This window comes from Actinophytocola sp. (assembly GCF_009379765.1).
In the GTDB taxonomy this organism is placed as follows: Bacteria; Actinomycetota; Actinomycetes; order Mycobacteriales; family Pseudonocardiaceae; genus Actinophytocola.
In genome coordinates this window covers 1-41,303 of sequence record NZ_WHTD01000065.1, presented here as the reverse complement: position 1 = coordinate 41,303, position 41,303 = coordinate 1, and the positions used below count along the sequence as shown (strand labels likewise).

Annotated in this window: 41 protein-coding genes; 25 read left to right on the top strand and 16 right to left on the bottom strand. The window is 72.1% G+C overall.

Annotated features, from left to right (window positions below; all coding sequences use genetic code 11):
* The 12 genes from GEV28_RS20610 to GEV28_RS20560 all read left to right on the top strand — a co-directional run.
* A partial coding sequence (locus GEV28_RS20610; protein ID WP_291413736.1) for an HNH endonuclease signature motif containing protein occupies window positions 1–449 on the top strand: 449 nt, incomplete at its 5' end.
* Between the two features lie 164 nt (window positions 450–613).
* Window positions 614–799, top strand: coding sequence for a transposase (locus GEV28_RS42440; protein WP_367115140.1), 186 nt, complete (start codon window positions 614–616; stop codon window positions 797–799).
* A gap of 9 nt (window positions 800–808) precedes the next feature.
* Window positions 809–1,135 (top strand): AbfB domain-containing protein, encoded by a 327-nt coding sequence (locus GEV28_RS20605; RefSeq protein WP_291413735.1) that lies wholly within the window; start codon window positions 809–811, stop codon window positions 1,133–1,135.
* Window positions 1,136–1,212: 77 nt separating this feature from the next.
* Window positions 1,213–2,244 (top strand): LacI family DNA-binding transcriptional regulator, encoded by a 1,032-nt coding sequence (locus GEV28_RS20600; RefSeq protein WP_291413734.1) that lies wholly within the window; start codon window positions 1,213–1,215, stop codon window positions 2,242–2,244.
* A gap of 183 nt (window positions 2,245–2,427) precedes the next feature.
* Window positions 2,428–4,098, top strand: coding sequence for a ribulokinase (gene araB / locus GEV28_RS20595; protein WP_291413733.1), 1,671 nt, complete (start codon window positions 2,428–2,430; stop codon window positions 4,096–4,098).
* Window positions 4,095–4,748 carry an L-ribulose-5-phosphate 4-epimerase gene (locus GEV28_RS20590; RefSeq protein ID WP_291413732.1) on the top strand — a complete coding sequence of 218 codons (654 nt, stop codon included), beginning with the start codon at window positions 4,095–4,097 and terminating at the stop codon, window positions 4,746–4,748. Before araB ends, GEV28_RS20590 begins: the two co-directional genes overlap by 4 nt.
* A gap of 31 nt (window positions 4,749–4,779) precedes the next feature.
* On the top strand, window positions 4,780–6,288 hold the full coding sequence (araA, locus tag GEV28_RS20585) for an L-arabinose isomerase (protein WP_291413731.1): 1,509 nt from the start codon (window positions 4,780–4,782) through the stop codon (window positions 6,286–6,288).
* 17 nt (window positions 6,289–6,305) lie between these two features.
* The gene (chvE, locus tag GEV28_RS20580) at window positions 6,306–7,418 is read left to right on the top strand and encodes a multiple monosaccharide ABC transporter substrate-binding protein (protein WP_291413730.1); all 1,113 of its coding nucleotides are present in this window, start codon (window positions 6,306–6,308) and stop codon (window positions 7,416–7,418) included.
* Window positions 7,419–7,422: 4 nt separating this feature from the next.
* Complete coding sequence (gene mmsA, locus GEV28_RS20575) at window positions 7,423–8,958, top strand: multiple monosaccharide ABC transporter ATP-binding protein (RefSeq protein ID WP_291413729.1); 1,536 nt, start codon at window positions 7,423–7,425, stop codon at window positions 8,956–8,958.
* Window positions 8,959–9,249: 291 nt separating this feature from the next.
* Window positions 9,250–10,482 (top strand): multiple monosaccharide ABC transporter permease, encoded by a 1,233-nt coding sequence (mmsB, locus tag GEV28_RS20570; RefSeq protein ID WP_291413737.1) that lies wholly within the window; start codon window positions 9,250–9,252, stop codon window positions 10,480–10,482.
* 196 nt (window positions 10,483–10,678) lie between these two features.
* Entirely contained in the window at window positions 10,679–14,374 is a 3,696-nt protein-coding gene (locus GEV28_RS20565) for a CARDB domain-containing protein (protein WP_291413728.1), read from the top strand.
* A gap of 133 nt (window positions 14,375–14,507) precedes the next feature.
* Window positions 14,508–15,053, top strand: a complete 546-nt coding sequence (locus GEV28_RS20560; RefSeq protein WP_291413727.1) for a DUF4383 domain-containing protein — start codon at window positions 14,508–14,510, stop codon at window positions 15,051–15,053.
* A 1-nt stretch (window position 15,054) separates the two neighbouring features.
* On the opposite strand, the gene GEV28_RS20555 is transcribed toward GEV28_RS20560, so the two are convergent.
* Complete coding sequence (locus GEV28_RS20555) at window positions 15,055–15,930, bottom strand: NAD(P)-dependent oxidoreductase (RefSeq protein WP_291413726.1); 876 nt, start codon at window positions 15,928–15,930, stop codon at window positions 15,055–15,057.
* 39 nt (window positions 15,931–15,969) lie between these two features.
* The gene (locus tag GEV28_RS20550) at window positions 15,970–16,437 is read right to left on the bottom strand and encodes a hypothetical protein (protein WP_291413725.1); all 468 of its coding nucleotides are present in this window, start codon (window positions 16,435–16,437) and stop codon (window positions 15,970–15,972) included.
* Between the two features lie 218 nt (window positions 16,438–16,655).
* Here GEV28_RS20550 and GEV28_RS20545 point away from each other — a divergent pair, with 218 nt between their 5' ends.
* From GEV28_RS20545 to GEV28_RS20535, 3 genes are all read left to right on the top strand, one after another.
* Window positions 16,656–16,826 carry a hypothetical protein gene (locus GEV28_RS20545; RefSeq protein ID WP_291413724.1) on the top strand — a complete coding sequence of 57 codons (171 nt, stop codon included), beginning with the start codon at window positions 16,656–16,658 and terminating at the stop codon, window positions 16,824–16,826.
* 319 nt (window positions 16,827–17,145) lie between these two features.
* Window positions 17,146–18,870, top strand: a complete 1,725-nt coding sequence (ilvD, locus tag GEV28_RS20540; protein WP_291413723.1) for a dihydroxy-acid dehydratase — start codon at window positions 17,146–17,148, stop codon at window positions 18,868–18,870.
* 23 nt (window positions 18,871–18,893) lie between these two features.
* Window positions 18,894–19,082, top strand: a complete 189-nt coding sequence (locus tag GEV28_RS20535; RefSeq protein ID WP_291413722.1) for a hypothetical protein — start codon at window positions 18,894–18,896, stop codon at window positions 19,080–19,082.
* Between the two features lie 99 nt (window positions 19,083–19,181).
* Here the strand turns inward: GEV28_RS20535 and GEV28_RS20530 are convergent, their stop codons facing one another.
* Window positions 19,182–20,081, bottom strand: a complete 900-nt coding sequence (locus GEV28_RS20530; protein ID WP_291413721.1) for a hypothetical protein — start codon at window positions 20,079–20,081, stop codon at window positions 19,182–19,184.
* A 17-nt stretch (window positions 20,082–20,098) separates the two neighbouring features.
* Complete coding sequence (locus GEV28_RS20525; RefSeq protein ID WP_291413720.1) at window positions 20,099–20,314, bottom strand: hypothetical protein; 216 nt, start codon at window positions 20,312–20,314, stop codon at window positions 20,099–20,101.
* 185 nt (window positions 20,315–20,499) lie between these two features.
* On the opposite strand from GEV28_RS20525, the gene GEV28_RS20520 reads away from it, so the two are divergent.
* The 4 genes from GEV28_RS20520 (at window position 20,500) to GEV28_RS20505 (ending at window position 23,630) form a co-directional block, all read left to right on the top strand.
* A complete protein-coding gene (locus tag GEV28_RS20520) occupies window positions 20,500–21,126 on the top strand; it encodes a dihydrofolate reductase family protein (RefSeq protein ID WP_291413719.1) in 627 nt (208 codons plus the stop codon).
* A gap of 13 nt (window positions 21,127–21,139) precedes the next feature.
* Window positions 21,140–21,475 (top strand): YciI family protein, encoded by a 336-nt coding sequence (locus GEV28_RS20515; RefSeq protein ID WP_291413718.1) that lies wholly within the window; start codon window positions 21,140–21,142, stop codon window positions 21,473–21,475.
* Window positions 21,472–22,710, top strand: coding sequence for a DUF6596 domain-containing protein (locus GEV28_RS20510; protein WP_291413717.1), 1,239 nt, complete (start codon window positions 21,472–21,474; stop codon window positions 22,708–22,710). Before GEV28_RS20515 ends, GEV28_RS20510 begins: the two co-directional genes overlap by 4 nt.
* Before the next feature lie 113 nt (window positions 22,711–22,823).
* Window positions 22,824–23,630 (top strand): lipase, encoded by an 807-nt coding sequence (locus GEV28_RS20505; RefSeq protein ID WP_291413716.1) that lies wholly within the window; start codon window positions 22,824–22,826, stop codon window positions 23,628–23,630.
* A gap of 145 nt (window positions 23,631–23,775) precedes the next feature.
* Here GEV28_RS20505 and GEV28_RS20500 read toward each other — a convergent pair whose 3' ends face one another.
* The 4 genes from GEV28_RS20500 to GEV28_RS20485 all read right to left on the bottom strand — a co-directional run bounded on the left by GEV28_RS20500 (window position 23,776) and on the right by GEV28_RS20485 (window position 27,110).
* Window positions 23,776–24,171, bottom strand: a complete 396-nt coding sequence (locus GEV28_RS20500; protein ID WP_291413715.1) for a PPOX class F420-dependent oxidoreductase — start codon at window positions 24,169–24,171, stop codon at window positions 23,776–23,778.
* A 79-nt stretch (window positions 24,172–24,250) separates the two neighbouring features.
* On the bottom strand, window positions 24,251–25,078 hold the full coding sequence (locus tag GEV28_RS20495; RefSeq protein WP_291413714.1) for an ABC transporter permease: 828 nt from the start codon (window positions 25,076–25,078) through the stop codon (window positions 24,251–24,253).
* Window positions 25,075–25,986 (bottom strand): ABC transporter ATP-binding protein, encoded by a 912-nt coding sequence (locus tag GEV28_RS20490; RefSeq protein WP_291413713.1) that lies wholly within the window; start codon window positions 25,984–25,986, stop codon window positions 25,075–25,077. Before GEV28_RS20490 ends, GEV28_RS20495 begins: the two co-directional genes overlap by 4 nt.
* Window positions 25,983–27,110 (bottom strand): hypothetical protein, encoded by a 1,128-nt coding sequence (locus GEV28_RS20485; RefSeq protein ID WP_291413712.1) that lies wholly within the window; start codon window positions 27,108–27,110, stop codon window positions 25,983–25,985. Before GEV28_RS20485 ends, GEV28_RS20490 begins: the two co-directional genes overlap by 4 nt.
* 469 nt (window positions 27,111–27,579) lie before the next feature.
* Here GEV28_RS20485 and GEV28_RS20480 point away from each other — a divergent pair, with 469 nt between their 5' ends.
* Window positions 27,580–27,888, top strand: a complete 309-nt coding sequence (locus tag GEV28_RS20480; RefSeq protein WP_291413711.1) for a holin — start codon at window positions 27,580–27,582, stop codon at window positions 27,886–27,888.
* Between the two features lie 7 nt (window positions 27,889–27,895).
* On the opposite strand, the gene GEV28_RS20475 is transcribed toward GEV28_RS20480, so the two are convergent.
* The 3 genes from GEV28_RS20475 to GEV28_RS20465 form a co-directional block, all read right to left on the bottom strand.
* Entirely contained in the window at window positions 27,896–29,710 is a 1,815-nt protein-coding gene (locus tag GEV28_RS20475) for an ABC transporter ATP-binding protein (RefSeq protein ID WP_291413710.1), read from the bottom strand.
* Between the two features lie 135 nt (window positions 29,711–29,845).
* Window positions 29,846–32,605: an AbfB domain-containing protein gene (locus GEV28_RS20470; protein WP_291413709.1), complete on the bottom strand. Its 2,760-nt coding sequence runs from the start codon at window positions 32,603–32,605 to the stop codon at window positions 29,846–29,848.
* 35 nt (window positions 32,606–32,640) lie between these two features.
* Window positions 32,641–33,858, bottom strand: a complete 1,218-nt coding sequence (locus GEV28_RS20465; protein WP_291413708.1) for a glycoside hydrolase family 76 protein — start codon at window positions 33,856–33,858, stop codon at window positions 32,641–32,643.
* A 249-nt stretch (window positions 33,859–34,107) separates the two neighbouring features.
* Here GEV28_RS20465 and GEV28_RS20460 point away from each other — a divergent pair, with 249 nt between their 5' ends.
* Window positions 34,108–34,332 (top strand): hypothetical protein, encoded by a 225-nt coding sequence (locus GEV28_RS20460; RefSeq protein WP_291413707.1) that lies wholly within the window; start codon window positions 34,108–34,110, stop codon window positions 34,330–34,332.
* A gap of 124 nt (window positions 34,333–34,456) precedes the next feature.
* Here GEV28_RS20460 and GEV28_RS20455 read toward each other — a convergent pair whose 3' ends face one another.
* Window positions 34,457–35,407 carry a beta-L-arabinofuranosidase domain-containing protein gene (locus GEV28_RS20455; RefSeq protein WP_291413706.1) on the bottom strand — a complete coding sequence of 317 codons (951 nt, stop codon included), beginning with the start codon at window positions 35,405–35,407 and terminating at the stop codon, window positions 34,457–34,459.
* 56 nt (window positions 35,408–35,463) lie between these two features.
* Entirely contained in the window at window positions 35,464–36,462 is a 999-nt protein-coding gene (locus tag GEV28_RS20450; protein WP_291413705.1) for a LacI family DNA-binding transcriptional regulator, read from the bottom strand.
* A 148-nt stretch (window positions 36,463–36,610) separates the two neighbouring features.
* Here GEV28_RS20450 and GEV28_RS20445 point away from each other — a divergent pair, with 148 nt between their 5' ends.
* Both GEV28_RS20445 and GEV28_RS20440 read left to right on the top strand, forming a co-directional pair.
* On the top strand, window positions 36,611–36,757 hold the full coding sequence (locus tag GEV28_RS20445; RefSeq protein WP_291413704.1) for an NAD-dependent epimerase/dehydratase family protein: 147 nt from the start codon (window positions 36,611–36,613) through the stop codon (window positions 36,755–36,757).
* Between the two features lie 25 nt (window positions 36,758–36,782).
* A complete protein-coding gene (locus tag GEV28_RS20440; protein ID WP_291413703.1) occupies window positions 36,783–37,112 on the top strand; it encodes a sigma factor in 330 nt (109 codons plus the stop codon).
* Between the two features lie 3 nt (window positions 37,113–37,115).
* On the opposite strand, the gene GEV28_RS20435 is transcribed toward GEV28_RS20440, so the two are convergent.
* On the bottom strand, window positions 37,116–37,718 hold the full coding sequence (locus GEV28_RS20435) for a class I SAM-dependent methyltransferase (protein ID WP_291413702.1): 603 nt from the start codon (window positions 37,716–37,718) through the stop codon (window positions 37,116–37,118).
* 110 nt (window positions 37,719–37,828) lie between these two features.
* Between GEV28_RS20435 and GEV28_RS20430 the strand changes: the two genes are divergently transcribed.
* On the top strand, window positions 37,829–39,073 hold the full coding sequence (locus tag GEV28_RS20430) for an amidase family protein (RefSeq protein WP_291413701.1): 1,245 nt from the start codon (window positions 37,829–37,831) through the stop codon (window positions 39,071–39,073).
* 397 nt (window positions 39,074–39,470) lie between these two features.
* Here the strand turns inward: GEV28_RS20430 and GEV28_RS20425 are convergent, their stop codons facing one another.
* The gene (locus tag GEV28_RS20425; protein ID WP_291413700.1) at window positions 39,471–39,716 is read right to left on the bottom strand and encodes a hypothetical protein; all 246 of its coding nucleotides are present in this window, start codon (window positions 39,714–39,716) and stop codon (window positions 39,471–39,473) included.
* A gap of 153 nt (window positions 39,717–39,869) precedes the next feature.
* On the opposite strand from GEV28_RS20425, the gene GEV28_RS20420 reads away from it, so the two are divergent.
* The gene (locus GEV28_RS20420; RefSeq protein ID WP_291413699.1) at window positions 39,870–40,385 is read left to right on the top strand and encodes a hypothetical protein; all 516 of its coding nucleotides are present in this window, start codon (window positions 39,870–39,872) and stop codon (window positions 40,383–40,385) included.
* On the opposite strand, the gene GEV28_RS20415 is transcribed toward GEV28_RS20420, so the two are convergent.
* Window positions 40,351–41,124 (bottom strand): HAD family acid phosphatase, encoded by a 774-nt coding sequence (locus GEV28_RS20415; RefSeq protein WP_291413698.1) that lies wholly within the window; start codon window positions 41,122–41,124, stop codon window positions 40,351–40,353. The two genes, GEV28_RS20420 and GEV28_RS20415, sit on opposite strands and share 35 nt — an antisense overlap.
* Window positions 41,125–41,303 lie beyond the last annotated feature (179 nt).

Below are 41,303 nucleotides of genomic sequence, written 5' to 3'. Positions count from 1 at the left end.
TGGACAACACCCCCGGGCATCTGGTCGGCTACGGCGACATCGCCGCCCAACAAGCCCTCGACCTCGCCTACCAAACCGACGCGACCTGGCGGCGGATCCTCACCGAACCGGCCACCGGCCGCGTCCTGGACGTGGGGCGCCGCCGCTACACCCCACCCGCCGCCTTGCGCGACCACATCCACGCCACCATGCCCACCTGCACAGGACCCGGCTGCGTCCGCCCCGCCCAGCAGTGCGACCTGGAGCACCGCGAGCCGTTCCCGGTGGGGCCGACCGACGAACACAACGTGCACCCCGCGTGTCGCAGCCACCACCGGGGCAAGACCTTCGGCGGCTGGAAGATCATCAAACGCGGCGGGATCCTGGAATGGATCTCACCCTGCGGGTTCCGCTACCCCCACCACCCCGAACCCATCACTCACCCCGAACCAGCACCACCACCCTTCTGACCCGCGAGCGGCCCGCTGCGATGGTCGGTCGATCCGCTGCGCGGACCCGAAAGGCCACCACCGATGGTCACGCCATGCTGCGCAGACACAGGACCGGAATGGACCGTTCCCGATCTTGTAGACAGTCGGTCGTAGACTGCTGCTGATTGCAGCGGAGGGATCGCGTGGCGACACGCCGTCGTTTCACTCAGGAGTACAAGGACCAGGCCGTTTGCCTCGTTCTCGATTCGGGCCGGTCGATCGCCGAGGTGGCGAGGAGTATCGGCGTCCACGAGATGGCGTTGGGTCGGTGGGTGAAGAAAGCTAAAGGACGACGGTCGGAGTCCGGAAAGGGACCTGTCCGAGACTGAACGGGCAACGTGCGCGAGCTCGCGGACTCGCAGTTCCGGTTGGTGCCCGGCCATCTCGGCGCCGGCACCGTGGCGGTGCGGTCGGTGAACTTTCCCGACCGGTACGTCCGGGCGGGCGACGGGGTACTGCGCATCGAGCCGTTCGAGGACACCGACGACTACGGCCGCGCGACGAGCTTCGTGCGGGTGCCGGGTCTCGCGGACCGCTCGGCGGTGTCGCTGCGGTCGAGCACCGACACGCGGGCCTACCTCGCGCACGACACCGGTCGCCTGGTGCTCGCCCGGCCGGGCGGAGGTCGCGCCGAACGCGAGCGCGCGACGTTCCGTTTTCGCTGATGGTGGGACACTGAGCGGGAAGGAGAGTCCACAATGCGGTGGACGGGTGTGACCATGACCTGAGACGAGGTTCTGCGGTGAACAACCCGGCGGTGGGCAACAAGGTCTCGCGGGACCCCGCGATGACGGACGTGGCCCGTCTCGCCGGGGTGTCCCACCAGACCGTCTCGCGCGTACTGAACGGACACCCCAACGTCCGCGAGCAGACCCGGCTGCGCGTGCAGGCCGCCATCGCCGAGCTCGGCTACCGGCCGAACAAGGCGGCGCGGGCACTGGTGACCGGGCGCTCGCAGCTGATCGGGGTCGTGGCGCAGAACTCCACGCTGTTCGGGCCGGCGTCGCTGCTCGCGGCGTTCGAGCTGGCGGCGGCCGAGGCCGGCTTCGCGGTGAGCCTGCGCCGGGTGAAGGTGCTCGACCGGGCGTCCATCGCCGAGGCCGTCGAGCACCACCGCGACCTGCAGGTCGCCGGCATCGTGGCCATCGCGCCGACCGCCTCGGCCAGCGAGGCGCTGGCCGATGTGCCCGCGGGCGTCCCGCTGGTCACCGTCGACGGCGACCCCAGCCGGTCGACCCCGCTGGTCACCGTGGACCAGGCGGCCGGGGCCTTCGACGCCACCCGGCACCTGCTCGACGCCGGGCACGCCACGGTGTGGCACGTGTCCGGCCCGCCGGACTGGTTCGACAGCGCCGGCCGGGTCCGCGGCTGGCAGCATGCGCTGGAGGCGGCGGGCGCGGAGGTTCCGCCGCTGGTGGCGGCGGACTGGAGCGCGGCCGCCGGCTACCGGGCCGGCCAGATGCTTGCCCGGATGCCCGAGGTCACCGCGGTCTTCGCGGCCAACGACCACCTCGCGCTCGGCATCCTGCGGGCGATGAGCGAACGCGGCAAGCGGGTGCCGCACGACCTCAGCGTGGTCGGCTTCGACGACGTCCCGGAGGCGGCGTACTTCATCCCGCCGCTCACCACCGTGCGTCCCGACTTCGACGCGGTGGCGCGCGAGACCCTCGGCCTGCTGCTCGCCCAGGTCGGCGCGGGCGACACGGACCCGGTTCAGCGGACGATCGCGCCCACGCTGGTGTCCCGGGACAGCGTGGCCCCGCCGCCTGCCTGACTGTGCTACCGGCGCTTCGCGCCACCTGCCTTCGCTCTGCCTGCCCGTGCCGGTCCCGGCCCGCCCGACCCATCCCGCCTCAGCGTTTCCAGGTCGGTCCGAAATGTGCGCGTTCACTACCTTGTTGCCTTGGCATAGTCATCGAGTCTTGACGGCGTGAATGTTAGCGATAACACTGCCAGCATGGCGAACGACCGCGACGATGCGCTGGTGGTGGGCGTCGACTTCGGCACCCTGTCCGGGCGAGCGGTCGTGGTGCGGGTGCGCGACGGCGCCGAGCTGGGGACGGCGGTGCACGAGTACCGGCACGGTGTGGTGGACCGGACCCTGCCGGGCACCGGCGCGCCACTGCGGCCGGACTGGGCGCTGCAGGTGCCGCGGGACTACGTGGACGTGCTGTGCAACGCGGTGCCGACGGCGATCGCCGACGCGGGCGCCGACCCGGCGGCCGTGATCGGCATCGGCACCGACTTCACCGCGTGCACGATGGTTCCGGTCACCGCCGAGGGCACCCCGCTGTGCGAGCTCGACGAGTTCGCCGGCAACCCGCACGCGTTCGTGAAGCTGTGGAAGCACCACGCCGCCCAACCGCAGGCCGACCGGATCAACCGGCTCGCGGCCGCGCGCGGGGAGCGGTGGCTGCCCCGCTACGGCGGGCTGATCTCCTCGGAGTGGGAGTTCGCCAAGGGCCTGCAGGTGCTCGAGGAGGCGCCCGAGGTCTACGCGGCGATGGCGCACTGGGTCGAGGCGGCCGACTGGATCGTCTGGCTGCTCACCGGCCGGTACGTGCGCAACGCCTGCACGGCCGGCTACAAGGGCGTCTACCAGGACGGCGGCTACCCGTCCGAGGACTTCCTGCGCGAGCTGAACCCGGACTTCGCGGGCTTCGTCGCGGACAAGCTCGACCATCCGATCCGGCAGCTGGGCGACCGCGCGGGGGACCTGACCGCGCTCGCCGCCAAGTGGACCGGCCTGCCCGCCGGCATCGCGGTGGCGGTGGGCAACGTCGACGCGCACGTGACCGCCCCGGCCGCGCGCGCGGTCGAGCCGGGCCGGATGGTCGCGATCATGGGCACCTCCACCTGCCACGTGCTCAACGGCGCGGTGCTGCGCGAGGTGCCGGGCATGTGCGGGGTCGTGGACGGCGGGATCGTGCCCGGGCTGTGGGGCTACGAGGCCGGGCAGAGCGGCGTCGGGGACATCTTCGCCTGGTACGTGGACAACCAGGTGCCACCGGAGTACCACGAGCGGGCCGGCGCCCAGGGCGTCTCGGTGCACGAGCTGCTCACCGGGCTGGCCGCGCGGCAGCGGGTCGGCGAGCACGGGCTCGTCGCGCTCGACTGGCACAGCGGCAACCGCTCGGTGCTGGTGGACCACGAGCTCTCCGGGCTGGTGCTCGGCCAGACGCTCGCCACCCGGGCCGAGGACGTCTACCGCGCGCTGCTCGAGGCCACCGCGTTCGGCACCCGGATGATCATCGAGGCGTTCACCGGCTCGGGGGTGCCGGTCACCGAGCTCGTCGTCGCCGGCGGTCTGGTGCGCAACGCGCTTCTCCTGCAGATCTACGCCGACGTGACGAACCTGCCGCTGTCGACCATCGGCTCGGCGCAGGGACCGGCGCTGGGGTCGGCGATGCACGCGGCCGTGGCCGCCGGCGCCCACCCCGACATCCGCGCGGCCGCCGCCGCGATGGGCTCGGCCGACCAGGAGAGCTACCGGCCGAACCCGGCGAACGTGGCGGTCTACCAACAGCTCTACAGCGAGTACGCCGCGCTGCACGACCACTTCGGCCGGGGCGGCAACGAGGTCATGCGCCGGCTCAAGGCCATGCGCCGCATGGCGGTGGAACAGTGACGGCCGTCGCGGAGCTCCGCAAGACGGTGGCGTCGCTCCACCGCGAGCTCACCCGCTACGGGCTGGTGAGCTGGACCGCGGGCAACGTCTCGGCCAGGGTGCCCGGTGCCGGGCTGATGGTGATCAAGCCGTCCGGGGTGTCCTACGACGACCTCGGGCCGGACGCGATGGTGGTGACCGACCTGAACGGCGAGCTGGTCGAGGGTGAGCTCGCGCCGTCGTCGGACACCGCCGCGCACGCCTACGTCTACCGGCACCTGCCCGAGGTTGGCGGGGTGGCGCACACCCACTCCCCGTACGCCACCGCGTGGGCGGCGCGCGGTGAGCCGATCCCGTGCGTGCTCACGATGATCGCCGACGAGTTCGGAGGGGACATCCCGGTCGGCCCGTTCGCGCTCATCGGCGACGACTCGATCGGCCGCGGCATCGTCGAGACGTTGCGCGGCAGCCGGTCCCCGGCCGTGCTGATGCGCAACCACGGGCCGTTCACCGTCGGCGCGGACGCCCGCGCGGCGGTCAAGGCCGCGGTGCTGGTCGAGGACGTGGCTCGGACCGTCCACTTCGCACACCAGCTCGGCACCCCGGACGCCATCGACCCGCAGCACGTCGACCGGCTCTACGCCCGTTACCGGAACGTCTACGGGCAGTGAGCCCGCAATGAGCCCCGGAGGGGGAGGCTTCATGTCGTCTGCCGCAAAGCCGCAGGTCTGGTTCCTCACCGGCAGCCAGCACCTGTACGGCGCGGACACGCTCGAGCAGGTCGCGAGCCAGTCCCAGCAGATCCAGCGGATGCTCACCGAGTCCGGGAGGCTGTCCGTCGAGCTGGTGTGGCGGCCGGTGCTCACCGACTCGACGGCGATCCGCGATGTCCTGCTGGCGGCCAACGGCGACCCGTCGTGCGTCGGCGTGATCGCCTGGATGCACACGTTCTCGCCGGCGAAGATGTGGATCACCGGGCTCGACGTGCTGCGGAAACCCTTGCTGCACCTGCACACCCAGCTCAACGAGGCGCTGCCGTGGTCGTCCATCGACATGGACTTCATGAACCTCAACCAGGCCGCGCACGGCGACCGGGAGTTCGGCTACATCCAGACCCGGCTCGGGGTGGCGCGCAAGACCGTCGCGGGGCACGCCCTCGACCCGGAGGTGGTGCGGCGGATCGACGAGTGGGCCAGGGCCGCGACCGGCGCGCACCACCTGCGTGGCCTGCGCCTCGCGCGGTTCGGCGACAACATGCGCGACGTCGCGGTGACCGAGGGGGACAAGGTCGAGGCCGAGCTGCGGTTCGGCGTCTCGGTCAACACCTACGGCGTCAACGACCTCGTGGCCGAGGTCGACTCGGTGGCCGACGACGAGGTCGACCTGCTGGTCGCCGACTACGCCGACGTCTACCGGCTCGGCCAGGACCTGGCGCGTGGGGGAGCGCGGCACGAGTCGCTGCGCTACGCGGCCCGGATCGAGGCGGGGCTGCGCCGGTTCCTCACCGAGGGCGGCTTCGGCGCGTTCACCACGAACTTCCAGGACCTGGGCGGGCTGCGCCAGCTGCCGGGCCTGGCCGTGCAGCGGCTGATGGCCGACGGCTACGGGTTCGGCGGCGAAGGCGACTGGAAGACCTCGGCGCTGCTCGCGGCGGTCAAGGCGATGGGTACCGGCACGGGCCTCGGCACCTCGTTCATGGAGGACTACACCTACCACTTCGGACCGGGCATGCCGAAGATCCTCGGCGCGCACATGCTCGAGGTCTGCCCGTCGGTCGCCGCGGCCCGGCCGTCGTGCGAGATCCACCCGCTCGGCATCGGGGACCGCGAGGACCCGGTTCGGCTGGTGTTCGACGCGGCCCCCGGCCCGGCCGTCGTCGTCGGGCTCGCCGACATCGGCGACCGCTTTCGCCTGGTGGCCAACGACATCGAGGTCGTGCCGCCGGACGAGCCACTGCCGAACCTGCCCGTCGCGCGCGCCGTCTGGCAGCCCGCGCCGAACCTGCGGACGTCCGCGGAGTGCTGGCTCACCGCGGGCGGCCCGCACCACACGGTGCTCAGCCAGGCCGTGGGCTCGGCGGTACTGCGCGACTTCGCCCAGATGGTCGACACCGAGCTGGTGCTGATCGACGCGGCGACCACCACCGAGGCGTTCGCCGACCGGCTGCGCTGGAACCAGGCCTACCACCGACTCGCGCAAGGCTTGCGCTAGAAGGGAAGGGAGAAACAATGAGGTTTCCACGGCTCGCGGCGGTTGCCGCCGCCACCGCGCTGGTGCTCGCCGGATGCGGCTCGTCGGAGAAGACGGTGGACCAGCAGCCCCAGTCCTCCGACGGCGCGCTGGTCGGCGTCACGATGCCGACCCGCTCCTCGGAGCGCTGGATCCACGACGGCGACAACATCAAGAAAGCCTTGGAGGACAAGGGTTACAAGGTCGACCTGCAGTACGCGGAGAACGACATCCCCACCCAGGCCAACCAGCTCGAGAACCAGATCACCAAGGATGCCCGGCTGCTGATCATCGCCTCCATCGACGGCACCGCGATCACCACCCAGCTCCAGCGGGCCGCGGACGCCGACATCCCGGTGATCGCCTACGACCGGCTGATCCGCAACAGCCCCAACGTCGACTACTACGCCTCGTTCGACAACTTCAAGGTCGGCGTGCAGCAGGCGACCTCGCTGCTGACCGGGCTGAAGGTGCTCGGCGCCGACGGCAGCGCAGGTCCGGCCAAGGGGCCGCTCAACGTCGAGCTGTTCGCCGGTTCGCCGGACGACAACAACGCGACGTTCTTCTTCGACGGCGCGATGTCGGTGCTGCAGCCGCACATCGACAAGGGCACGCTCGTGGTGAAGAGCGGGCAGACCGACTTCCGCACGATCGCGATCCTGCGCTGGGACCCGGCCACCGCGCAGAAGCGCATGGAGGACCTGCTCACCGCCAGCTACGGCGGCGCCCGGGTGGACGGCGTGCTATCGCCGTACGACGGGCTGTCCATCGGCATCCTGTCCGCGCTCAAGAGCGGTGGCTACGGGACCGCGGACCAGCCCTACCCCGTGGTGACCGGGCAGGACGCCGAGGTCGCGTCGGTGAAGTCGATCATCGCCGGTGAGCAGTACTCCACGATCCACAAGGACACCCGCGAGCTGGCGAAGGTCGCGGTGGACATGGCCGACGCGGTGCTGCGGGGCGACAAGCCGGAGATCAACAACGACAAGGACTACGACAACGGCGAGAAGGTCGTGCCGTCGTTCCTGCTCGAGCCGGTGATCGTCGACAAGTCCAACTACCAGAAGGTGCTCGTCGACTCCGGGTACTACACCGCCGACCAGCTGAGGTAGCTCCATGCCAGACGACATCCTGCGGATGCGCGGCATCACCAAGTCGTTCCCCGGCGTCACCGCGCTGCGGGATGTGGAGCTGTCGGTGCGCCGCGGGGAGATCCACGCGATCTGCGGCGAGAACGGCGCGGGCAAGTCGACGCTGATGAAGATCCTCTCCGGGGTGCACCCGCACGGGTCGTACTCCGGGGAGATCGAGTTCGACGGCGAGGTCTGCGCGTTCGCCGGCATCCGCGACAGCGAGGCGCGCGGGATCGTGATCATCCACCAGGAGCTGGCGCTGGTCGGCCAGCTGTCGGTCGCGGAGAACCTGTTCCTGGGCAACGAGATCGCGACCCGAGGGATGATCGACTGGAACCGCACGAACCACGCGGCGCAGGCGTTGCTGCGCCGCGTGGGGCTGCGGGAGAACCCGACCGCGCCGGCCGGCGACCTCGGGGTGGGCAAGCAGCAGCTCGTCGAGATCGCCAAGGCACTGTCCAAAGAGGTCCGGCTGCTGATCCTCGACGAGCCGACGGCGGCGTTGAACGACGACGACTCCGAGCACCTGCTCGCCCTGCTGCGCGGCCTGCGTGACGACGGCATCACGTGCGTGGTGATCTCGCACAAGCTCAACGAGATCACCGCGATCGCCGACACCATCACGATCCTCCGCGACGGCCGCACGATCGAGACGCTCGACGTGGCCGCGGACGCGGTGACCGAGGAGCGGATCATCGCCGGGATGGTGGGCCGGGACCTCGAGCACCGGTTCCCGCCACGCCCGCCCGCGGCCGCGGGCGAGGAGGTGCTGCGGATCGAGGACTGGACCGTCCACAGCGCGACGCACCCGGGCCGGGTGGTCGTCGACAACGCCACGCTCTCGTTGCGGCGCGGGGAGATCGTGGGTCTGGCCGGGCTGATGGGCGCGGGTCGCACGGAGCTCGCGATGAGCGTGTTCGGCCGGTCCTACGGCGTCGACATCTCCGGCCGGGTGTGGAAGGACGGCCGGGAGATCGACGTGCGGACCGTTCGGTCGGCCATCCGCAACGGCATCGCCTACGTGAGCGAGGACCGCAAGCGCTACGGGCTCAACCTCGTGACCGACGTCAAGCGCAACGTCTCGGCCGCGGGGCTCGGCCTGCTCGCGCGCCGGGGTTGGGTCGACGAGCACGAGGAGTTCCGGGCGGCCGAGCGGTTCCGTGGGGCGTTGCGGATCAAGACGCCGGACGTGCTCGCGTCGACCCACACGCTCTCCGGCGGCAACCAGCAGAAGGTCGTGCTGGCCAAGTGGATGTTCACCGAGCCGGACGTGCTCATCCTCGACGAGCCGACCAGGGGCGTCGACGTCGGCGCCAAGTACGAGATCTACACGATCGTCAACTCGCTGGCCGACCAGGGCAAGGCGGTCCTGGTGATCTCCTCGGAGCTGCCCGAGCTGCTCGGCCTGTGCGACCGGATCTACGCGCTGTCGGAGGGTCGGGTGACCGGTGAGCTGACCCGTGCCGAAGCGACCCAGGAACGCCTGATGGAGTTCATGACCCAGGAGGCCCGTCGATGAGTGTCGACCTCGCGCGGCGAGAGGAACCCACACCCGCCCCACCCCGTGCCACACCCGTGTCGCCCTCCCACGTAGCCGTGTCGTCCGGTGGCGTGGCCGTGTCGTCGGGTGGCGATGAATGCAGATGATGACGCCACGTTGGTCCGACTCGGCTGACACGGCGACGTCACGGGTCGACACGGCGACGTCGGGGGTCGGCGTGGCTGCGTCACGGGTCGGCACGGTGTCTCGGGAGTCATGGATCACTGACACGAGGAAGGTGCACCAGTGAGCGAGCTTGCGAGTGAATCGGTGTCGCAGAGTGAGCTTGCGAGCGGGCCGCGCACGCAGGATGCCGCGCCGGCGCGGCGGCGGTTCCGGATCAACCTGCGGCAGAGCGGGATCTACGTCGCGTTCGCGCTGATCGTGGTCCTGTTCACGTTTCTCACCGACGGCGCGTTGCTGCAGCCGGGCAACATCTCGAACATCGTCGTGCAGAACTCCTACGTGCTCATCCTGGCGATCGGCATGATCCTGGTGATCATCAGCGGACACATCGACCTGTCCGTCGGGTCGGTCGTGGCGCTCACCGGCGCGATCTGCGCGGTGCTGACCGTCCACTGGGGACTGCCGTGGCCGCTCGCGGTGGTGGCCACACTCGTCGCGGGCGCGATCATCGGCGCGGCGCAGGGCTACTGGATCGCCTACTTCGGCATCCCCGCATTCATCGTGACGCTGGGCGGCATGCTCGTGTTCCGCGCGCTGACCCTGACGGTGCTCGGCAACCAGGGCATCGGGCCGTTCCCGGACGAGATCCGCACCCTGGCCAACGGGTTCACCGGCGGCTACCTCGGCAACGTCGGCCTCGGCCCGCTCGGCGGCGCGGACGTCGTGAGCCTGCTGGTCGGGATCCTCGCGGTCGTCGGCTTCGCGGTGGCCCAGTGGCGCACCCGCAGGGCGCGGCAGGGCTACGGCCAGACCGTCGACCCGATGCCGCTGTTCGCCGGCAAGATCGTCCTGGCGGCCGTCGTGGTGCTGTTCGTCGTGGTGCAGCTGGCCCGGTTCCGGAACCTGCCGTGGGTGCTGGTGCTGCTCGCCGTGCTCGTGCTCGGCTACACCCTGATGACCAGCCGCTCGGTGTTCGGTCGCCACATCTACGCGGTGGGCGGCAACCTGGCGGCGGCGACCCTGTCCGGGGTGCGGGTGAAGCCGGTGACGTTCTGGGTGTTCGTCAACATGGGCGCGCTCGCCGCGCTCGCCGGCGTGATCTTCGCGGGCCGGCTCAACCAGGCCGGCCCGACCGCCGGCACGTCGTTCGAGCTCGACGCGATCGCCGCGGCCTTCATCGGCGGCGCCGCGGTGCAGGGCGGCGTGGGCAAGGTGGTCGGCGCGATCACCGGTGGCCTCATCATGGGCGTGATCAACAACGGGATGTCCCTGATCGGCGCGCCGAGTGAGCGCGTGATGCTGGTGAAGGGCCTGGTGCTGCTGGCGGCCGTGGCCTACGACGTCTGGACCAAGCGCCGCGCCGGTGCCGCCCGGTAAGTCCGCTCCGTTCGGCACCGTCTGGCTTACGGCGGATTGTAGTCGAAAACTTTCTTAACGCCGTCAAGTTATTGCGGACCGGGCGCGTCATGTTGCATCCTGGTAACCATCCGTGAACCAGGAGCATTCGCGCCCCTGCGACGCGTGGCGTCGGTCCTGCCGGCATCCCCTGCTGCCACAACAGAACAGAGTCACCATGAAACGCACGCAGCCCAGCCGGCGGCTGATCGCCGGCGCGCTCACGGTCGGCCTCACCGTCCTCGGGATCTCGCTCACCCCCGCCTCCGCCGCGAGCGGCCCCGGCCCGTCCCCGAAGCAGGCCGCACCACTCGCCGAGGTGCCACTCGACAAGACCGTCTCGGCCAGTAGCGCGCTGCCCGGCTACCCCGCCACCAACAGCGTCGACGGCAACCAGGCCACGTACTGGGAGAGCGAGAACAACGCGTTCCCGCAGTGGATCCAGGCCGACCTCGGCTCGACCAAGGCGGTCGGCCGGATCGTGCTGAAGCTGCCGACCACCTGGGAGTCGCGCACGCAGACCCTCGCGGTCCGGGGCAGCACCGACGGCTCGACGTTCACCGACATCGCCGCCGCCACCGGCCGGGCCTTCACCCCGGCCGGCAACACCGTCACGATCCCGGTCACGGCGACCACTCGCTACGTCCGGCTGCACGTCACCGCCAACACCGGCTGGCCGGCCGCCCAGCTCTCGGAGTTCGAGCTGTACGGGCCGGACTCCGGCGACACCCAGCCCCCGACCGCGCCCGGCAACGTCACCCTCACCGAGCCGGGCGCCGGGGAGGTCCGGCTGAGCTGGACCGCGTCGACCGACAACGTCGGCGTCACCGGCTACGTCGTCTACCGCAACGACACGCCGGTGCAGACGCTGACCGCGACCACGTTCGCCGAGACGCAGCCCGCCTCGGCGAACCTGCAGTACTTCGTCCGCGCCCGGGACGCGGCCGGCAACGAGTCGCCCGACAGCAACCGGGTGACCCGGATCGGCCAGAACGCGGGCGACAACCTCGCCGCCGGCAAGCCGATCGAGGCGTCGTCGACGGTCCACACCTTCGTCGCCGCCAACGCCAACGACAACGACGCCGGCTCCTACTGGGAGTCCGCGGCCGGGTACCCGTCGACGCTGACGGTGAAGCTCGGCGCCAACGCCGACCTCACCTCGGTCGTGGTCAAGCTCAACCCCGACCCGATCTGGGGACCCCGGACCCAGAACTTCGAGGTCCTGGGCCGCGACCAGGCCGGCACCGGGTTCAGCCCGCTCGCGGCCCGCGCGGACCACGCGTTCGACCCGTCGACGAACCAGAACTCGGTGACGATCCCAGTCGGTGGCCGCGCGGCCGACGTGCGGCTGCAGTTCTTCGGCAACACCGGCGCGCCCGGCGGGCAGGTCGCCGAGTTCCAGGTCATCGGCACCCCGGCACCCAACCCGGACCTGACCGTCACCTCGACGACGTGGACCCCCGAGTCGCCGACCGAGACCACCGCGATCACCCTGTCCGCCACGGTCCGCAACGCCGGGACGGCGGCCGCCGGGGCGACCACGGTGAACTTCGGCCTGGCCGGCGCGGTCGTCGGCAGCGCACCGGTGGGCGCGTTGGCCGCCGGCGCCTCGGCCACCGTCACCTTCGACGCCGGGACCCGCCCGGCGGGCAGCTACCCGGTCACGTCCGTGGTCGACCCGGCCGACACCGTCATCGAGCAGAACGACGCCAACAACAGCTTCGCCGCGCCGTCGCCGCTGGTCGTCGCCCAGGCACCCGGCCCGGACCTCGAGGTCCTCGGCGTCGTGTCCAACCCGCCGAAACCGGCCGTCGGGGCCTCGGTGACGTTCAGCGTGCAGGTGCACAACCGCGGCACCAGCCAGGCCGGCGCCTCGGTCACCCGGCTGACAGTGGGCGCCACCACGCTCGACACCACCACCGCCGCGATCGCGGCGGGGGCGACGGCCACCGTGGCGGTGACCGGCAGCTGGACCGCCACCAGCGGTGGCGCCACGATCACCGCCACCGCCGACGCGACCGGCACCGTGGCCGAGACCAACGAGGCGAACAACGCGTTCTCGCGCTCGATCGTCGTTGGGCGCGGCGCGGCGGTGCCGTACGTCGAGTACGAGGCGGAGGCCGCGCAGTACCAGGGCCAGCTGCTGGTCACCGACCCGCTGCGGACCTTCGGGCACACCAACTTCGCGACCGAGTCCTCGGGGCGCCAGTCGGTGCGGCTGACCACCCAGGGCCAGTACGTCGAGTTCACCTCGACCAACGCCGCCAACTCGATCGTGGTGCGCAACTCCATCCCCGACGCCGCGGGCGGCGGCGGCCAGGACGCCACGATCAGCCTCTACGTCGACGGCGCGTTCGCCCAGAAGCTGACCCTGTCCTCGAAGCACAGCTGGCTGTACGGCAACACCGACGACCCCGAGGGCCTGACGAACACGCCGCAGGGCGACGCCCGGCGGCTCTTCGACGAGTCGCACGCATTACTGTCCAGGTCCTACCCGGCCGGCACGACGTTCCGGCTGCAGCGCGACAGCGGGGACGGCGCGCAGTTCTACGTCATCGACCTGGTCGACCTGGAGCAGGTCGCACCGCCGTCGCCGCAGCCGGCAGGCTGCACGTCGATCACGCAGTACGGCGCGGTGCCCGATGACGGCAACGACGACACGGCGGCGATCCAACGCGCCGTGACCGACGACCAGAACGGCGTCATCAGCTGCGTGTGGATCCCGGCGGGGCAGTGGCGCCAGGAGCAGAAGATCCTCACCGACGACCCGGACAACCAGGGTCAGTACAACCAGATCGGCATCAGCGACGTCACGATCCGCGGCGCCGGGATGTGGCACTCCCAGCTGTACACGCTGACCGAGCCGCAGGACGCGGGCGGCATCAACCACCCGCACGAGGGCAACTTCGGGTTCGACATCGACAAGGGCGTCCAGATCTCCGACATCGCGATCTTCGGGTCCGGCCGGATCCGCGGCGGCGACGGCGGCGACGAGGGCGGCGTCGGCCTGAACGGGCGGTTCGGCACCGGGACCAGGATCACCAACGTGTGGATCGAGCACGCCAACGTCGGGGTCTGGGTCGGCCGGGACTACGACAACATCCCCGCGCTGTGGGGTCCGGCCGACGGCCTGGAGTTCAGCGGCATGCGGATCCGCGACACCTACGCCGACGGCATCAACTTCACCAACGGCACGCGGAACTCGCGGGTGTTCAACTCCTCGTTCCGCACCACCGGCGACGACTCGCTGGCGGTCTGGGCCAACCGGTACGTGAAGGACCCGAACGTCGACATCGCGCACGACAACCAGTTCCAGAACAACACCATCCAGCTGCCGTGGCGCGCGAACGGCATCGCGATCTACGGCGGCTACGACAACACGATCGAGAACAACCTGGTCTACGACACGATGAACTACCCGGGCGTCATGCTGGCGACCGACCACGACCCGCTGCCGTTCTCGGGTCAGACCCTGATCGCCAACAACGCGCTCTACCGCTGCGGCGGCGTCTTCTGGGGCGAGCAGCAGAAGTTCGGCGCGATCACCCTGTTCGCGCAGGGCAGGGACATCACCGGTGTGACGATCCGGGACACGGACGTCTACGACTCGACCTACGACGGCATCCAGTTCAAGACGGGCAGCGGTAACGTGCCCGACGTCGCGGTCACCAACGTGCGGATCGACGACTCCAACAACGGCGCCGGCATCCTCGCCATGAGTGGCGCCCGAGGCAGCGCGACGCTCACGAACGTGACGATCACCAACTCGTCGACCGGCGACATCGTGATCGAACCCGGCTCGGGCTTCGTGATCACCGGCGGCCAGCCCCTCCGCCTGGCGGGCCGGCCACCGGAAGGGAGCGGCCCGAGGTGACGCCCCTGCCCTGAACGCGTCGCTCGGGACGCCGAGCGTCTCGAGCGACGCGTTCAGGGCATCGGCGTACCAGTTTGCGACGAATCGCGTGTTTTTACCGGCGGGAAGGGCACCGATGGCGGATCATCCACGCATGGTCAACACAGGGTCGGGGGCACGGTGGGATCCCGGGCGGCTCGCCGTCGGGGTCGTCGCCGCGGTGTTCTTCCTCGCGGGGGTGCTCGGGGTCGCGTCCGGTACCGGCTTCGGCGTTCCGCTGGCGGCGGCCAACGACGCCGTCCACCTCGTGCTCGGGGTCAGCGGGCTCGCCGTGGCCAGGAGCAGACACGGTGCGCGGACGTTCCTCATCGCCGGCGGGGTCGTCTACTTCCTGTGGCTCTACGGTGGCGCCGTCGTGCTCACCGACGGTGCCGCGCCCACCTCGCCGAGCACGGTCAACGACTGGCTGAACATGTGGCTCGCGGTGAGCATGATCGCGCTCGCCTGCCTCGTCGGGGACCGGCAGCGGTCGGACCGCGCCGAGGCCGCCCGCGCCGCCGAGCTCTCGGCGTCGTGGCGCCAGGTGCGCGTGTCCGCCGCCGGACCGAGCGCCCGGCCGCGCCGGCCCCGCCCAGCCGCCGGAAGCCGTCCGCCGGCACCCGGCCGGAGCGTGTGCTTCCACGGCCCGGTCTGGACCTGACTCAGGCCGAGGCGTTCTCCGGCGGGGGCAACACCGCACGGATGACGGCGGCCATGTCCTCGTGGCCGGCGTCGGCCGCGGCCGAGAGCTGGGCGTGGACCGCGTGCATGAGCCGGTCGTCGACGCCCGCGCCACGGATCGCGCTGAGGATCAGGGCCGCGTCCTTCGCCGCGCCGTCCAGGGCGAACGCGGGGGCGAAGTCGCCGGTGATCATGTTCCTACCCTTGAGCTGCGCGTAGGCGCTGTCGACCGGGCCACCGGCGATCACGTCGAGGAACCGCTGCGGGTCGAGGCCGAGGCGGCCGGCGAGGGCGATGCTCTGCGCCGTGGCGGTCGTGATCGACAGGACCCAGGCGTTCGCCGTGAGCTTGAGGCAGTGGCCGTCGCCGGGGCGCTCGCCGACCCAGATCGTGCGGGCGCCGACCGCGTCGAACACCGGCGTCACGCGGTCGCGCAGCCCGGCCGGGGCGGCGGCCAGCACCATGAGCTTTCCCTGCTCGGCCGGCTGCCGGGTGCCCAGCACCGGGGCGTCGACGAACCCGATGCCGCGCGCGGCGGCCAGTTCGGCCATGCGGTCGGTGGCCTCCAGCCCGACGGTGCTCGACTGCACCCACACCGCGTCCGGACCGCACGCCGGCAGCGCCGCGGCCATCACCTCGGTGACCGCGTCCGCGTCGAACAGCATCGTGAGCACGATGTCCGCGCCGGCCACCGCGGCGGCGGGGTCCTCCGCGACGGTGATGCCGTCCTCGGCGAGCGGGCGGGCCTTGTCCGCGCTGCGGTTCCACACGGTCACGTCGAACCCGGCGCGCGCGAGGTTGCGGGCCATCCCGGCACCCATGATCCCCGTGCCGAGCACGGTCACCTTCGTCGTCATGGTCGCCGTTCTACCCCACCGCGGCGAGCGCCGCACGGGTCACGCGGCGTGCCGGCGGGAGGGCAGGCGGCGTGGCGACCGGACGGTCCACGGCTCGTCGTGCGGGTGGGCCTTCGCCTCGGCCGCCGCGGCGAGGCTCGCCCGGCAGGCCCGCACGAGCCGGCGGTTGGCCGGGCCGGGCGGCATCTCGCCGCACTTGGCGCAGCTCAGCGAGACGTCGCCGGTCAGCTCGTCGACGGCCACCCACACCTCGCGCTCGCAGCGCCGGCACCACCGGTACCCGGTCACCACGATCACGTGCAGCGGTGAGGAGACGCAGTGGTGCAGCCAGCGCCGGTGCGTGTAGCAGGTGGTCCGCTCGAACGGGTCGAGCCCGGTGTCGTCCTCGGTGTCCTCCGCGTCGTCCTCGGCGGACAGCGCGATCGCGAGGCGGATGTCGGCGAGGTCGGCGTACCGGTCGTGCACCACAGGGCGACCGGCGTGCGCCGGTGCGGCGACGGCGGTCATGGTTCGCGTGCTGCACAGCGTGTTCACGGCCCGACTCCCTTTCGACGGAGGCGCCTTCTCGTGTCTCACACGCTATGGAGGCGTGGCCGCGCGGACATCGGGGAGAGCCCCTGTCCGGACGCGGGGCCGGTGGGGGTTTCTCCCGGGGTGGTTGTTGCCGAACCAGGACATGCGAGAAGGCGAGGCAGTTCGTCAACACCCCCGAGAAGTCGACTCACGTGACCGGCGAGGCGATCGACATCGGCCCGACCGACGCCGCGGACTGGTTCGGCCAGCACGGCTCGGACTACGGTCTGTTCCGGGCCTACACCAACGAGATGTGGCACTTCGAGCTCCTGACCACCCCCGGCGGCGACTGCCCGACGCCCCAGCCGGACGCCACCGGCTGAGGCGGTCGGCCCTGTGCGGTGGGGGGATGACGAGCTCCACTCGTCGACCCCACAGCGCGCCGACCGTCGACAGCGGCATCACGCCCGCGTTGTTGACCAGCACGTCGACCCGTCCGCGTTGAGGCGCAGGGCGTGCACGACGTTCGCCACGGGCGTGGGCCATTCGACGAACACCACGCGGACTCCCCGAGCTCGTTCGCCGCCGGCATGACCACCAGCTCAGGTCCACCCGCGGTCTTCGTTGAGCTGGGCGCGGCGCGCGGCGCTACGGTTGACGGTGAGCCTGCGCAGGAGCCGTCGTCCCGGGTGAGGAGTCGCCATGGACCTCAGACATCGCTCACGGTCTCTGGTGGAGGGTCCGGCGCGGGCCGGAGCGCGGGCGCAGCTCAAGGGCATGGGCTTTGACGCCGAGGCGCTGGCGCGGCCGTTCGTCGGTGTGGCGCACTGCTGGACCGAGACCATGCCGTGCAACTTCACCCACCGGTCGCTCGCTGACTCCACAAAGGACGGTGTGCGGGCCGCGGGCGGCACACCCATGGAGATCAACACCATCGCGATCTCCGACGGGATCACCATGGGCTCGCCCGGTATGCGCACGTCGCTCGTGTCCCGCGAGGTCATCGCCGACTCGATCGAGCTCGTCGCGCGCGGGCACTGCTTCGACGCGCTCGTCGGCATCGCGGGGTGCGACAAGACGATCCCGGCCGCGGTGATGGCGATGGCGCGGGTGGACGTGCCGAGCGTGCTGCTCTACAGCGGGTCGATCCGACCGGGCCGCTGGCACGGCCGGGACGTGACGGTGCAGGAGGTGTTCGAGGCGATCGGCGCGCACTCCGCGGGCCGGCTCACCGAGGCGGAGCTGCTCGAGCTGGAGGAGGCCGCGTCGCCCGGGTTCGGCGCGTGCGGCGGGCAGTTCACCGCGAACACGATGGCCATGGTGTTCGAGGTGATGGGCATCAGCCCGCTGGGCTCGGCGATGGTGCCGGCGCAGGACGAGCACAAGGGGAACGTCGCCGAGTCGGTCGGCCGGCTCGCGATGGCGGCCCTGGCGGCCGACATCCGGCCGCACGACGTGATCACCCGCGTGTCCGTCCGCAACGCGATGACCGCCGTGGCCGCGTCCGGCGGGTCCACGAACGCGGTGCTGCACCTTCTCGCCGTGGCCGCGGAGATGGGTGTCGACGTCACGATCGACGACATGGACGAGATCAGCGCGAAGACACCGCTGATCTGCGACCTCAAACCGGGCGGGCGGTTCGTCGCCACCGACCTCTTCGCGGCCGGCGGCGTGCCGCTGCTGGTACGGCGGCTGCTGGAGGGCGGGCTGCTCGACGCCGACGCGGTCACCGTCACCGGCCGGACCATCGGCGAGGCCGCGCACGACGCGCAGGAGACACCGGGCCAGGAGGTGGTCCTGCCGCTGGACCGGCCGCTCAAGCCGACCGGTGGGCTCGCGATCCTGCGCGGCAACCTCGCGCCGGACGGGTCGGTCGTGAAGCTCTCCGGCCACGAGCGGCTGTGGCACCGTGGCCCGGCGCGGGTGTTCGAGGGCGAGGAGGCGGCGATGGCCGCGGTGCTCGAGGGCCGGGTGCGCGCGGGCGACGTCGTGGTGATCCGCGGTGAAGGCCCCGCTGGTGGTCCGGGCATGCGGGAGATGCTGGCGGTGACCGGCGCGTTGCAGGGCGCCGGCCTCGGTCCGGAGGTCGCGCTGATCACCGACGGCCGGTTCAGTGGTGCCACCCGCGGCTTCATGGCCGGGCATGTCGCGCCGGAAGTCGTCCGCGGCGGCCCGATCGCGGCGGTGCGGGACGGCGACACGGTCACGATCGACGTGGCCGCGCGGCGCATCGACGTGGACCTGCCGACGGAGGAGATCGAGGTGCGGGCCGCGGCGTGGCGGCCGGTCCCGAACCCGCACCGCACCGGGGTCCTCGCGAAGTACGAGGCGCAGGTGGGCAGCGCGAGCACCGGGGCGACCACGAACCCCGCCCTGCCCGCTTGGCGGTCACCGACACGTGCCGACGGTCCGTCGGGCACGCGATGAGCTCCCGAGCAATGGAGGTCCCTGTGTTCGCCGTCATCGCCGCGGTCATCTTCGCGCTGGCCCTGATCCTCGACCTGGCCGACGCCACGATCGGCACGACGATCGACGGTGCGACGCTGCTCACCGCCGGGCTGCTGTGCATGGCACTGCACCTCGCCGGGACCGGCGTCAACGCCCGGGGCCGCGGCGTCAGCTGGCGGCGCAAGCGCTGACCGCCGCGCGGGCCTTTACCAGAAACTCGGCCGGGTATCCACGGCGCGATTCCGATTTCTGGGGAGGACCCCATCGTCCCGAGTTCGCGATGTGCTCGCTCAGCCCTTCGCGACGTGATTTCCGGGTACCCGCCGCGTCGCCTGGATCAGCTGGGTGAGCGTGTCGCGTTCGGCGAGCGTGGGCAGGGCGAGCACCCGGCGCCGGGCCTGCTCTCCCATGGCTGACACGGCGGCCAGCAGCTCGCCGACCGCGCCGTCGTCGATCGCCGTGCGCAGCATCTCGGTCAGCACGTCGTCGTCGGCCTCGGCGGCGTACTCGGCCAGGCGGCCGCGGAGCCGGTCGTCGGTGAGCCGCCCGACCATCGACAGCCCGGCCGAGCGCAGGTCGGCCGGGCCCGTCAACGCCGAGTGCACGACGCCGCGCAGCCGGTGCGGCGGCAGCATCGCGACCGCCCGGGTGAGCTGGGCGTCGGACTCGGCGTAGAAGCCGATCCGCAGCAGGACCTCGTCGGAGACGGCGGTGGCCACGTCGGCGACGATCCGCTCGGTGGCGGCGTCGAGCAGCCGGCCGAGCGTGATGAACTCGCCGCGGTCGACCAGCTCCGTCACGACGGCCAGCACGCGGTCCGGACGAATGCGGCGGACCAGCGGCGCGGCCCGGCGCGGGTCCAGGTGCACGCACCCCTCGGCGAGGTAGGCCACGGGCATCCGGTTGGCCAGCTCGGCGGCCCGGTCCGGCGCCATCTCGCCGGCGACCCGGGCGGCCAGCAGGGGCGAGAACGCGCGCAGCGCGATCCTGACGTTGAGCGGGGTGGGCAGCAACCTGGTGATCGCGGCGACCCGCTGGAACGCGGCGCGGTGCTCGTCGTACAGCGCGCCGACGATCCGCTCGCGGATCCGGCGGATGTCGTGGTGGTCGAGCGAGCTCGCGAACCCCACGCCGTCCGGCGTGGTGCCCAGCGCCCTGGCCAGCTTGACCAGCTCGGCCTTCGTGGCCAAGTCATGCCCCATCTCGATCAACGCCCCAGAATCTTGCCGACGCCGCCGCGCACCAGTGCCGGCATCTGGCGCAGCGCCTCGTCCGACGCCGACGCCAAGGCCCTCGCCTGGCTCTTCCTCGCGGCGACCAACGCGCTGTGCAACTCCTCCAGCTCCTGGTCGGAAAGGGCGTCCACGATCCGCGCGTCCTCACCCAACCAGCGCCTCAGCAAATCCGGCACGTCGCTGCGCATAACCTGACTTTGTCACGTCAGCGAAATTGTGCCAGACCCGGATCCCGAACAGGTGTGGGAAATCAGCGTTTCCGCTCGACTCCCGATGTTCCCGGTTCGCCGCGCGGAGTTGTCGATCCGGGACCGTCTCGTTCGCCGTAGGTGGTGAGGGCGTCACCAGGACGCCGTAGGAGTGAAGGAACGCCATGCGACATCTGACGGTGACCACGTTCGTGTCCCTGGACGGGGTCATGCAGGCGCCGGGCGGCGCCGACGAGGACCGCGACGGCGGGTTCGAGCACGGTGGCTGGGCGGTGCCCCACTTCGGCCAGCACCTCATCGGGCTGATGGCCACGCTGACCGGCAGGGCCGACGCGCTCCTGCTCGGCCGCAGGACCTACGACATCTTCGCCGCCACCTGGCCGCTCGCCGGAGCCGACGACCCGATCGGGGCGAAGCTCAACGGCATGCGCAAGTATGTCGCGTCGCGGACGCTGGACACGGTGTCGTGGCGGAACTCCACGCTGCTCACCGGCGACGTGGCCGAGGCGGTCGGCGAGCTGAAGCGGGGCGAGGGAGGCGAGATCCAGGTCCACGGCAGCGGCGGGCTGGTCCAGACGCTCGTCGAGCACGACCTCGTCGACGAGTTCCACCTGCTGGTCTTCCCGGTGCTCATCGGCTCCGGCAAGCGGCTCTTCGCGGCGGGCACCGTCCCGGTCGGCTTGTCGCTGGTCGACACGACGGCGTCGGCCACCGGCGTCGTCATCAGCAGGTACGCGCGGGACGGCAAGGTCGAATACGGTGCGATGGGCCCGGAGACCGGGAACTGGTGAGAACGGAGGAACGATGCCGCAGTACGCGATCCTGATCTACGAGAAGGAAACCCCCGGCGGCGTGGCCGACATCCCGCCCGACGTGATGGAGGCCAACCTCCGCGCGGGGGAGAAGATCGCCGCGATGGGTGCGCGGGTCGTGCACGAGCAGGCACTGCGGCCCAGCGCGACCACGCGGACGATCCACAAGAACGGCCTGGTCACCGACGGCCCGTTCATCGAGAGCAAGGAGGTGATCGCCGGGTTCTTCGTCGTGGAGACCACGGACCTGGACCAGGCGGTCGCCATCGGCAAGCTGCTCCCGATCATGGACGGCGCCGTCGAGGTGCGGCCGCTGCTCGACGGGTGAGCACGGTCGCGCGGGCTGTCGCCGACGCGCACCGCCGCGAGTGGGCCATCGTGCTCGCCGCGACGGTGCGCGTCACCCGCGACCTGGACCTGGCCGAGGAATGCGTGCAGGACGCCTACGCCGACGCGCTCGACGAGTGGACCCGCCGCGGCGTACCGGCCAGGCCCGGAGCGTGGCTGACCACCGCCGCCCGGCACAACGCCCTGGACGCCCTGCGCAGGGCCGGAACCCTGCGGTCCAAGCTGCACCTGCTGGTGGAGTCGGAGCTCGCGCCCGACCCGGTGGCCCGCGACGACCGGCTGCGGCTGGTCTTCCTGTGCTGCCACCCGGCGCTTTCCGTCGAGGCGCAGGTGGCGCTCACGCTACGGCTGGTGTGCGGCGTGCCGACCGCGGACATCGCGGCGGCGTTCCTGGTCTCCGAGACCACCATGGCGGCCAGGATCACCCGCGCGAAGAAGAAGACAGCGGCGGCGCGGATCCCCTTCCGGATGCCCGCGCCGAGCGACCTGCCGGACCGGCTGGACGCGGCCCTCACGACGATCCACCTGCTCTTCACCACCGGTCACACCGCGCCCGCGGGACCCGCGCTGACCAGGGCGGACCTCGCCGAGCACGCGCTCGACCTGGCCCACATGCTGTGCGACCTGATGCCGGACGAGCGCGAGGTGCGTTGGCTGCTGGCTCTGCTGCTGGCCAACCACGCCCGGCGGGCCACCCGGACCGACCCGGGCGGGCGCCTGCTGGTGCTGGCCGAGCAGGACCGGTCGGCCTGGGACCCGGAGGCCATCGCCGAGGCACACGCCCTGGTCCCGGGCGCGCTTCGCGGTGGCGACCCCGGCCGGTTCGCGCTGCAGGCCGCCATCGCGGCGCTGCATGCCACCGCACCGACCTACGCCGAGACGGACTGGACCCAGATCCTGGTGCTCTACGACGAGCTGATGGCGACCTGGCCGTCGCCGGTGGTCGCGCTGAACCGGGCCGTCGCGGTCGCGATGGTCGACGGGCCGGCGGCCGCGCTGGCCGAGGTCGAGGCTCTCGAGGCGGACGGCCGGCTCGCCGGCTACCGGTACCTGCCCGCGATCAAGGCCGACCTCTTGCGCAGGCTGGGCCGTGCCGCCGACGCCGCCGCGGCGTACGACCGGGCGCTCACCCTGTCCACCAACGATGCCGAGCGCGCCTTCCGCACAGCTCGCCGCACCGAGACGGGCATCGGTCGCGTCGGGGACGATGAGTAGGGAGAGGTGTCCGCGGCCCGCCGCGTGGGGGTGGGTTGTGGTGGTGTTCGGGGGTTGTTCGGTGGGGTTTGTCGGGTCGGGCCGGTTCCGGCTGGGCCGGAGGTGATGAGTAGGTGCGCGAGTGGTGGATCGGTCTCAGCGCGCGGCGACGTGGGCTGGTCGTGGTCGTGGCGGTCGTGGTCGTCCTCGGTGGCGTCGTCGTGGGTGTCCGGGTCGCGGGCGACCGGGGCGACGCGGGTGCGCCCGCGCGGGACCGGCCAGGACCGGTGCTGCTGGTGCCCGGCTACGGCGGCTCCCGGGCCGCACTGTCCACTTTGGCCGACCGGTTGCGGAGGGCCGGGCGGAGCGCGGAGGTGCTGACCCTGCCCGGGGACGGGACCGGCGACCTGCGCGCCCAGGTGCGGGTGCTGGACCGGGCCGCCGCCGACGCGGTGGCGGCGGGAGCGCCGTCGGTGGACGTGATCGGCTACTCGGCGGGCGGTGTCGTGGCGCGCCTGTGGGTTGCCGGGGACGGCGCCCCGATCGCCCGCCGGGTGGTCACCCTGGGCGCGCCGCTGCACGGGTCGCGCATCGCCACCGCCGGGGGCGTGCTGGTCCCCGACGCGTGCCCGGTCGCCTGCCAGCAGCTCAGCCCCGGCAGCGCGTTGCTGACCGAGCTCGACGGGCAGCCGGTGCCGCTGCCGTGGCTGTCGGTCTGGACCGAGAACGACCGGACGGTGATCCCACCCGACTCCGCGCGGCTGACCGACGCGGTGAACGTGGCGCTGCAGCAGGTGTGCCCCGACGCCGTGGTGGAGCACTCGCAGCTGCCGGTCGACCCGCTGGTCACCGGGCTCGTGCTGCGCGCGTTGGGCACCGACCCGCTGACCTCGCCGGGCGCGGGCGAGTGCGCGCGGCTGCGCGCCGAGGGGGCCGGCTAGATGACGTGTTCCGAGGGGTCCGTGGTCGTATGCGGTACGTGATTTGGTTGTGTCGGTCGGTGGTCTGTTCGTCGGCTTTCGCGCCGGCCAGCGCGAGCGCGATGGGCAGCCCGCCGAGGGTGCACACCAGGTGCGGCCGCGGGTCTCAGACCGAGAAGCCGGTGACCTTCCGCGGCGTCACCCGGACGATCAGCCGGAGTGCGTCGTCCGGCTCGGCCGGCGGCTCCTCGCCCAGGTACTTCTGCGAGAGCCTGCTGGGCAGCGACCTCTCCCGGTCCTCGATCAGCTCGGCGGTGCCTCGGATGTCCACGGAACGGTACGGGTTCCCGGTGTCGAAGACGGTGAGGCTGACCCGTGGATCCTGGGCGAGGTTCCGCGCCTTCTGACGCCCCGCGGTGGTGGAGAACAGCACCGCGTCTCCGTCCCTCGCCACCCAGACCACCGAGGTTTGCGGCCCGCCGTCCCGGCCGATGGTGGCGACGGTGGCGAAGTTCTTCCCGTCCAGCAGCTCCCGCGTCCCCTTGTCGAACTCCACTGACACCGCTCCCTCGTCTACCCGATCCTGGGCTCACTGCACAGGCAGAACACGGGCGGATACCGATGTCTTCCCCGGGACCGGGTCAGCTCGTGATGTCCTTGGTGCCGAAGTTGGCCCAGGACGCGCCGAAGAACACGATGACGTAGCCGGCCTGCAGGAGCAGGCCCCGGTCGATGTTGTGCCACAGGATCGGGTCGCGGAAGAAGTCGATCCAGGACAGCCAGTAGTTGGTCGGCAGGTAAGGCTTGATCGGGTCGGCCGCGTCCAGGGTCTGCAGGATCGAGCTTGCGATGAGCACGGCCAGCGACGCGAGTGCCGCGCCGAGTGCGGAGTCGGAGAGCGTGGAGAAGAACAGCGCGATGGTGCCGAAGCCGAGCATCGACACCACGATGTAGCCGACCGCGGCCAGCAGCCGCACCGCCAGCTCGGCCGGCTCCAGCGTGGCGCCGGACAGGGACGTGACCGCACCCGGTTGCCCGACCGCCTCGGCGCCGGTGCCGAACAGCAGCACCCCGATCGCCAGCGAGCTGACCACCACGACCAGCACGGCCAACATGATGTACACGCCGAGCGCGACCAGCTTGGCGGACAGCAGCCGCGGCCGCCCCACCGGGCGCACCAGCAGGTAGCGCAGCGTGCCGGTGGCCGCCTCGCCCGCGATCGCGTCGCCCGCGTACACGGCGACGGCCAGCGGGAGGAACACCGGCAGCACCATCGCCAGCGCCGCGGCCGGGTAGAGCGAGCCGTTGTCCAGTACGGCGGACAGGAACGCGCCGCCCTGACCGGGTGGCGGCGCCAGGTCGGACACCGACAGCAGGATCGCCACGAGTGCGGGCACCGCGCACAGCAGGAGGATGGAGAGCCACACGCGTGGCCGCAGCACCAGCTTGCGCAGCTCGACGGCGATCACGGCGTGCGTCCCATCCGGTCGCTGCCGTGCCCGGTCACGTCCAGCACGACCTCCTCCAACGACCTGCGTTGCTCGCCGATGGCCGACACCCGCACGCCCTCGCGCACGAGCATCGCGTTGAGCTCGGCGGCGTCGGGGTGCCGGATCACCAGCCGCTCGCCGTCGCGTTCGACGACCTGCCCGTCCAGCAGCATCGAGATCCGGGTGGCGTCCGGGCTCCGCACCAGGATGTGGCCGGTGGGCGCCCGCAGGTTCGCGAGATCGTCCTGAAGCACCAGCCGGCCGCGGTCGACGATGCCGACCCTGGTGCACAGCTGCTCCACCTCGGAGAGCAGGTGGCTGGACATGAACACCGTGGTGCCGGCCTCGTTCAGGGTGGTCAGCAGGTCGCGGACCTCCCGGATGCCGCGCGGGTCCAGGCCGTTGGTCGGCTCGTCCAGGATCAGCAGCCTGGGTCGGCGCAGCAGGGCGGCGGCCAACCCGAGCCGCTGCCGCATGCCGAGCGAGTAGGCCCGCACCGGGCGGCGGTCCACGCCGGCCAGCCCCACCTGCTCGAGCGCGTCCTCGATCCGGCGCTTGCGGGTGCGCCCGCGGCCACCCGGCCCGGCGGCGTCGAGCAGCGCCAGGTTCCGCCGGCCGGACAGGTGCGGGTAGGCCGCGGGTCCTTCGACCAGCGAGCCGATCGCCGGGAGCACGGCCGCCGCCCGCGCCGGGATGCGCTCGCCCAGCACCTCGATCTCGCCGCTGGTCGCGTAGACCAGCCCGAGCAGCAGGCGCACCAGTGTCGTCTTGCCGGATCCGTTGGGCCCCAGGAACCCGTACCGGTCACCCTCCCGGACGTCCAGGTCGACCGCGTTCACCGCGACCACCCGGCCGTACCGCTTGGTGAGCTCCCGGGTGACGATCATCGGCGGGTCCTGGACAGCAGCGCCAGCTCGCCCGCGGCCTCGAGCAGGACGTCGGTCGTCGTCAAACCGGCCAGCAGGTACCACCGGCGGGCGAACTCCGAGCGGACCACCACGACCGACAACGGCGCGATGGACAGGTGGAGCGCCTCGCCGCGCGGCAGTTCCTCGCGCGTGCCGCCGGCGTTGACGACCGCCTCCGCAGCCCCGGCGCCGATGTCCCGCGGCACCGGCAACGCGACGAACGCGGACAGTCCCGTCCCGTACACCCCGACCCCGCGCACCCCACTCACGTCGGCCTCGCGCAGCTCCCGGCCCGCCAGCCGGGCCGGCGACCGGCCGCGACCGAGTGCGCCGAGCCACTCGTCGACGTCGGGTGCCGCCATGATGCTGAGCCCGCTGCCCCGCGACTGCTTCGGCGTGAGCACGTCGGCGCCGGGCGGGGTGGCGCTCAGCTCGAGGAAGCGGCTGACCAGCACCGGCCGGTCGACGCCGCGGGCGCTGACCTCCACCGCGACCGGCAGCCCGATGCCCGGATCGACCCACATGTCCATGTGCCCGATTGTGGTGGCCGGGTCGCTCGGCGTCAGCCGCAGCCCCGGCACCTCGCGGCCCGCGACCCGCCGGGCGGGCAGCGCGCTCACCGGGTCGTCCTCGGCGGCCGACAGCACCCGCCTGGCCAGGTCCGGCGGCAGCAGGTCACCGGCGCGGGGCAGCCGCACCGGCGGCGTGCCGACGACGCGGGTGAGCAGGTTTGCGCCGTAGTCCCAGGTGAGCTCCCCGTCGGGGGTGCCGTACACGTCGCGCTCGCCGACCGCGGAGACGACGTCGAACCGCCACCGCGACGGCGACTCGTACCACGTGCGGACCCGGGTGGTGCCGGTGAGCAGCGAGGTCAAGTCGCGCGCCCGAGGCAGCTCGGGCAGCTTCAGCGAACCGTTGATCTCGACCAAGCCCTGATGCGCCTGCGACCCCGACCCGAGGACTCCTGCCCGGAGCAGGTCGGGAGAGACCGAGGCGGCTGACCCGGGCAGCCAGCGAGGCACCTGCGGCGCCAGCACCGCGACGACCGCGACCGCCACGACGAGCGCCCAGGACCGAACCGTCCCGCGCCGAACAACCGACAAACCCACCCACCCGTCCGGTCGGCACCCGCCCGGAAGGCGAGTGGCACCGTCGTCCTCGGCCCTTTCCTGGCCATTTGTACGCCAACCCGAGGCCCCGGCGCCCCCTTCGGCCCATTACGACCTGCGAACATCCCCGGCCGCCGGGATCACCAGGGGCTCAGGTAAGTCGCGAGTCCAACGCCCGCGACCCGCGAGTCCGCCCACCACCCACCGCCCCGAACGTAGAACTCACCGACCCTGAACCTTGACCCGTCACCAGCGTTGGACTCGCGGGTCCTGGGTGTTGGACTCGCGGGTCCTGGGTGTTGGACTCGCGGGTTCTGGGGGTTGGACTCGCGGGGGCCTGCCGGGATCACGATCTCGCGGTCGCCGGATATCGGACGTATCACCACGCGCTCGCGGGCCACTTGTTTGGTAGGGCCGGTTCGCCCGGCCCCACATCGCAGGCAGACACGACAGGGGGAACGACATGACCACCCAGCCGCGAGCCACTGGTGCACTGTGGACACTCGCCTTCTGGAAGGACGCGATCGAGCGCGCCGTGCGGACGGCGGCGCAGGTGCTGGCCTCGGTGCTCGTCGCCGACGGAACCGGACTCCTCGACACGGACTGGTTCGGCGGCCTCGCCGCGGCCGGCATGGCGGCAGTGTTCTCGGTGCTGACCTCGATCACGAGCGACTTCACCAACCCGAACGGCACGGCCTCGGCGCTGACCCAGGCCACCCAACCACGCGAGGCCCGACCCGCGGCCGCGCAACCGTCTCTCCGGGGTCGGTGACCAGGGCTCAGGTGCCGACGGTGCTGCGGGCGTCGGCCGGGAGTCGGACGGGCGTTGCGTCGTCGAGGAAGCCGCCGGACTGGTGCTGCCAGAGCCTGGCGTAGACGCCCTCGCGCCGGAGCAGCTCCTCGTGGGTGCCCTGCTCGACGATCCCGCCGTGGTCGAGCACGACGAGCTGGTCCATGCGCGCGACCGTGCTCAGCCGGTGCGCCACCACCAGCGCGGTGCGGCCGTTCATGATCCGCCACAACGCCCGCTGGATCAGGATCTCGCTCTCCGAGTCCAGCGCGCTGGTCGCCTCGTCGAGCAGCAGGATCGGGGCGTCGCGCAGGATCGCGCGGGCGAGGGCGACGCGCTGGCGCTGGCCGCCGGACAGCTTGACGCCGCGTTCGCCGACGAGGGTCTCGAATCCCTCGGGCATGGTCTCGGCGAACTCGGTGACGTGCGCCGCCTCGGCGGCCTGGAGGATCTCGGCGGCGGTGGCGTCCGGCCGGGCGAACGCGATGTTCTCGCGCAGGGTCCGGTGGAACATGGCCGGTTCCTGGGGGACGTAGGCGATCAGGCTGCGCAGGTCGGCCTGGCGCAGCCGGGTGATGTCCTGACCGCCGATGCGGATCGCGCCCGACTGGATGTCCATCATCCGCAGCAGCAGCTGGGTGAGCGTGCTCTTCCCGCCGCCGGAGCGGCCGACGAGGCCGACCTTGGTGCCGCTCGGGACCACCAGGTCCAGGCCGGCGAACAGGGTGGGCGCGCCGGCGTGGGCGAAGCGCACCTGCTCGAACCGGACGTCCGCCGCGGTCGTCCGCAACGGCTCCGGCGCGGCCGGGTCGAGCACGGTCGGCGGGGTGAGCAGCAGTTCGGTGAACTGGGCGGCCTCGGTGAGCGAGCTCTCCAGCCGCCGGTAGATCTGGTTGAACTCGAACATGATCCGGGTCGCGCTGGAGAAGTACGCGAACGTCACGATGAGCGCCTCCACGCCGAGCCGGCCACCACCGAGGCCGACGGCGAGCAGCAGGCCGAGCGCGTTGGTGAGCACGGACAGTGGGGCGACCACCGTGTCGATGCGGAGGTTGGCGTAGTCCCAGGAGCGGATGGAGAGCCGGCGCTGCTCGGCGACCCGGGTGCGGTGTTCGGCGGCCTCGCGGTCCTCGGCGGCGAAGGCGCGCACGGTCGCCATGTTCATCAGGCTGTCGGCGACGTGTCCGGAGACCCGCGCGATGGCGGCCTCGCGCTGGTTGACCAGCGCCTGCCGGCGCCGGACGAGCGGCGCGACAACCAACCCGGTGACCGCGATCAGGCTGATCAGGACGACGACGAGAAGCGGGTCGTAGCGCCACAGCACGACCGACGCGAAGGCCAGCGGAACGATGCTGGCGACGACGTCGAACGCGAACGTGTCGACGAACGCCTCGAACCGGGAGGCGAAGCTCAGCACGCGTTTGGTCAGCGAGCCGGCGAAGTTGTCGTGGAAGAACGCGGCGTCCTTGGCGAGCAGCTCGTTCATGCCGAGCACGTAAAGGTTCTCGATCCCGCGCCCGTCCGTCCGGTTGAGACAGTGCACGCCGGCCCGCCACAACCCCTCGGCCAGCAGCATCAGCCCGGCGAAGCCGAGCACGGCGGGCAGCACCGTCGCGACGCCGACCTCCGCGCCGTCGGTGAGACGGCCCGCGAGGTTGGCGACGACCAGCGGCGCGACGTAGAGCAGGCAGATGTTTCCCAACGCGGGCAACAACAACGCGGGCAGCGCCACCCGCTTGCGGCGCAGCAGCTCGCGCCGGTAGTAGCGCAGCGCGAGCATCACCGCCGTCTTGCGTGCGGACACGGCGGTTCCCCCTTTGTCGCGGCACCGAGCGGCTTGTCCGCCTCATGCTGCCGGAGGACCCCGGCCCACGGCGATCGAATATCGCCGCGAGTCCAACGCTCCGGACCCGCGAGTCCAACGCCCAGGACCCGCGAGTCAGGGGGTCCAGGCGGCGCTCACCGCCCAGCTGACGTCGTTCGGGTAGGAGGTCGGGTTGTCGTAGGGGTGGGCGCCGCCGTTCGAGGAGACCCAGACCTCCTCCGCGTAGTGCCGGACGTTCGTGCCCAGCTCGTTGATCGAGGCCAGCCGGACGGTGCCGGTGGTCGCGCCGGGCTGTGCGCAGAACGTCGCGTCGAGGCGGAACAGGTCCGTGTTGGCACTGGCCGCGAGGCGGACCCGGAACGCCTGATGACGCAGGTAGGTCCCCGGGATGTTGCGGGACTCCAGCGAGTAGCAGCTCGGGTCGGCGAGGCCCCTGCGCACGACGAAGGTCGCGTCGCCCTTCAGGAGGGCGGTGCTCGTCGCGGTCACCACGTCGGTGCGGGCCAGGCCGTCGCGGTGGCGCAGGTAGCGGTTGGTGAAGCCCGGGGTCGTCACGCGGAACGACCGGGCCGCGTTCAGCGGGAGGTCGGAGCCGCTGCGCCACAACGGGACGACCGCGGCCCACGTGGTGTCGGCGGCGAAGCCCGTCGCCGTGTCCCACGGGTTCGGGCCGCCCTGCCGCGCCACGTATACGGCCTCGTTGTAGTGCCGGACGAACGACCCGGGCAGGTTGTAGGACTCCAGCGCGGTCGCGCCGGAACCCGCGCGGGCGCAGAACGTCGCGTCACCCGCGAAGCCCGCCGAGCCGTCGTTCTGGTCGATTCGCACCCGGGACGACGAGTGCCGGAGGAACCTGCCCGGGTAGTTGCGCGACTCGAACGACAGGCATACCGCGTCCGCGAGCCCCGGCCGCGCCCAGAACGTGGCGTCCTTGCGGAGCAGGTCCGACCCGTCGGAGACGTCGGTGCGGGCCAGGCTGTCCCGGTGGCGCAGGTACCGGTCGGTGTAGCCGGGTGTGGTCACCCGCAGCGACACCGGCTCGCCCCGGCCGACCTCGGTGCCCGAGGCCTGGGCGAGCACCCGCTGGTTCACCGCCAGGACCCGGGACGCGGTCATCTTCAGCACCCGCCGGTCGTAGGTGTAGAAGCCGTTGACCTCGTTCTCCAGATCGTAGGGCTCGGTGTACACCGACGCGGACAGCCCGCGGGTCTGCACGAACCGGCCGACCTCCTCGGTGATCGCCACGTACCGGGTCGTCAGCGAGGTCTCGTCCGGATACAGGTCCCCGTAGGCGAACCCGGCGCCCGGCTCCCACTCGTGCCCCTCGACGCGCCGGCCGAGGCCACCGTACTCGCCGAGCACCGCGACCCGGGTGGCGTCGGGCAGGCGGGTTCCGGTCGACATCTGGTAGGCGTGGTCGTCGATCACGTCGCCGTTGGTGGGGCTGGGGTCGGACACGCAGCAGTTCGACCCCGAGTTGTGGTTGACCAGCCGGGTCGGGTCCAGGGACCGCACCAGGTCGACGATGCGTGCGTTGTCGTACTCGCCCCAGCCCTCGTTGAACGGCACCCACTGCACGATCGAGGTGATCCCCTTGAGCTGGTTGACGATCCGGGTGAGCTCCGACTCGTAGTTCGCGTGCGCGCGGGCCGGCACGTCGTCGACCGCGTCCAGCGCGGGCATGTCCTGCCACACCATCAGGCCGAGCCGGTCCGCCCAGTAGAACCAGCGCGCCGGCTCGACCTTGATGTGCTTGCGGACCATGTTGAAGCCCAGCGCCTTCTGCCGCTCGAGGTCGAAGCGCAGCGCCTCGTCGGTCGGCGCGGTGTAGGTCCCGTCCGGCCAGAAGCCCTGGTCGAGCGTGCCCAGCTGGAACACGAACTTCCCGTTGAGCAGCGGGCGCATCACGCCGCCGACGACCGCCTTGCCGAGCGAGCGCATGCCGAAGTACCCGGTCACTTGGTCGTCACCGCTGCCGGTCATCGTCACCCGCAGGTCGTAGAGGAACGGGTCGCTCGGCGACCACAGCCGCGCGTTCGGCACAGGGATCCGCAGGTGCGCGCCGACCGTGCCGGACACCGAACCGACGACCGTGCCGCCGGTGAGCACCTCCGCGCGGACGGCCTGGCCGGACGTCCCTTGCACGACCAGGTCGAGCGCCCCGCCCGGCACGTCGGGTGTCGTGTCCAGCCGGGTGATGTGCGCGGTGGCCACCGGTTCCAGCCAGACGGTCTGCCAGATGCCCGACGACGCCGTGTACCAGATCCCGCTGGGATCGCGGCGCTGCTTGCCGATCGGGAACGTGCTGCCGTCGATGGGGGAGTGCGCGCCCACGATGATCTCGTTGTCGCCGGCCCGCAGCGCGGCGGTGATGTCGAAGGAGAACGCGTCGTAGCCGCCGGTGTGCGTGCCGACCTGGGTGCCGTTCACCCAGACCCGCGTCTCCCAGGTGACCGCGCCGAAGTTCAGCATCACCCCGCGACCGTCCCATGTGGACGGTACAGTGAAGGTGCGCCGGTAGAACATGCTGTCCTCGTGGCGCTGGATCCCGGAGAGGGCCGACTCGATCGGGTACGGCACGAGCACGCCCTCGGGCAGCGTCTGCCCGACCGGTGGCGAGTCGATGTTCGGCGCGCCGGTGAACTCCCACACCCCGTTGAGGTTCTGCCAGTCCGACCGGACCAGCTGCGGGCGCGGGTACTCGGGCAGGGCGTTGGTGGGGGAGACCTGGCTCGTCCACGGCGTGCTCAGCGGCGGGACCTTGGGTTGCCAGACGGCCGCGTCCGCGACCGGCGCGACGGCCACGACGGTGGTGGCGGCGATGAGGAGACCCGTTGCGGCGCCGAGTATCCGTCTGAACTTCGAGAGGGACATGAGGAGCTCCTGTGCGGGGTGCGGGGTGCGGGGTGTCAGACAGCGGTGAGCGCGCCGAGGCCACTGGCCTGGGTGCGCCAGTCGAGCTGGTTGGGGCTGCCGCCCGCCCAGCGCTGGCCGAGGCGGTTGAGCGGGTCCCGGTCGCGGGCCCAGACCGAGTCGGCCTGCCGCTGGGCGAAGCCCTGGTAGGCGGGCGAGCCGGTCGCCGCGGCGAGGTCCGCGAGGTAGCGGCTGAAGATGCCCTTGAACTGCTTCTGGTTGTCGTCACACGCGTTCTGGCCGACGTCGCAGCGTTCGGTGAGCACACCGTCGCTGGTGAGCACCGGGCTCGTGGTGCCCGCGTCCGCCAGCCGCTTCGCCGCGTCGAGCAGGCGGGTCTCGCCGGTGGCGCGCCAGGTCTCGACGAGGCCGCCGATCGCCAGGCCCTGGTTGTAGGTCCACACCGGCTGGCCGTTGTTGCGGCAGTCCCGGGTGAGCCCGTCGTTCACCAGGTTCGCGGCGTTGACCATGCCGCTGGCCAGGTACCAGTCGGCGGCCGCCCGGGCCCGGCCGAGCCAGAGCGTGTCGCCCGGGGTGCGCCGGTGCACCGACGCGGTGAGGCGCAGGTACAGGCCGCTGGTGACGGCGTTCTTGTACGTGCGTTCCCGGTCCCACCAGACCCCGCCGCCACACGTGCCCGGGTCCCAGAACTGGTGCACGTAGCCGGCGATCGTGGTCGCCATCGCCAGGTAGCGCGGGTCGCCCGTGTGGTCGAAGGCGGCCACCCAGGCCAGGCCCCACCAGGCGCTGTCGTCGACGGCCCGGCTGACGAAGTCGCCCTCGATCGGGTCGGTGCCGCGCTCCCCGGCGGGGAACGTGCCCTTGTTCCGGTCGAAGGTCCTGGCGATGACCCAGTCGTAGCGCCGGTCGCCGGTGCGGGTGGCGTACTCGATGAGCGCGGTGAGCGTGGCCGCCGAGTTCCACCAGCTGCTCGGCCACCAGCCGGGGTACGGGTCGTAGGAGTACATGAGCGCGTCGGCGGCCGCCGCGGCCCGGTCCGGCGCCGGTGGCCGCGCCCACGCCGTGCAGCTGCCTGCTGGCCGGGTGCGGCCCGGCCGCAGGCCCGGACGGCACCGCCGTAGTGGCGGCCGCGCGGGTCGCGGGTGGCGAACATCGCGGTCCGGGTCGCGCTCGCGCCGGCGGCCACCGAGGTCCGGCCGAGCGAGGAGCCGCCGGGCCAGCTCGCGCCCGCGTCCCAGGAGCGGTCGAGCCACACCTCGTCGCCCTGACCGCCCGCCTCGATGCCGGCCCAGGCCACCGCGTCCTGGTCCACGTGCAGGCGGATCGTGCGGCCGGAGAGCGTGCTGGCCGGGACCGGCTGGACGTCCCCGTTCGCCTGGCCGGCGTCGGTGCCGTCGCAACGGACGTCGCACACGACCGGGTAGACCCATTCGGTGCACGCCACGCCGCTCGCGTCGCCGCAGGCGCGGAGGAGGCCCCGGCGGTGCCCGCGAGGATCGGAGATGTTGTACAGGAGCGTGCGCGTGCCGGTCCACGTGCCGGGGATGCCCGCCTTGCCCAGCAACCCCTCCCAGGTGACGCCGCCGTCCCAGGAGCGGTCGAGCCAGACCGCGTCGCCGGTGGTGCCGTCGTCGATGCTGCCCCACGCCATGCCGTCCACATCGGACACGTGCAGCACGAGCCGGCGGCCGTTGATGTTCTTCTCGGGCACCGGGAACGCCTCCTGACCGGCGAGGGACGGGTCGAGCGTGTCGCAGGACAGGAAGCACACGACCGCCATGGGCGTGCTCGGTTCGACCGGTGCCGCGGGTGTCGCGGTGCCTGCCACGAGCGCGAGGACGAGTGCCCCGATCACAGGAGCCTCCAGAGGTGATCGGCCGTGCCGGTGTCGTCGAACCCGGGCCTGGCGTTCTCGTCGCCGGCGAACCCGCCGCCGGGAAACTGGCCGTACGCCGCCATGATCTCGTCGTACCTGCGGTAGCTCGCGGCCCGGTGCGCGTCGTCCCCGGATAGCACCCAGTACTGGGCGGGCTCCCGGAAGCCCTGCGCGATGTTGACGTTGTGCGGGCTCGCGACGGTGCCGGCCCAGTTCGCGGAGTACCGGTGGATGCGGTGGACGAGGTCGAGCAGGGTCGCGTCGCCGGTCCGGTTGTACAGCCAGCAGACGACGTCGACCGTGTCGCCCCACCGGGTCGCGCCCCGGCCGTCGGCGAACACCGCGTCCGGTTGCCCGGCCATGAAGCCGAAGAACCGGGTGAGCGCGGTGTCCATCCGGGTGTCGCCGTGGTACTTGGCCCAGGACCGCAGCGCGTGCAGCATCGGCATGTGCGGCCACAGGTCCGCGTGCCCGTTCAGCGAGCCACGCAGGGCCGTGGGACCGAAGAACCCGTCGGCCGCCTGGGTGGCGAGCACCGCCTCGACCCACCGCTGCGTGTCGGCCAGCACGCGGGCGTCGCCGGTCACGTAGCCGAGGTCGCCGAAGCCGCGCAGCCAGTACGGCACCTCCTCCCAGCCACCGAGCTCCGGGTGGACCCACCCGGTCCGGTCGAAGCGCAGGAAGTGGGAGAGCTGCTCGTAGCGGCCGTTGATCCCGTCGACCTGGCGGTCGAGCTGGGTGGCGAGCCATCCTTCGGCGCGGACCGCGCCGGGCGGGAGCCGCAGGAACGCCGCGGGCCGCAGCGGCGCCCGGTTGGCGAGGTACCCGGCGGCCACGGGTGCGGCATCCGCGGCGCGCAGGGGGAGGAGGGCGGCGCTCGCGGCGAGCGCACCGCCGTTGAGGACAGTACGACGGTGTACCGGCATGTCTGCTCCAGGTGCAGGGAGGGCCTGGTGCGGTGCTGTTCTGTTGGGTGGGGCGGTTATGCGGTGGTGCTCTCGCGGATCTCGAGGGTGAACGGGATGCGGACCTCCTCGGGGGCGAACTGTTCCGAGATGCCCGCGCGGCGGTGCACGAGATCGACCGCGGCCCGGGCGAGTGCCGCCTTGTCCGGAGCGATCGTGGTGAGCGACGGAAGGCTGTAGGCACTGAGCTCGGCGTTGTCGAACCCGACGATCGCGACGTCGTCCGGGACTTGGTGACCCCCGTCCGCCGCGGCCCGGATCGCGCCGAGCGCGAGCATGTCGTTGAAGCAGAACACCGCATCGGGTGGTTCGGGAAGCTCGAGCAGGCGTGCCATCGCCTCGGCGCCGTCGCTGTAGTGGTATCGAAGCGCGGGCGCCACCAGCTCCGGGCGCACCGCCAGCCCGGCTTCGGTGAGCGCCTGCCGGTACCCGGCGAGCCGCTGGGTCGCCGTGCCGCGGGTGGGGTGCTGCCCGATGGCCGCGATCCGGCGCCGCCCGATGTCGAGCAGATGCCGGACCGCGGTGTACGCGGCGTCGACGTTGTCGATCCCCACGTGGTCGAGCGGAAGCGCGAGGGGATGCTCGCCGAGCAGCACCACCGGCACCCTGGGTGCCATCCCCGCGAGGTCCGCGGCCTCGATGGCCTGCGGGCTGACGATCGCGCCGTCGACCATGTGCGGCCCGAGCGCGCCCACCGCGTCCCGCTCCCGGTCACGCGCGCCCAGGGTCTGTTCGATCAGGACGCTCCAGTCGTGCCGCTGCGCGGCCGCGATGATCCCACCGGCGAGCTCGCCGAAGTACGGGATGCTGAGCTCCGGCACGACGAGCGCGATGAAGCCGGTCCGCCCTCGGCGCAGGTTGCGGGCCCCGACGTTGGGCCGGTACCCGGTGGCGGTGAGCGCGTCCTCGACCCGGCGCCGGTTCTCCGGCTTCACGAAGTCGTAGCCGTTGACCACGTTGGACACGGTCTTCACCGACACACCGGCGAGGTCCGCAACGTCCTTGAGCGTGGCCACCGGTCAAATTTACAACGTTGTATCAACGATGTAAAAGCATTCCCGCGACCCGGGTCACAGCCGGACCGGTCACGCGGCGACGGCCTCGCCCGTCCTGATGCCAGCCTTCGCGTCCGGAACCCGCCGGGCGGGCGACCAAGGGGTGATCATGCGAGTTCTCGTCGCCGGAGCCACCGGCGTGATCGGCAGCCGCCTCGTGCCGCTGCTCACCGCCGTCGGGCCCGAGGTGGTCGGGCTGGTCCGGACCTCGGCCGGGTCGGCGAGTTGGCGCGGACGGGTGCCACGGCTCAGGTAGCCGACGCGCTGGACCGCTCGGCAGCATGTGGGACGCCGAGGACGTGGTCCAGGAGGCGTACCTGCGCTGGCTGCGTACCGACCGGTCGCAGATCCGCGAGCCCAGGGCGTTCCTCGTGACCGTCGTGTCCCGGCTCGCGCTCGACCAGCTCCGCTCGGCCCGGGTGACCAGGGAGGCCTACCCCGGTCCCTGGCTGCCCGAGCCGGTGGCGAACGACGCGTTCGGGCCGCTCGAGTCCGCCGAGCCGCGCGACACCCTGTCCTACGCGACGCTGCACCTGATGGAGCGGCTCAGTCATCGCCCAACCTCCGCGCGGGTGTTCGGGTCCGTGTCCGACCGCGTCGGCGGCCGCTGACCGTCAGGGCCGGCGCACGGCGCGGAGCACGACGTCGTCGATGTGGCCGGAGCCGGGCGGGGCGGGCGAGGTGCGCGGGCGGGTCTCGTTGGTGACGACGGTCCAGCTGTCGTCCAGGAGCTCGGCGATCTCGGCCGGCACGTAGTACTGGGACGCGTCGAACGCGGCGTCGTGGTGGTGCTGGTGGCCGTCGAGGTCGTGGCCGCCGACGAGCAGGGTGCCGCCAGAGGCGACCGCGGCCAGCAGGCGCAGGAGCGCGGTGTGCTCCGGCTGGTGCGGGATCGGGAAGTACAGCGCGGCCACGAGGTCGAACGTACCGGCGGGCGGTGCGGTGACGGTCAGGTCGGCGTGCGTCCAGGTGACCTTGCCGGCCACGGACGCACCGAGCACCGCGGCCCGGTCGAGCGCGACGCGGGAGATGTCGACCGCGGTGACCAGCCAGCCGCGCTCGGCGAGCCAGATGGCGTCCCCGCCCTCGCCGCAGCCGAGGTCGAGCGCCCGTCCCGGCGCCAGGTCGGCCGCCTCGACGACGAGCACCCCGTTCGGCGCGCCGCTCCACAGCTGGTCCTGCTCGCGGTACTTGTCCTCCCAGAACTGTTGGTCCATGGTGGTCCCCTCGGCTCGTACGGTGCTTGTGCCGACCACCATGCCCACGCCCGTGCGATCCTGGCAAACCTCGTTGCCGAAACAGCAACAGCGGACCGGAAGGAGCGGGTGTGCCGGGTGAGCTGCGGAGTGCCCTGCGGCGGGCGGGGGAGTCCAGCGCGTTCATCGCGCTGACCGGGGAACGCGCGCTGCGCGAAGCCGCGGCGAGCGCGGCACGGCGGCAGCCACTCGGCCCGCTCGACGGGATGCCGGTGGCGTGGAAGGACCTGTTCGACGTCGAGGGGACGCGGAGCACGAACGGATCCGCGACCCGGCGGGACGCGCCGGTCGCCGTGGCCGACGCGCCGGTGGTGGCCAACCTGGCGGCGGCAGGAGCGGTGTGCCTCGGCAAGACCAACCTGAGCGAGCTCGCGTTCTCCGGGCTGGGGCTCAACCCGCACTTCGGCAACCCGGTCAACCCGCTCGCGCCGGACCGCGTCCCCGGCGGCTCTTCGTCCGGCTCGGCGGTCGCCGTCGCGGACGGGATCGTGGACCTCGCGGTCGGCACCGACACGTCCGGCTCGGTCCGGGTGCCGGCGGCGTTCTGCGGGCTCGTCGGGTTCAGGTCCAGCGTGGCGCGCCACGACCGGACCGGCATGCTGGCGCTGTCCCCGAGCTTCGACTGCGTCGGTGTGTTCGCCCGCGACATGGCCCACGTCGTGGCGGCGGACGCGGCCCTGCGCGGGGTGCCGGCCCGACCGGTCGCCGCCGAGCCGTTCCGGGCGGTCGTGCCGGCCGGGGAGCTGGTCGAGGACTGCGCCCCCGAGATCGCCGCCACCTTCCGGTCCGCACTGTCCACATTGGAGAAGTCCGGAGTGGACGTCGAGCGGCGGCCGCTGCCCGCGCTCATCGAGGCCCAGGGGCTGATGGACCGGCACGGCGTGCTGGCCGTCGCCGAGGCCGTCCGGCGCTACGGTCACCTGCTCGACCGTCCCGACGGCATCGACCCCCTGGTGCTGCGGCGGTTGAGCCGGTACGACCCGGCCGGCGAGCCCGTGCTGCGCGCCGCCCTCGGCCCGCTGCGCCGCCGCCTCGCCGGCGAGCTGGCCGGGGCGGTCCTGCTCTGCCCGACCGTCCGCGACCCCGCTCCGCCGGTGGCCCCGCTGCTGGCCGACCTGGACCGGATGGAGTCCGTCAACCGCCGCGTCCTGCGCACCACGATGCTGCTGAGCTACCTGGGGCTGCCCGGTGTCGCGCTGCCGCACGGCGCGCTGCCGCACGCCGGCCTGCGCGGCAGCGTGCTCCTGTCGGTACCGGACGGCGGGGACGACCGGCTGCTCGCGGTCGCCGCCGCGGTGGCGCCGCTGCTCGGCTGACCCGGGTAATGGACCACGCTCGGTAACCGACAAAGGGGGAGGCACGCCCGACGGAGGGGAGGCCGGTGTGGTGCGCATACCGCCCGTGGCACATGCCGAACCGGTCGTGCCCGCGGCGGGCTGGATCCTCCGGCAGATCGCGGCGGGACCGGACGAACCGCTGACCGCGGCCATCGTCGGACCCGGGGGCACAGGCAAGTCCTTGCTGATCAAGGCCATCGCGGCCGCGTACGAAGGGGCGGGCGTCGCGGCACCGCACATCGGCCGGGACAGCGACATCTCGGCGGTGACCGGCGGACTTGCCGGTGCTGGTGGACGACGCACACCGGCTCGACCCCGACGCGCTCGCCGCCCTGCGGGAGCGGGCACGGGCCGACGACATCCGCATGGTGGTTACTTACCGTCCGTGGCCGCGACCGGACGGGCTCTCCTCGCTCGGCGCCCAGGTGTCCCGGCACCACTCGCCGATGTGCTCGCCCACCTCGGTCGGGAGGAGGTCGCCGCGCATGTCGCCCGCCGCGTCGGGTGCCCGCCGCCCGACGCCCTCGTCGCCCTGGTGCACGAGCAGTCGGGCGGCCTGCCGATGTTCGTCGGCCTGGTCACCCAGGCGATGCTGGACATCGGGCGGTTCGACCCCCGCCACCCGGGCCGGTTCCGCCGCCCGCAGCGCGTCTCGGTCTCCCCGGGCCCGCCGAGCGGCTCAGGTACCTGCTCGAGGCGTTGGACCCGCGGATCTACGGCCCGCTCGAGGCGATGACCCTGGGGGCCGCCGCTCGACGCCGAGGTGCTCTGCGCGTTGCTCGACACCGGGCCGGTCGCTCTCGCCGACACCGTGGAGGCCGCGCGGGCCACGGGCCTCGTCACCGACGCCGGTGACCTGATCGTCTTCGTCCGCAACCTCCTGCCCCGACCGCGGGTGGTCGCGGTGTCGTTCTGGTGCTGGCTGCTGGGCAGCGTGCTGGCCGGCGCGACCGCGGCGCTGGCGTCGACCGAGCTCGAGCGGATGCGGGTGGAGTTCGCCCGGCTGGCCACCACCCGCGACCCCGCGGCGACGGACGAGACGATCGACCGGGTGGCCACGGCGTCCGTCCTGGTCGCCATGGTCGCCCTCGCCTACGCCGTGTTCGTCTCGACCGCCGTGACCGACGCGCTGCTCGGCGACCTGCGGGTGGCCGTCAGCGCCGGACGTCGCTGGCGTACACGGCGGTGGTTCTCGTCGCGGTGGTCTGCATGTACCTGCGCGGCACCAGGTCGTCGTTCCGCCGCCCGAGCGGCCGTCAGGGCAGGTAGTACATCGGGTTGGGGAGCTTGACCGGGTGCTCGGCGTGGCCGCCCTTCAGGTCGCTGAACTGGTCGCCCATGTTGACCACGACGGTCACGCGGTACGCGGACTCGATGTGCGCCCTGGTGTTGGCCTTGTAGTCGATCGTGCTGCAGGTCAGCCCGCACGGCAGCCAGTCGGGCGCGGTGCCCTCCGGCTTGAGGAACGCGTCGGCCGGCGCCGGGTAGCCCTCGTCGGCCAGGTTCTTCAGCGTCGCCGCGCGCTGGTGCTCCGGGCGGCCGGTGACGAAGAAGACCTGGGCCCCGCGCTGCGCGGCCCAGTTGGCGAACCGCAGGGTGGGTTCGATCGCCGGGTACTGCCCGGTGTTGATGGCGTGCTCGGCCTCGACCGGGTCGTAGCCGAAGTCGTTGTCGGCGTTGAGCCCGTAGGTGAGCTCGGAGGTGTCGTCGACGTCGAGCACGATCGCCGGGTGCGCGACGTGGTGGTCGAGCGCGCGCCGGAGGTCCCGGCGCGCCTGGTCGACCTGCCGCGCGGTGTCCCGCGCCCAGTCGCTGTCCGGCGAGGCGTGGTGGTGCCGGTCGGCGTCCGTGGCGTCGCCGTAGTAGGCCTTGACGTCGTTCTTGACCTGCCCGAGGTTGACCGGCTCCCGCGACCCGTGACCGTCCGATGTGGACGAGTCACCGGCCGCGTAGGACCCGCCGGCCAACACCATGACCACCGCGACGGCCCCGGTCACCTTGGCGACAGTGGACATCCGTACCTGGTTCATACCCAACTCCTGCCCCGACTCGACATGCGACGCAGGGACCTTAGGAATTGTCTCAAATTAACTTGTACATGTCGTGATTGTTCTGTCATGGTTCTGGTATGGCCATGGTCGTGGAGATCGATGAGCAGGTCCTGGCGGCGAAGTTCGGGACGATCCTGCCGCACTTGGATGAGCGGCAG

Bases quoted from the DNA above. Each gene is read 5' to 3' on its own strand.
- araA (WP_291413731.1), top strand. From the start codon at position 4,780: ATGTCGTCTGCCGCAAAGCCGCAGGTCTGGTTCCTCACCGGCAGCCAG.
- GEV28_RS20435 (WP_291413702.1), bottom strand. From the start codon at position 37,718: ATGGACCAACAGTTCTGGGAGGACAAGTACCGCGAGCAGGACCAGCTG.
- GEV28_RS20480 (WP_291413711.1), top strand. From the start codon at position 27,580: ATGACCACCCAGCCGCGAGCCACTGGTGCACTGTGGACACTCGCCTTC.
- araB (WP_291413733.1), top strand. From the start codon at position 2,428: ATGGCGAACGACCGCGACGATGCGCTGGTGGTGGGCGTCGACTTCGGC.
- GEV28_RS20440 (WP_291413703.1), top strand. From the start codon at position 36,783: ATGTGGGACGCCGAGGACGTGGTCCAGGAGGCGTACCTGCGCTGGCTG.
- GEV28_RS20560 (WP_291413727.1), top strand. From the start codon at position 14,508: ATGGTCAACACAGGGTCGGGGGCACGGTGGGATCCCGGGCGGCTCGCC.
- GEV28_RS20520 (WP_291413719.1), top strand. From the start codon at position 20,500: ATGCGACATCTGACGGTGACCACGTTCGTGTCCCTGGACGGGGTCATG.
- ilvD (WP_291413723.1), top strand. From the start codon at position 17,146: ATGGACCTCAGACATCGCTCACGGTCTCTGGTGGAGGGTCCGGCGCGG.
- GEV28_RS20460 (WP_291413707.1), top strand. From the start codon at position 34,108: ATGTTGTACAGGAGCGTGCGCGTGCCGGTCCACGTGCCGGGGATGCCC.
- GEV28_RS20515 (WP_291413718.1), top strand. From the start codon at position 21,140: ATGCCGCAGTACGCGATCCTGATCTACGAGAAGGAAACCCCCGGCGGC.
- GEV28_RS20565 (WP_291413728.1), top strand. From the start codon at position 10,679: ATGAAACGCACGCAGCCCAGCCGGCGGCTGATCGCCGGCGCGCTCACG.
- GEV28_RS20525 (WP_291413720.1), bottom strand. From the start codon at position 20,314: ATGCGCAGCGACGTGCCGGATTTGCTGAGGCGCTGGTTGGGTGAGGAC.
- mmsA (WP_291413729.1), top strand. From the start codon at position 7,423: ATGCCAGACGACATCCTGCGGATGCGCGGCATCACCAAGTCGTTCCCC.
- chvE (WP_291413730.1), top strand. From the start codon at position 6,306: ATGAGGTTTCCACGGCTCGCGGCGGTTGCCGCCGCCACCGCGCTGGTG.
- GEV28_RS20455 (WP_291413706.1), bottom strand. From the start codon at position 35,407: ATGCCGGTACACCGTCGTACTGTCCTCAACGGCGGTGCGCTCGCCGCG.
- GEV28_RS20550 (WP_291413725.1), bottom strand. From the start codon at position 16,437: ATGACCGCCGTCGCCGCACCGGCGCACGCCGGTCGCCCTGTGGTGCAC.
- GEV28_RS20470 (WP_291413709.1), bottom strand. From the start codon at position 32,605: ATGTCCCTCTCGAAGTTCAGACGGATACTCGGCGCCGCAACGGGTCTC.
- GEV28_RS20445 (WP_291413704.1), top strand. From the start codon at position 36,611: ATGCGAGTTCTCGTCGCCGGAGCCACCGGCGTGATCGGCAGCCGCCTC.
- GEV28_RS20490 (WP_291413713.1), bottom strand. From the start codon at position 25,986: ATGATCGTCACCCGGGAGCTCACCAAGCGGTACGGCCGGGTGGTCGCG.
- GEV28_RS20555 (WP_291413726.1), bottom strand. From the start codon at position 15,930: ATGACGACGAAGGTGACCGTGCTCGGCACGGGGATCATGGGTGCCGGG.
- GEV28_RS20415 (WP_291413698.1), bottom strand. From the start codon at position 41,124: ATGAACCAGGTACGGATGTCCACTGTCGCCAAGGTGACCGGGGCCGTC.